52 protein-coding genes and 1 tRNA gene (1 of these 53 running past the window's edge) are annotated in these 55,662 nt (G+C 62.3%); 32 read left to right on the top strand and 21 right to left on the bottom strand.

The window, feature by feature from the left end; genetic code table 11:
* The 3 genes from lon to QCL51_RS16025 all read left to right on the top strand — a co-directional run.
* A protein-coding gene (gene lon, locus QCL51_RS16035; RefSeq protein ID WP_103444062.1) for an endopeptidase La crosses the window boundary here: on the top strand, nt 1-838 show its final stretch. 1,559 nt of this gene lie to the left of the window's left edge; only the last 838 of its 2,397 coding nucleotides appear in the window; its start codon lies beyond the left edge, outside the window; it ends in the stop codon at nt 836-838.
* Nucleotides 839-990: 152 nt separating this feature from the next.
* Nucleotides 991-1,263 carry a nucleoid-associated protein HU-beta gene (gene hupB, locus QCL51_RS16030; protein ID WP_003250246.1) on the top strand — a complete coding sequence of 91 codons (273 nt, stop codon included), beginning with the start codon at nt 991-993 and terminating at the stop codon, nt 1,261-1,263.
* Between the two features lie 181 nt (nt 1,264-1,444).
* On the top strand, nt 1,445-3,316 hold the full coding sequence (locus QCL51_RS16025) for a SurA N-terminal domain-containing protein (protein WP_338443723.1): 1,872 nt from the start codon (nt 1,445-1,447) through the stop codon (nt 3,314-3,316).
* A gap of 115 nt (nt 3,317-3,431) precedes the next feature.
* Here the strand turns inward: QCL51_RS16025 and QCL51_RS16020 are convergent, their stop codons facing one another.
* Nucleotides 3,432-4,472: a patatin-like phospholipase family protein gene (locus tag QCL51_RS16020; RefSeq protein ID WP_028697375.1), complete on the bottom strand. Its 1,041-nt coding sequence runs from the start codon at nt 4,470-4,472 to the stop codon at nt 3,432-3,434.
* A 177-nt stretch (nt 4,473-4,649) separates the two neighbouring features.
* Here QCL51_RS16020 and QCL51_RS16015 point away from each other — a divergent pair, with 177 nt between their 5' ends.
* The 3 genes from QCL51_RS16015 (at nt 4,650) to QCL51_RS16005 (ending at nt 6,597) form a co-directional block, all read left to right on the top strand.
* Entirely contained in the window at nt 4,650-4,928 is a 279-nt protein-coding gene (locus tag QCL51_RS16015) for a lipoprotein (RefSeq protein WP_003250254.1), read from the top strand.
* Between the two features lie 14 nt (nt 4,929-4,942).
* Nucleotides 4,943-5,722 (top strand): CHAD domain-containing protein, encoded by a 780-nt coding sequence (locus QCL51_RS16010; RefSeq protein ID WP_021782900.1) that lies wholly within the window; start codon nt 4,943-4,945, stop codon nt 5,720-5,722.
* 77 nt (nt 5,723-5,799) lie between these two features.
* On the top strand, nt 5,800-6,597 hold the full coding sequence (locus QCL51_RS16005) for a thioesterase family protein (protein ID WP_103444065.1): 798 nt from the start codon (nt 5,800-5,802) through the stop codon (nt 6,595-6,597).
* Between the two features lie 41 nt (nt 6,598-6,638).
* Here the strand turns inward: QCL51_RS16005 and QCL51_RS16000 are convergent, their stop codons facing one another.
* The 3 genes from QCL51_RS16000 to QCL51_RS15990 form a co-directional block, all read right to left on the bottom strand.
* Nucleotides 6,639-7,007, bottom strand: a complete 369-nt coding sequence (locus QCL51_RS16000; protein WP_021782898.1) for an Mpo1-like protein — start codon at nt 7,005-7,007, stop codon at nt 6,639-6,641.
* Nucleotides 7,008-7,082: 75 nt separating this feature from the next.
* Nucleotides 7,083-8,561, bottom strand: a complete 1,479-nt coding sequence (locus tag QCL51_RS15995) for a methyl-accepting chemotaxis protein (RefSeq protein WP_338443720.1) — start codon at nt 8,559-8,561, stop codon at nt 7,083-7,085.
* A 126-nt stretch (nt 8,562-8,687) separates the two neighbouring features.
* The gene (locus QCL51_RS15990; protein ID WP_021782896.1) at nt 8,688-9,485 is read right to left on the bottom strand and encodes a TatD family hydrolase; all 798 of its coding nucleotides are present in this window, start codon (nt 9,483-9,485) and stop codon (nt 8,688-8,690) included.
* 157 nt (nt 9,486-9,642) lie between these two features.
* Here QCL51_RS15990 and QCL51_RS15985 point away from each other — a divergent pair, with 157 nt between their 5' ends.
* From QCL51_RS15985 to greB, 4 genes are all read left to right on the top strand, one after another.
* Nucleotides 9,643-11,049, top strand: coding sequence for a transglycosylase SLT domain-containing protein (locus QCL51_RS15985; protein ID WP_274149679.1), 1,407 nt, complete (start codon nt 9,643-9,645; stop codon nt 11,047-11,049).
* A gap of 112 nt (nt 11,050-11,161) precedes the next feature.
* Entirely contained in the window at nt 11,162-11,599 is a 438-nt protein-coding gene (locus QCL51_RS15980) for a DoxX family protein (RefSeq protein WP_103462714.1), read from the top strand.
* A gap of 248 nt (nt 11,600-11,847) precedes the next feature.
* The gene (locus tag QCL51_RS15975; RefSeq protein WP_021782893.1) at nt 11,848-12,156 is read left to right on the top strand and encodes a hypothetical protein; all 309 of its coding nucleotides are present in this window, start codon (nt 11,848-11,850) and stop codon (nt 12,154-12,156) included.
* An 11-nt stretch (nt 12,157-12,167) separates the two neighbouring features.
* Entirely contained in the window at nt 12,168-12,656 is a 489-nt protein-coding gene (greB, locus tag QCL51_RS15970) for a transcription elongation factor GreB (protein ID WP_209964877.1), read from the top strand.
* 63 nt (nt 12,657-12,719) lie between these two features.
* Here greB and QCL51_RS15965 read toward each other — a convergent pair whose 3' ends face one another.
* The gene (locus QCL51_RS15965) at nt 12,720-15,227 is read right to left on the bottom strand and encodes an FtsX-like permease family protein (RefSeq protein WP_021782891.1); all 2,508 of its coding nucleotides are present in this window, start codon (nt 15,225-15,227) and stop codon (nt 12,720-12,722) included.
* Entirely contained in the window at nt 15,224-15,910 is a 687-nt protein-coding gene (locus tag QCL51_RS15960; RefSeq protein WP_021782890.1) for an ABC transporter ATP-binding protein, read from the bottom strand. The genes QCL51_RS15965 and QCL51_RS15960 overlap by 4 nt, the downstream gene beginning before the upstream one ends.
* Before the next feature lie 10 nt (nt 15,911-15,920).
* On the opposite strand from QCL51_RS15960, the gene QCL51_RS15955 reads away from it, so the two are divergent.
* The 3 genes from QCL51_RS15955 (at nt 15,921) to QCL51_RS15945 (ending at nt 17,966) form a co-directional block, all read left to right on the top strand.
* Complete coding sequence (locus tag QCL51_RS15955) at nt 15,921-16,526, top strand: arylesterase (protein WP_020192893.1); 606 nt, start codon at nt 15,921-15,923, stop codon at nt 16,524-16,526.
* 58 nt (nt 16,527-16,584) lie between these two features.
* The gene (locus tag QCL51_RS15950; protein ID WP_021782889.1) at nt 16,585-16,875 is read left to right on the top strand and encodes a hypothetical protein; all 291 of its coding nucleotides are present in this window, start codon (nt 16,585-16,587) and stop codon (nt 16,873-16,875) included.
* Between the two features lie 113 nt (nt 16,876-16,988).
* Nucleotides 16,989-17,966, top strand: a complete 978-nt coding sequence (locus QCL51_RS15945) for a L,D-transpeptidase family protein (protein WP_021782888.1) — start codon at nt 16,989-16,991, stop codon at nt 17,964-17,966.
* A gap of 131 nt (nt 17,967-18,097) precedes the next feature.
* On the opposite strand, the gene QCL51_RS15940 is transcribed toward QCL51_RS15945, so the two are convergent.
* Nucleotides 18,098-18,349, bottom strand: a complete 252-nt coding sequence (locus tag QCL51_RS15940) for an Lpp/OprI family alanine-zipper lipoprotein (protein WP_003250288.1) — start codon at nt 18,347-18,349, stop codon at nt 18,098-18,100.
* A gap of 508 nt (nt 18,350-18,857) precedes the next feature.
* Between QCL51_RS15940 and QCL51_RS15935 the strand changes: the two genes are divergently transcribed.
* Nucleotides 18,858-19,139, top strand: coding sequence for a GNAT family N-acetyltransferase (locus QCL51_RS15935; protein WP_003250290.1), 282 nt, complete (start codon nt 18,858-18,860; stop codon nt 19,137-19,139).
* Between the two features lie 69 nt (nt 19,140-19,208).
* Here QCL51_RS15935 and QCL51_RS15930 read toward each other — a convergent pair whose 3' ends face one another.
* Entirely contained in the window at nt 19,209-20,285 is a 1,077-nt protein-coding gene (locus tag QCL51_RS15930; protein WP_021782887.1) for a 3-deoxy-7-phosphoheptulonate synthase, read from the bottom strand.
* 231 nt (nt 20,286-20,516) lie between these two features.
* Here QCL51_RS15930 and QCL51_RS15925 point away from each other — a divergent pair, with 231 nt between their 5' ends.
* The 3 genes from QCL51_RS15925 (at nt 20,517) to cysB (ending at nt 23,189) form a co-directional block, all read left to right on the top strand.
* A complete protein-coding gene (locus QCL51_RS15925) occupies nt 20,517-21,464 on the top strand; it encodes a putative 2-dehydropantoate 2-reductase (RefSeq protein ID WP_103469238.1) in 948 nt (315 codons plus the stop codon).
* Between the two features lie 124 nt (nt 21,465-21,588).
* Nucleotides 21,589-22,086 carry a universal stress protein gene (locus QCL51_RS15920; protein WP_021782885.1) on the top strand — a complete coding sequence of 166 codons (498 nt, stop codon included), beginning with the start codon at nt 21,589-21,591 and terminating at the stop codon, nt 22,084-22,086.
* A 128-nt stretch (nt 22,087-22,214) separates the two neighbouring features.
* Nucleotides 22,215-23,189: an HTH-type transcriptional regulator CysB gene (gene cysB / locus QCL51_RS15915; RefSeq protein ID WP_010953293.1), complete on the top strand. Its 975-nt coding sequence runs from the start codon at nt 22,215-22,217 to the stop codon at nt 23,187-23,189.
* A gap of 168 nt (nt 23,190-23,357) precedes the next feature.
* On the opposite strand, the gene QCL51_RS15910 is transcribed toward cysB, so the two are convergent.
* From QCL51_RS15910 to QCL51_RS15890, 5 genes are all read right to left on the bottom strand, one after another.
* On the bottom strand, nt 23,358-24,092 hold the full coding sequence (locus tag QCL51_RS15910) for a phosphoadenylyl-sulfate reductase (protein ID WP_003250299.1): 735 nt from the start codon (nt 24,090-24,092) through the stop codon (nt 23,358-23,360).
* Between the two features lie 79 nt (nt 24,093-24,171).
* On the bottom strand, nt 24,172-25,512 hold the full coding sequence (gene pabB, locus QCL51_RS15905) for an aminodeoxychorismate synthase component I (protein ID WP_021782884.1): 1,341 nt from the start codon (nt 25,510-25,512) through the stop codon (nt 24,172-24,174).
* Nucleotides 25,513-25,718: 206 nt separating this feature from the next.
* Complete coding sequence (locus QCL51_RS15900; protein ID WP_021782883.1) at nt 25,719-26,699, bottom strand: alpha-L-glutamate ligase-like protein; 981 nt, start codon at nt 26,697-26,699, stop codon at nt 25,719-25,721.
* The gene (locus tag QCL51_RS15895) at nt 26,699-28,234 is read right to left on the bottom strand and encodes an inactive transglutaminase family protein (protein WP_021782882.1); all 1,536 of its coding nucleotides are present in this window, start codon (nt 28,232-28,234) and stop codon (nt 26,699-26,701) included. The genes QCL51_RS15900 and QCL51_RS15895 overlap by 1 nt, the downstream gene beginning before the upstream one ends.
* 5 nt (nt 28,235-28,239) lie before the next feature.
* Nucleotides 28,240-28,776, bottom strand: a complete 537-nt coding sequence (locus QCL51_RS15890) for an ATP-dependent zinc protease (RefSeq protein WP_021782881.1) — start codon at nt 28,774-28,776, stop codon at nt 28,240-28,242.
* Nucleotides 28,777-29,082: 306 nt separating this feature from the next.
* Here QCL51_RS15890 and QCL51_RS15885 point away from each other — a divergent pair, with 306 nt between their 5' ends.
* The 6 genes from QCL51_RS15885 (at nt 29,083) to prpD (ending at nt 37,546) form a co-directional block, all read left to right on the top strand.
* Nucleotides 29,083-29,799 carry a GntR family transcriptional regulator gene (locus QCL51_RS15885; RefSeq protein ID WP_021782880.1) on the top strand — a complete coding sequence of 239 codons (717 nt, stop codon included), beginning with the start codon at nt 29,083-29,085 and terminating at the stop codon, nt 29,797-29,799.
* Nucleotides 29,796-30,686 (top strand): methylisocitrate lyase, encoded by an 891-nt coding sequence (gene prpB / locus QCL51_RS15880; RefSeq protein ID WP_012053054.1) that lies wholly within the window; start codon nt 29,796-29,798, stop codon nt 30,684-30,686. The genes QCL51_RS15885 and prpB overlap by 4 nt, the downstream gene beginning before the upstream one ends.
* Nucleotides 30,687-30,746: 60 nt before the next feature.
* The gene (gene prpC / locus QCL51_RS15875; RefSeq protein ID WP_021782879.1) at nt 30,747-31,874 is read left to right on the top strand and encodes a 2-methylcitrate synthase; all 1,128 of its coding nucleotides are present in this window, start codon (nt 30,747-30,749) and stop codon (nt 31,872-31,874) included.
* Between the two features lie 162 nt (nt 31,875-32,036).
* Complete coding sequence (gene acnD, locus QCL51_RS15870; RefSeq protein ID WP_338444893.1) at nt 32,037-34,625, top strand: Fe/S-dependent 2-methylisocitrate dehydratase AcnD; 2,589 nt, start codon at nt 32,037-32,039, stop codon at nt 34,623-34,625.
* A 74-nt stretch (nt 34,626-34,699) separates the two neighbouring features.
* Complete coding sequence (gene prpF / locus QCL51_RS15865) at nt 34,700-35,890, top strand: 2-methylaconitate cis-trans isomerase PrpF (RefSeq protein WP_021782877.1); 1,191 nt, start codon at nt 34,700-34,702, stop codon at nt 35,888-35,890.
* 171 nt (nt 35,891-36,061) lie between these two features.
* The gene (gene prpD, locus QCL51_RS15860) at nt 36,062-37,546 is read left to right on the top strand and encodes a 2-methylcitrate dehydratase (protein ID WP_103444073.1); all 1,485 of its coding nucleotides are present in this window, start codon (nt 36,062-36,064) and stop codon (nt 37,544-37,546) included.
* A gap of 175 nt (nt 37,547-37,721) precedes the next feature.
* Here prpD and acnB read toward each other — a convergent pair whose 3' ends face one another.
* Nucleotides 37,722-40,331, bottom strand: a complete 2,610-nt coding sequence (gene acnB, locus QCL51_RS15855; RefSeq protein ID WP_021782875.1) for a bifunctional aconitate hydratase 2/2-methylisocitrate dehydratase — start codon at nt 40,329-40,331, stop codon at nt 37,722-37,724.
* Nucleotides 40,332-40,736: 405 nt separating this feature from the next.
* Here acnB and QCL51_RS15850 point away from each other — a divergent pair, with 405 nt between their 5' ends.
* Complete coding sequence (locus QCL51_RS15850) at nt 40,737-41,204, top strand: DUF1289 domain-containing protein (protein ID WP_162149592.1); 468 nt, start codon at nt 40,737-40,739, stop codon at nt 41,202-41,204.
* A 72-nt stretch (nt 41,205-41,276) separates the two neighbouring features.
* Nucleotides 41,277-42,038: a hypothetical protein gene (locus QCL51_RS15845; protein ID WP_323600791.1), complete on the top strand. Its 762-nt coding sequence runs from the start codon at nt 41,277-41,279 to the stop codon at nt 42,036-42,038.
* A 26-nt stretch (nt 42,039-42,064) separates the two neighbouring features.
* Here QCL51_RS15845 and queD read toward each other — a convergent pair whose 3' ends face one another.
* Nucleotides 42,065-42,421, bottom strand: a complete 357-nt coding sequence (queD, locus tag QCL51_RS15840) for a 6-carboxytetrahydropterin synthase QueD (RefSeq protein ID WP_012053047.1) — start codon at nt 42,419-42,421, stop codon at nt 42,065-42,067.
* Between the two features lie 53 nt (nt 42,422-42,474).
* The gene (locus QCL51_RS15835; protein WP_103469234.1) at nt 42,475-43,554 is read right to left on the bottom strand and encodes a patatin-like phospholipase family protein; all 1,080 of its coding nucleotides are present in this window, start codon (nt 43,552-43,554) and stop codon (nt 42,475-42,477) included.
* Nucleotides 43,555-43,791: 237 nt separating this feature from the next.
* Here QCL51_RS15835 and QCL51_RS15830 point away from each other — a divergent pair, with 237 nt between their 5' ends.
* From QCL51_RS15830 to QCL51_RS15810, 5 genes are all read left to right on the top strand, one after another.
* Entirely contained in the window at nt 43,792-44,100 is a 309-nt protein-coding gene (locus QCL51_RS15830; RefSeq protein WP_103444076.1) for a PepSY domain-containing protein, read from the top strand.
* Complete coding sequence (locus QCL51_RS15825; RefSeq protein ID WP_003250344.1) at nt 44,100-44,414, top strand: PepSY domain-containing protein; 315 nt, start codon at nt 44,100-44,102, stop codon at nt 44,412-44,414. Before QCL51_RS15830 ends, QCL51_RS15825 begins: the two co-directional genes overlap by 1 nt.
* Complete coding sequence (locus QCL51_RS15820) at nt 44,415-45,083, top strand: response regulator transcription factor (RefSeq protein WP_003250345.1); 669 nt, start codon at nt 44,415-44,417, stop codon at nt 45,081-45,083.
* Nucleotides 45,080-46,399, top strand: a complete 1,320-nt coding sequence (locus QCL51_RS15815) for a sensor histidine kinase (RefSeq protein ID WP_021782870.1) — start codon at nt 45,080-45,082, stop codon at nt 46,397-46,399. Before QCL51_RS15820 ends, QCL51_RS15815 begins: the two co-directional genes overlap by 4 nt.
* A gap of 239 nt (nt 46,400-46,638) precedes the next feature.
* On the top strand, nt 46,639-47,793 hold the full coding sequence (locus QCL51_RS15810) for an HPP family protein (protein WP_021782869.1): 1,155 nt from the start codon (nt 46,639-46,641) through the stop codon (nt 47,791-47,793).
* Here QCL51_RS15810 and QCL51_RS15805 read toward each other — a convergent pair.
* The gene (locus tag QCL51_RS15805) at nt 47,767-48,633 is read right to left on the bottom strand and encodes a LysR family transcriptional regulator (protein ID WP_021782868.1); all 867 of its coding nucleotides are present in this window, start codon (nt 48,631-48,633) and stop codon (nt 47,767-47,769) included. The two genes, QCL51_RS15810 and QCL51_RS15805, sit on opposite strands and share 27 nt — an antisense overlap.
* A 179-nt stretch (nt 48,634-48,812) precedes the next feature.
* Here QCL51_RS15805 and QCL51_RS15800 point away from each other — a divergent pair, with 179 nt between their 5' ends.
* Nucleotides 48,813-50,702: a propionyl-CoA synthetase gene (locus QCL51_RS15800; protein WP_103444078.1), complete on the top strand. Its 1,890-nt coding sequence runs from the start codon at nt 48,813-48,815 to the stop codon at nt 50,700-50,702.
* 195 nt (nt 50,703-50,897) lie between these two features.
* On the opposite strand, the gene zapE is transcribed toward QCL51_RS15800, so the two are convergent.
* On the bottom strand, nt 50,898-51,968 hold the full coding sequence (zapE, locus tag QCL51_RS15795; protein WP_021782866.1) for a cell division protein ZapE: 1,071 nt from the start codon (nt 51,966-51,968) through the stop codon (nt 50,898-50,900).
* Between the two features lie 132 nt (nt 51,969-52,100).
* Entirely contained in the window at nt 52,101-52,343 is a 243-nt protein-coding gene (locus tag QCL51_RS15790; protein ID WP_020193386.1) for a hypothetical protein, read from the bottom strand.
* Between the two features lie 260 nt (nt 52,344-52,603).
* On the opposite strand from QCL51_RS15790, the gene QCL51_RS15785 reads away from it, so the two are divergent.
* Nucleotides 52,604-52,678, top strand: a tRNA-Gln gene (locus QCL51_RS15785).
* A 116-nt stretch (nt 52,679-52,794) separates the two neighbouring features.
* Here QCL51_RS15785 and QCL51_RS15780 read toward each other — a convergent pair.
* Nucleotides 52,795-55,182: a hybrid sensor histidine kinase/response regulator gene (locus QCL51_RS15780; RefSeq protein WP_021782865.1), complete on the bottom strand. Its 2,388-nt coding sequence runs from the start codon at nt 55,180-55,182 to the stop codon at nt 52,795-52,797.
* A 13-nt stretch (nt 55,183-55,195) separates the two neighbouring features.
* Complete coding sequence (locus QCL51_RS15775; RefSeq protein ID WP_021782864.1) at nt 55,196-55,657, bottom strand: response regulator; 462 nt, start codon at nt 55,655-55,657, stop codon at nt 55,196-55,198.
* Nucleotides 55,658-55,662 lie beyond the last annotated feature (5 nt).

Below are 55,662 nucleotides of genomic sequence, written 5' to 3'. Positions count from 1 at the left end.
TGTCTCGGCGATTCGCGACATCATCCGCTACTACACCCGCGAAGCCGGTGTACGGGGCCTGGAGCGGCAAATTGCCAAGGTCTGCCGTAAGGTGGTCAAGGAACATACCGGGCAGAAGCAGGTCAAGGTCAAGGTGGCCAGCGAGCAGCTGGAGCACCTGCTGGGCGTGCGCAAGTTCCGCTATGGTCTGGCCGAGCAGCAGGACCAGATCGGTCAGGTTACCGGCCTGGCCTGGACCCAGGTGGGCGGTGAGTTGCTGACCATCGAGGCCGTGGTCATCCCCGGCAAGGGCCAGTTGATCAAGACCGGCTCGCTGGGCGATGTCATGGTCGAATCGATTACCGCCGCGCAGACCGTGGTACGCAGCCGCGCCCGCAGCCTGGGGATTGCCGCCGACTTCCACGAGAAGCACGACGTGCACATTCACATGCCTGAGGGCGCCACGCCGAAGGATGGCCCAAGTGCCGGTATCGGCATGTGCACCGCACTGGTGTCGGCACTGACGCAGATTCCGGTACGTGCTGACGTGGCCATGACCGGTGAAATCACCTTGCGTGGCCAGGTATTGGCCATTGGCGGGCTGAAGGAAAAACTGCTGGCGGCACACCGTGGCGGGATCAAGACGGTGATCATTCCCGAGGAGAATGTTCGCGATCTCAAGGAGATTCCTGAAAATATCAAACAGGATCTTCAGATCAAACCGGTCAAATGGATTGACGAAGTCCTGCAAATTGCGCTGCAATACGCCCCGGAGCCCTTGCCAGATGTGGCTCCGGAGATTGTCGCGAAAGATGAAAAGCGCGACGGCGATGCCAAGGAAAGAATTAGCACGCATTAGTAGTTTTCAGCTGGGGGGCTTTCCTTGACAGTTTTTTCGAGGCCTTGCTATAAAGCGGCACGCTATTGTCGTCAGGCCGCCCAGCACACGTTTCATAAGCTTTTCATTACATACTTAGAAACAAACTCAATAGAGAAATAAGGGGACTTAGAGTGAACAAGTCGGAACTGATTGACGCTATCGCCGCATCTGCTGACATCCCGAAAGCTGTAGCCGGCCGTGCGCTGGACGCAGTCATCGAATCCGTCACCGGCGCCCTGAAGCAAGGTGACGATGTGGTACTGGTTGGCTTCGGTACCTTCTCGGTCAAGGAGCGCGCCGAGCGTACCGGCCGCAACCCGCAAACCGGCAAGGCAATCAAGATCGAAGCCGCCAAGGTTCCAGGTTTCAAGGCAGGCAAAGGCCTGAAAGACGCCGTCAACTAAGTCGTCTTTCAGCCGGGCCCGGCCTGGCCTGGTCCGAGCACGGTGATGGCGGGGCGCAAACGTTCCCGCCTGACACGTTTGCTAAGAAAAGGCGCATCCTCGGATGCGCCTTTCTTTTATCAGGATTCTACCCACGCTCCGCGGTTGTCGACGCAGTGGTACAGCCGTTTCTGGGGGACGCATGCTGCAAAATATCAGGGACAATTCACAAGGTTGGATTGCCAAGACCATCATCGGCCTTATCGTCGTGTTGATGGCATTGACCGGTTTCGAAGCCATTTTCCAGGCCGCCACTCATAGCCAGGACGCCGCCAAGGTGAACGGCCAGACCATCAGCCAGAACGAACTGAGCCAGGCGGCCGACATGCAGCGCCGTCAACTGATGCAACAGTTGGGCAAGGATTTCGACCCGGCGCTGCTGGATGACAAGTTGCTGCGTGAGGAGGCACTCAAGGGGCTGATCAGCCGCAAGCTGCTGCTGCAAGGTGCTGAGGATGCCAAGTTCGCATTCTCCGACGCTGCGCTGGACCAGGTGATCTTGCAGACCCCTGAGTTCCAGGTGGACGGCAAGTTCAGCGCTGACCGTTTCGACCAGGTGATTCGCCAGATGGGCTACGGCCGCATGCAGTTCCGCGAGATGCTCGGCGAGGAAATGCTGATCGGCCAACTGCGCACTGGCCTGGCCGGTAGCAGCTTCGTCACCGATCAGCAGGTCGACGCCTTTGCTCGCCTGGAAAAGCAGACCCGCGACTTCGCCTCCCTGACCTTCAAGGCCGACCCGGCCGCAGTCAAGGTCAGCGATGAAGAGGTCAAGGCGCACTACGACCAGCACGCCAAGGAGTTCATGTCGCCTGACCAGGTCGTGATCGACTACATCGAACTGAAAAAGTCGGCCTTCTTCGACCAGGTCAAAGTGACCGACGAAGAGCTCAAGGCCCAGTACGAGAAGGAAATCGCCAACCTCGCCGAGCAGCGCCATGCCGCGCACATCCTCATCGAGGTCAACGACAAGGTCACCGACGCCCAGGCCAAGGCCCGCGCCGAAGAGATCGAGCAGCGTCTGGCCAAGGGTGAGGACTTTGCCGCTCTGGCCAAGGAGTTCTCTCAGGACCCAGGCTCCGCCAACAGCGGTGGTGATCTCGGCTTCGCCGGCCCGGGTGTATACGACCCAGCCTTCGAAGAGGCGCTGTACAAGCTGCAGGATGGCCAGGTATCTGCACCGGTGCGCACCGAGTTTGGCTACCATTTGATCAAGCTGCTGGGCGTGCAGGCGCCAGAAGTACCGAGCTTCGCCAGCCTGAAGGACAAACTGACCCGCGATCTGAAGATGCCGCTGGTCGAGCAGCGTTATGTCGACGCCAGCAAGCAACTGCAGGATGCTGCCTACGAGGCTTCCGACCTGGCCCAGCCGGCCCAGGACCTGAACCTCAAGGTACACACCTCCGCTGCCTTCGGCCGCGAGGGCGGTGAAGGTATTACTGCCAACCGTGCGGTGGTGCAGGCTGCGTTCTCTGAAGAAGTGCTGGATGAGGGGGCCAATAGCACCGCCATCGAGCTTGACCCTGAGACCACCGTGGTGCTGCGCGTCAAGGAGCACCGCAAGCCAGAGCAACTGCCGCTGGAAGCTGTGGCCAAGAACATCAGGGAGCACCTGGCCAAAGAGAAGGCGACTGCCGAGCTCAAGGCCAAGGCAGACAAGCTGATTGCCGGCTTGCGCGACGGTTCCATCGCAGCAGGCAGTGTGCACGAAGGCCTGGGCTGGAAAGCCTATGAAGCAGTCACCCGTGGTGAGGACGGTATTGATCCGGCCGAACTGCAGGCACTGTTCCGTCTGGGCAAGCCGCAAGCCAAGGACAAGCCTGTTTACGGCAGTGTAGTGCTGCGTGACGGTAGCCTGGTGGTATTGCAGCTCAAGGGTGTGAACGAAGGCGCTACCGCCACCGACGAAGAGAAGCAGCAGATTCGCCGCTACCTCGCGTCACGTGCTGGCCAGCAGGACTTTGCCGCTTACCGCAAGCAGCTGGAAGCCAATGCAGACATCACCCGTTACTAAGGTGTTCGTTGCATGAAGAAACAGGCCGCCTCGCGCGGCCTGTTTCGTTTTCGCCAGCCGCGAGGGCGGTCATTGTCGAAGACCACGCTGCCTCAGGGGCGGCGCCGACCAGATTCTACCGCTTCACCCCTTCATAACTGTCCAGCGTGTCGCGTGCAATCTCTCGCCCCAGGGCGATGAGCTCCGGCGCCTTGTAGAACTCAAAGAACCGGCACACCCGCTTGGGCACGTTGATCAGCACATCCGGCGGATAGCCGGCAATCTTGTACTGTGCCAACGAAGTCTGCATGACCTCGAAGCTCTGGTTGATCAAGTCCAGCAGCGAGGCCGGCCCCACGTTGTCGATGATGAAAGAACCGGTGGCCGACTTCGGCGCGCCCTCGCGCTCCGGGGCCGCCGCTGATTGCTGGCTTTCCGGGTCGGCGCTGTCGGCCAGCCACGGGCTTGGTGGCGCCAACCCTTCGGCGACGATTTCCTTTTCGATGCGGATCAGCTCTTCCGCCGGTTTGCGCCGGAACGGCAGGCGTGAGCCCAGCGAACTCAGCAAGGCGTCAAAACGCATCTTGAACGCTGCCGGGCGCTCAATCACTGGCAACTGGTACTGCTTCTGGTTGGTGGCGTTGAGGTTCACCGCGATGATCAGGTCGCAATGGCTGGACACCACAGGCACGATTGGCAGCGGGTTGAGGATGCCGCCGTCGACAAGCATGCGGTTGCCTTGCATCACCGGCGTGAACAGGCTGGGAATGGCCGCCGAGGCGCGCATGGCCTGGTGCAGGCAACCCTCCTGGAACCAGATTTCCTGTTGGTTGGTAAGGTCGGTCGCCACTGCGGTGTAGGGTATGCGCAGTTGCTCGATGTTTATCTCGCCGACGATCTTGCGGATCTGCCCGAACACCTTGTCGCCGCGAATTGCACCGAGGCGAAAGCTGACGTCGACCAGGCGCAGCACATCCAGGTAGTCGAGGCTCTCGATCCAGTTGCGATAGTCGTCCAGCTTGCCGGCGGCATAGATACCGCCAATCACCGCGCCCATGGAACACCCCGCGACGCAGGCTATTTCGTAGCCGCGGCGCTCGATTTCTTCGATCACGCCGATGTGTGCATACCCTCGGGCTCCGCCCGACCCCAGTACCAGTGCCACACGTTTACTCATGAACATTCCCCGGCCAGTGCCATCATGGTCCTACAATGCACCCATCGCTGCCTGTGCTTCAATGTAGATCGTGCTGAGCTACTGTAATAAAACTGGCCAGGCAACGCCGGCTGGGCATGGCACTTTCCAGCTGTCGGAGCGTCGAATAGCCACCGTTTATCCATAGAGGTATTACTGATGAAAGCCTGGATCTGCCTTCCACTGATTGCCTTGGCCCTTGCTGGCTGCGCGGGCAAGACGGCCTACCGTGACAGCTGCGCGACCCAGCTGGATGCCGCCTGGAAGGAGCTGGACCTGGCCAAGGCCGAAGGCTTCGCCGGTGCCGTCAGTTACTCCAAGGCCTTGTCGTTGCTGACCGGGGCCAAGACCCAGCAGCAGTTCGAAGGCTATGAAAGCTGTACCCGCAAAGCCGAAAAGGCCCGCTTCTACATTCGTGAATCTCGCGCTGGGCGCTGACCAGGGAGCATCGTATGTCTGCCATGCTCGACCATGTAGTTGCCCAGATACTGACCTTGCAGGTGCGCTTGCTGGCCTGTCGTGAACGCCTGGCTGCCAATACCGACAGCGAGGCCTTGCACGACTTGCGTATCACCTTGCGGCGCCTGCGCAGTCTGTTGAGGCCGTTGCGTGGGCTGCCCGGCGTGGAGCAGCTTGAGGATGCTGCAAGTTCGCTGGGTACCCTTACCACGCCCTTGCGTGATCGTGAGGTACTGGCGGCCGAGCTGATCGGGCGCGGTCATGCGGCAGCCGGGCAGCGGCGTCTGCAGGGGCGTGACAGAACCTTTGCAAGTGTCGCTGCCAGCCCGCAGCTGGCCAGGGTGCTGGCGATTGTTGACGCCTTTCCATTGTTCCTGCGTGCGGCGGGCCGGGAGGGGCTGGTCAAATCGCTGGACAAACGCATCGACAAGCGCCTGGTCAAACAATGGCGCACGTTGCACGAAGCGTTGCGGGACCCGGCTCACGATCGCCACCGGCTGCGTTTGCTGATAAAGCGTGCGCGCTATGGCGATGAGGCCTATCCGCAACTCGATCACGCAGGAAAGAAACTGCAACGTGTGCTGAAAAAGGCCCAGGGCGACCTGGGTGATTGGCACGACCGCCTGCAATGGCTTCTGCAAGCGCGCGACCATGCCGACCTGCTGCCCTGCAAGGCCGATTGGGAGCAGGAACTGCATGAGGCGGAGCGCCAGTCAGATGTGACGCTGGATACCCTGCAAGAGGCGCTGGCGCGGCGTTATCACGGAAAATGACCGATTTGCGGGCTGATTGTCCGGGGTTTGCTGGCTAGGATGAGTGGACCTTTTCCTTTGCAGGCAGGAGCCGGCCAATGAATTTCAACCAACTGCTCGACGCTGTGCGGGCCAACCCGGATTCCGTCAGCATTCCGCCCAGCTGGGCTCAGGGGCGCGCAGCCTTTGGCGGCCTGATGGCGGCCATGGTGTACGAAGCCATGCGCCTCAGGCTCTGCGACAGCCGCCCGGTACGCTCATTGGCCATCAGCTTCGTGGCACCAGCGGCTGCGGATGTGCCCATCCGCTTCGAGGTGGAGGTCTTGCGCGAAGGCAAGGCGGTTAGCACGTTGCTGGGCCGCGCCGTTCAGGATGGCCAAGTGGTGACCTTGGTGCAGGGCAATTTCGGTGCGGGCCGGCCTTCGGTGGTGGAAGTGCCGGCGTTACCTGCCGTTGAAATGCCTGCGCTCGACGCGGCGGCCCCGGAGTTGCCCTATATCAAAGGCGTTACCCCTGAGTTCATGCGGCATGTTGCCCTGCGCTGGGCGGTAGGTGGGCTTCCGTTCAGTGGCAATAAGTCGCGCAAGATGGGCGGCTGGGTGCGCTTGCGGGATGTGCGGGAAGAGCCGGTGAACGAGGCGCACTTGCTGGCGTTGGTCGATGCCTGGCCACCCAGCCTTATGCCGTTTCTCAAGCAGCCCGCTGCGGGCAGTACGCTGACCTGGACCATTGAGTTCATCCAGCCTACGGCGAAGCTGTCGACCCTGGATTGGTGCCGATACTGCGTGGAGACCGAGCATGCACGGGATGGCTATGGGCACGCTGCTGCGGCATTGTGGACAGCGCAGGGCGAGTTGTTGGCCTTGAGCCGGCAGACCGTCACCGTTTTCGCCTGATCCTTACCAGGTTGCTTACAAGGAGCGCCCCGGCAACTGACTCAGTGTCGGTGCTTGTGCCGCTCCCGCCAGGCCTTCCACCAGGCCCCGCTCACCACAAAGCGCGGAAAGGTGATGAACTGCTCGGTCAGTAATCGCTGCACGGCATCCTGGCGGTTGGCGAACGGTTCGGGCTGCTCGGCTTCAAGGCGGTGGCCTTGGCGCTGCAGGCCCAGTGCGGCGATCAGGGAAATTACGCCCACCGCGATCTGGCCGAGGTCGAAACCGAAGAGTCCGGACAGCACCAGTAGTGCCCCTAAAATGAACAAAGGAACGGCAATCAGGTGCAGCACCAGGTTGGTCGGGTGGCGGTGATTATGGTGGTAGCCGCGCCATTGCCAGGCGGGAAGATTGGGCAGGCGTTTGCTCATGGGGATTTCCTCTCGGTCATGCCCAAAGCTTAGTGCGGCCCCCAGGCGGGGGCCAATCGAACCTGGCTATGGTGACTATAGCTTGAGCTGGCCAATGGCCTTGTTCAGTTCGCCGGCCAGGGTCGCCAGTTCGCTGCTGGTGGTCGCCGAGCCGACCGTCTGCTGCACGGTCCGCTCGGTGACATCGCGGATGCTGACCACCGCGCGGTTCATTTCCTCGGCTACCTGGCTTTGCTGCTCGGCCGTTACAGCGATCTGGGTATTGCTCTCGCGCATCTGTGCCACGGCACCGGTAATTTCAGCCAGCGCCTCGCCGGCCTCCTGAGCCTGACGCACGCAGTCGTCGGCCTTGTACGAGCTTTCCTGCATGAACTCCACCGCATCGCGGGTGCCCGACTGCAGGGCCGAAACCATGGTGGTGATCTCATCCGTGGAGGTTTGCACGCGTTTGGCCAGGTTGCGCACTTCATCGGCCACCACGGCAAAGCCGCGGCCCAGGTCGCCGGCGCGCGCGGCTTCGATGGCAGCGTTGAGTGCCAGCAAGTTGGTCTGTTCGGCAATACTGTGGATCACACTGACGACACCGTTGATCTTCTGGCTGTCCTCGGCCAACTGGCGAATCATTTCGGCAGTTTGCTGCACGCCGCTGGAAAGCCCGGAAATCGAATCCTGCACTCGGCTGACCACCGCTTGGCCGCTGCCGGCCAAGGTGTCGGCGGTTTGTGACAAATCGCGGGTGGCACCGGCGTGTTGGGCAATGTGGTGCACGGTCGCCGACATTTCGTTGATGGCAGTGGCGGCCTGGTCGGTTTCACTCTGCTGGCCGAGCATGCCATGGCGCACGTCACTCATGCTGGCGGCCAGGCGTGCAGCGCCCGAGTCCAGCTGTGCTGCGCTTTGGGCGACGGTGCTGACCACGCGGTGGTAGGTGGACTGCATAGCGTTGAAGGCCCCGGCCATCTGGCCGACCTCGTCGCCACTGGCCAGCGGTACGCGGGCCGACAAGTCACCGGTTTTTTCCACGTGCAGCATCACGTCCTTGAGGGTGTTGAGCTGGCTGAGCAGGAAGCGGATCAGCAGTTGGGAGGCACCGAGCATGGCCAGCATCAGGATCAGTACACACACCGCGTAGTTGCTGAAGCGATCGAAGAATACCTGGCGCAGACTGGGGGACTGAGCCAGCACAGCCAACTGCTGGTCGCCGTTGCGCAGCACCTGAGCGCCACGCAGCGGGTTTTCACCGAGGATCCAGGCGCTTGGCAGTTCTACCCAGCCTTTGGCATTGCGCAGGGCATCGAGCGCTTCTCCGGCGAAGGTTGGTGTTTGCCCCGTTTGCCAACTGATGACATTGGCCGGGCGTGGCAGTGCTTGCCCGGCTGGCCAGGCGGCCAGCAACTGGGCTTGCGCGGCCGCTTGGGCCTGAGCCGCCTCGGCACGTGCGCGTTGCTCCAGGTGCACGGCATACAGCACCAGCAGCAAGGTGGTGACAAAGGCCACTGCGTTGACGGCCCAGAACTTGTACTTCAGGGAAACATTGCTAAGCCAGGCACCCATGGGCAGGTCTTCTCTGAGTTGAGCGGAAACAATATTGGCAAGGTGCCATCATTGTGCCCGCATCCTCCACGGGATTTGTTGATGCATATCAACGGCGTTCACCCACCCCGCAGAAACCCGCAAGAATCAGGGGAGCTGGAAAAAATCGCGGGCCGTTGCCGTGGTATGCGCTGCCGTGTGCTCGGCTGACTCACCGCGATGTGAGGCCACCTCGCGCAGTACTTCCGGCAAGAACGCCGGCTCGTTGCGCCCGCTTTTGGGCTTGGGCCGCAAGCTGCGCGGCAGCAGGTAGGGCGCGTCGCTTTCCAGCATCAGCCGGCCTTGAGGAATGTTGCCTACCAGCGGGTGCAGGTGAGTGCCGCGGCGTTCGTCGCAGATCCAGCCGGTAATGCCGATATGCAGGTCCAGGTCCAGGTAGGCGAACAGCGCCTCGCGCTCACCGGTAAAGCAGTGCACCACTGCGCCCGACAGGTGGTCGCGGTACTCCCTGAGAATCGCCAACAAGCGCTCGCTGGCATCGCGCTCGTGCAGGAACACCGGCAGGCGCAGCTCCGCAGCTAGCGTCAGCTGGGCTTCCAGGGCTTTTTCCTGCAGCGGGCGAGGGGAAAAGTCGCGGTTGAAATCCAGGCCGCATTCGCCCACAGCGCGTACGCGCGGTTCACTCAACAACAGTCGCAACTGGCGCTCGCTGTCGGCATCCCAGGCCTTGGCATCGTGTGGGTGTACGCCGGCCGTGGCGAACAGGTGCGCGCCGCTGGCATCCAGTTGTTGGCACAGCTCCAGCGCTTGTTCGCTGACCGCCAGGCTGGTGCCTGTCAGTAGCATTTGCGTAACGCCGGCCTCCAGTGCGCGCTCGACAACGGCTGCCTGTTGGTCGTGAAAGCTGCTGTTGGTCAGGTTGACGCCGATATCGATCAGTTGCATGGTGCTATCTCGTGCCGCGGGGCGGCCAGCATAGCAAAAACCGGGTTTTTCTGAAAAAGCCAAGAACTTCATGCTGTTGCCGTGGTCTTTTACCGTCGTTTATCACTTGGCGGTGCAACCCATGGATGCCGCTCACCGACCACGGACACGTTTTCGCATGCTGCGATGCTGGCTCATTTTCCTGCTGATGCTTTGGGTGGCCTTTACCGGCACCGCCCAGGCGCGTTCGCCGGGCCCGCAGCAGCACATACCGCCGGCCAAGGTACGTGACCTGCCGCAGATTCGTACCAGCAAAGTACTGCGAGTGCTGGTCAACCAGAGCCGCAACAGCTCCGGTGAGGTCAAGGGCGAGCCAGTCGGCATAGAGTATTATCGCCTGCGTGCCCTGGAGCATTTCCTCAATGCTCGTACCGCCGACGACCAGCAGATCCAGCTAACGCTCATCCCGCGAGCCAAGGAGCAGTTGCTGGGCGCTCTGGCCCGCGGCGAGGGTGATCTGGCTGCCCCGGGCGAGCTGCTTGACCCCACGACGGTGGGCGCTGTCAGCAGCAGTGCGCCGATACTCGACCAGGTGCCGCTGACGCTGGTCGGGCGCAAAGGCGAGCGAAGTTTCAGCAAGGTCGAACAGCTGTCAGGGCGTACCGTCGCCTTGACCAGCGCCAGTGCCGCCGGGCCGCTGATCCAGCAGGTCAACCAGCAACTGGCACTGCGTAAGCGGCCGCCGATCAAAGTGGAGTGGGTCGATTCGACGCTGGCAGTGGAGGATGTGCTGGAGATGGTACAGGCTGGCATCTACCACCTGACCGTAGTCGAGCAGCCCATTGCCCGGCGTTGGGCCCGGGTTATGCCGCGGCTGCGCCTGGACAGCCGGGTGCGCCTGGGTGCGCCGCAAGCCATGCGCTGGTATGTAGGGCGTGATGCGCCGCAATTGTTGGCCGCAGTCGATCGCTTTCTGCAAGGTTACCGCGCGCCCGATAACCAGGATGCAGCGTTCGAGCGTATCTACCGCCGCCAGTACCGGGTACACAACCCCTTGGCCAGCAAAGGCCGCCAGCGTCTGGCCTCGGTGCGGGCAGTGTTGCAGAAGCATGGTCAGGCGCAACAGATCGACTGGCTCAACCTGGCTGCACTGGCCTTCAAGGAGTCGACGCTCAACCCGGCTGCACGCGGCACTGGCGGTGCCCATGGTCTGATGCAGATTACCCCTTCGGCGGCCCAACGGGTGGGGGTGAGCAATACCGCGACGGTAGATGGCAATGTCCTGGCCAGTGCCCGTTACCTGGCGCTTATCCGGCGCAAGTTTTTTGCCAGTGCCAAGATCAATGAGCGTGAGCGCATGGCCTTTGTGCTGGCAGCCTACAACCTTGGCCCCGAGCGGGTTCAGGCCATGCGCGCAGAGGCCCGACGGCGAGGGCTCAACGGTAACCAGTGGTTCTTCCAGACAGAGCGTATCGCCATGGAGCAGGTGGGGATGGGACCGGTCAATTTCGTCAATAGCATCAACAAGTACTACCTGGCGTTCAACCGCGAACGCACAGCACTGGAGCGCGTAGCGAAGCGTTAACAATCGATTATATCGATTGTTATGTTGGGTTTTTTGCGATTTTCATATCTATCGAATTGATTATGATGGCGCCCATCCCAACACAACTGCTTCGCTTCAAGGGCGCTTCCACATGAACAACACTACCTTCAACGCACTGTTCTCTACCCGTGCTGGCGCAGGCCTAAGCGTTATCCGCATCCTGGTCGGCATCATCTTCATGGCCCATGGTGCGCAAAAACTCTTCGGCCTGTTCGGTGGCTACGGCCTGGAAGGCACCGGCCAATGGATGGAAAGCATCGGCCTGGCGCCGGGTTATCTGATGGCCTTGCTGTCCGGCGGTGCCGAATTCTTCGGTGGCCTGGCACTGGTGGTCGGCCTGCTGGCTCGCCCGGCGGCCCTGGCGCTGACGGTGACCTTGATAGTGGCGATCGTTTCGGTGCACATCGGCAACGGCCTGTTCATGTCCAACAATGGCTATGAGTTCGCCCTGGCGCTGTTGGCCGGCACTGTTGCAGTCATGATCGAAGGCGCCGGCCGCTTCTCGCTCGACCGGCTGATCGCCCGCTAATCACCTGCAAGCTGCGAGCTACGAGCCGCAGGCAAGCGCGGGCCAATACTCGGCTTGTTCTTGCTTGCGGCTTGTAGCTTGCAACTTGGTGCTCATCGCTCTAGCATACCGCCTGCGCCGATTTAAACAGCTACTTGCGGGGCGCAGGAAGGCCCCACCTCCGGGTCGTCCGAAATACCGCTAAAGCGCTGGTTCGGTGACGCCTCCCACCGCTGCCCAGCGGGATTCGCGAGGCGGAGAGAAGCTCCATGAGTTGCCCACGTACCAGTGTCTGTTTGAGCCCTTTGCCTGCCAGCCAGGCGTCCCGCACACCGCGCATCCTGCTCGGCGGCCGGCATCAACCCACCCTTTTGCGTCATCTTGAAGGCCTGTCACGGCGTAAAGGGCAGGCGCGTGCCTTTCTGATCCAGTTCGCCGATAGCGGCTGCCACCTCGCGCAGTTTGGCAATGACCGTTTCGACCTGGCTGTGATCCAGGCGCCGGCGTCGGACGAGGCCGCCGAAGTCATAGGGCATCTCACCCGCATCGCGCGTCAAGGCCTGATAACCCGCCGCTGAGGAATGCGCTATTGAGCACCAATATCATCACCACAGAAGGCCATGAGGCGCTGAAGAAAGAGCTGGACCACCTGTGGCGGGTGTATCGCCCGGAAATCACCCAAAAGGTTGCCTGGGCGGCGTCGTTGGGTGACCGCAGCGAGAACGCGGACTACCAGTACAACAAGAAGCTGTTGCGCGAAATCGACCGCCGGGTGCGATATCTGCGCAAGCGTCTTGAAGATGTGAAAGTAGTGGCCTATTCGCCTGAGCAGGAAGGCAAAGTGTTTTTCGGTGCCTGGGTAGAGATCGAGAACGACGAGGGCGAGACCATGAAGTTTCGCATTGTCGGCTACGACGAGATCTACGGGCGCAACGATTACATCTCGATCGATTCGCCCATGGCTCGTGCCTTGCTGAAAAAGGAGGAAGGTGATGAGGTGGTGGTGCATACACCTACCGGTGAGGCAACCTGGTATGTGAGCAGCATCAGTTATGGCCAGGGCGTTTCGACGGACTGACTGGCCCGTCTTGCGTCAGCTTGAGGCATGTGCTGTCCCGGCAGAAGCGCTGACAGCCAGGCCTCAAGCCTCGCGCAACACCGCCAGCGGGCTGGCATTCAACGCCCGCCGCGTTCCCAGCACCCCCGCACCCCCTACCAGCAGTGCCCCTGTCAGCGGCAACACCAGCAGCCACGGGTGCGGGCTCCACTGCAAGTCGAAGGCATAGCGGTACAGCACCCAGGTAATCAGTTCGCAGCCCACGGCCGCCAATAGCCCGCTGGCCGCGCCCAGCAGGCCGAACTCGATACGTCGGGCTTTTACCAGCAAGGGCCGCGCCGCGCCCAGTGCACGCAGCAGTGCGCCCTGGCGAATGCGCTCGTCCAGCGTGGCCTGCAAGCCAGCGAACAGCACGGCCAGCCCGGCGGCCAGCACGAACAGCAGCACATACTCCACCGCCAGGGTGACCTGGGCGAGGATGCTGCGCAGCTGGTCGAGCAAGGCATCCACCTGCAGGATGGTCACCGCCGGAAACGCCCGTGACAGCGCAACTACATCCAGGTCATGCCCCGGAGCCAGATAGAAGCTGGTCAGGTAAGTGGTTGGCAGCCCCTGCAGCGTGCCGGGCTGGAAGATCATGTAGAAGTTCGGCTGGAAGCTGTCCCAATGCACGTTGCGCAAGCTACTCACGCGGGCCTGGCGTTGCTGGCCGCCAATATCGAACGTCAGCAGGTCGCCCATTTGCAGTTTCAGGCTGCTGGCCAGTTGCGCTTCCACCGAAACCCCGGGGATGTCGTTGTCGGCTGGCAAGGCTTGCCACCAGCTGCCGGCGGTCAGTACGTTGCCTTCGGGCAACTCGGCGGCCCAGGTCAGGCTGAGGTCGCGCTGCACGGCGCGCTCGCCTGCCGAGTCCTTGCTGACCACCTGCTGTACCGGTTTTTCGTTGATTTGCACCAGGCGCCCGGGCGTCACCGGGTACAGCGGCGCTGAAGCGGCATTGACCTGGTGCAGGTGTTGAATGAACAGCTCACGGTCATCTGGCAGGATGTTCAGGGCGAAGTGGTTAGGCGCGTCCTTGGGTAGCTGTGCTTGCCAGGTATCGAGCAGCTCTGCGCGCAGCAGGGCGACCAGGGCCATGGCCAGCAGTATCAGGCCGAAGGCCAAGGCCTGGCCTGCCGCAGCCATGGGGTGGCGCAATAGCTGGCCCAGCCCCAGGCGCCAGGTGAGTGGCGCGCCGGCCAGCAGCTGGCGCAGGCTGCGCAAACCGAGCAACAGCAGGCCGCCGAGCAGAAGCGCAGCGACCAGGCCGCCACCGAGCAGGGCAAAGGTGAGCAGCAGGTCGAGGCTCAGGCGCCACATGATCAGGCCCAGGGCGAGCAGGGCGGCGCCGTACACCAGCCAACTGCTCGCAGGTATGGGCAGCAGGTCACGGCGCAGCACGCGAAGTGGCGGCACTTGGCCCAGCGCTGCGATCGGCGGCAGGGCGAAGCCAGCCAGTGCCACCAGCCCGGTACCGATACCTGCCAGCGCTGGAATGATGCCGCCGGCGGGCACCACGCTCGGCAGCAAGCCGTGCAGCAGACGGAACAGGCCCAGCTGAGCCAGCCAGCCGAGCAAGGCGCCGGCCAGGGCAGCGACCAGCCCGAGCATGGCGAGTTGCAGGCAATACAGACCCAACGCCTGGTGGCGCGACAGCCCCAGGCAGCGCAGCAGGGCGCTGGCGTCCAGTCGGCGTGCAGCATAGCGGCTGGCCGACAGAGCCACGGCTACGCCTGCCAGCAGCACAGCCACAAGACTGGCCATGTTCAGGTAGCGTTCGGCTTTGCCCAGTGCGCCGCCGATCTGTTGGTTGCCATCGCGGGTGTCACGCAGGCGCTGGTTGGCGGCCAGGTCTTTTTCCACGGTGTGGCGGTACTGCGCCAGCGCCTCGGCATCGCCGCGCCACAGGTCGCGGTAAGTGACCCGGCTGCCCGGCTGGATCACTCCGGTGGCTTCCAGGTCGGCCAGGTTCATCATCACGCGCGGGGTAAGGCTGTAGAAGTTGTTGGCGCGGTCCGGTTCGTAGGTAAGCACACGGCTCATCCGCAGGGTTTTCATGCCCACGTCGATGCTGTCGCCGATCGCCAGCCCCAGTGCCGCCAACAGCCGAGGTTCGACCCACACCTCGCCAGGGGCAGGGCCGCCGCCGGGCGTTTCTTCGGCATAGGGGGCCGGAGCGCTGCGTACTTGCCCGCGCAATGGGTAGGCGCCGTCGGCGGCCTTTACGCTGGACAGCTGGATGCCATTGTCGCCGCCGACCACGCTGGTGAACTCGACCACGTGTGCATGGCGCAAGCCCAGTGCCTTGCCGGCATCGAGCTGTTGTTCGCGGGCCGGGGCACTGCCCTGCAGTACCAGATCGGCGCCAAGGAACTCGCTGGCGCGCAGCTGCATGGCGCCGTTGAGGCGGGCGCCGAAATAGCCGATAGCGGTGCTGGCGGCTACCGCTACCAACAGGGCGAAGAACAGCACGCGCACTTCACTGGCGCGAACATCACGCAGCAACTGGCGCAGTGCCAGGCCGCCCAGACGGGACAGCGGCATATGGCTCACCGGGCCTCCATCGGCGCCACGAGGCGGCCCGCGTCCAGGCGGATCTGGCGCCGGCAGCGGCGGGCCAGGCGTTCGTCATGGGTGACCAGCACCAAGGTAGTGCCGCGCTCCTTGTTCAGCTCGAACAACAAGTCGCTGATGCGCTCGCCGGTGTGGCTGTCGAGGTTGCCGGTGGGCTCATCGGCGAACAGCACCGCAGGCTGCGCGGCGAAGGCGCGGGCAATTGCCACGCGCTGCTGCTCGCCGCCCGACAGCTGCCGGGGTGTGTGGCTCAGGCGCTTGCCCAGGCCGACCCGTTCCAGCAAGGTACGAGCCTGTTCGCGGGCGTCGCGGCGGCCGTCCAGCTCCAGCGGCAGCATGACATTTTCCAGGGCATTGAGGCTGTCGAGCAGCTGGAACGACTGGAACACGAAGCCCACATGTTCGGCGCGCACACGGGCGCGTTGGTCTTCATCCAGTGGCCCCAGATCGTGGCCGGCGAGCATGACTTTGCCAGCGCTGGGGCGGTCGAGGCCGGCGAGCAAGCCGAGCAGGGTCGACTTGCCAGAGCCGGAGGCGCCGACGATGGCCAGGCTGTCGCCTTGGGCCAGGTCGAGAGACAGTGCGTGGAGGATGGTAAGGTCTCCTTCCGCGCTGGGGACCACTTTGCTAAGGTTCTGCGCAACGAGAATGCTGGGGCTCATGGAGAATCCGATGCGAGTGTGGTGGTTGAGTGCCGGTCTGGCCCTGTATTGCCTGGCCCAGAGCGCAGCGGCAGGAACACTGCTGGTTGTTGGCGATAGTATCAGCGCCGGTTTTGGCCTGGATAGCCGCCAGGGCTGGGTGTCTCTCTTGCAGGCCCGCCTCAGGGACGAAGGTTTTGACGACAAAGTGGTCAATGCTTCGATCAGTGGCGACACCAGCGCAGGCGGCCAGGCGCGGCTGCCGGCGCTGCTTGCAGCACATAAACCGAGCCTGGTGGTGTTGGAGCTGGGCGGCAACGATGGCCTGCGCGGGCAGTCACCTGCTCAATTGCAACAAAATCTTGCCTCGATGATCGAGCACTCGCGTCAGGCAGGGGCCAAGGTGCTGCTATTGGGCATGCGCCTGCCGCCCAATTATGGTGTGCGTTACACCACTGCCTTTGCCAAGGTGTATGAACAGCTGGCAGCGGACAAACAGGTTCCTTTGGTGCCGTTTTTCCTCGAAGGGGTAGGGGGTGTACCCGAGCTGATGCAGGCTGATGGCATCCATCCGGCCCAGGGTGCCCAGCAGCGCCTGCTGGAAAATGCCTGGCCAGCGATAAAACCCTTGCTGTGAAGCTTTAAACGGGGGCGCCTTTCGGCTAATGTTGCGCCCCCCGTTTCGAGTGCTCCAAATGCCGCGCCCTGCCTGGTCCCTGTATGCCTATCAACTGATCGAGCCCGACGAACAGCTCGACTTGTTCGCCTGCCAGGAAATCCGCGTCCACCTCGTGGCCCGCCAGCTTGAGTTGGGCGTGCCGGTCGACCGTACCTTGTGCGGCGGCCTGCTGCCAGCCCAGCCACGTTGGTCGGGGGTGTCGCGATCGATCTATCGCGATGGCCGCCTGTGTGAGCTGTGTCGTGCCATCCTCGATGCCCAGCGACGTGGCATGCGCCCGGTGTGGCCAGAGCTGCACGGCAGCTGAACGACAGGCGCCTTTCATCATCTGAAACGTTTGCAACGTGCCAATGCCTCCCGCTTGCATCGGCGCGGGTGTACAATCGATTCTCTTGACCCACCTTTCGAAGGATTTACCGGATGTTGCCGCGCTTTCCTGCAGTCACCCGTAGCCTGTCCCTGGCCGCCCTGTTGGTAGCGGGCCCCGCTGCTGCGCTGGAGCTGCCACTGCCACCGCCCGGTGAAGACATCGTCGGCCAGGTGCATGTGATCAAGGCAAAGTACGAGGACACGTTCGCCGATATCGGCACCGCAAACGACCTCGGCTACCTGGAAATGATCGCCGCCAACCCGGGCGTAGACCCTTGGCTGCCGGGCGCTGGCACCGAGATCATCCTGCCGACCCGTTTCGTCCTGCCGCCGGGCCCGCGCGAAGGCATCGTCATCAATCTGGCCGAGTACCGTTTGTACTACTTCCCTAAGGGGCAGAGCGTGGTGTACACCTTCCCGCTGGGGATTGGTCGCGAGGGGTGGGGGTCGCCGATTGCCAACACCAAGATCACCGCCAAGACGCCGAACCCGACCTGGACGCCGCCCGCTTCGATTCGCAAAGAGCACGCAGCGGACGGTGACATCCTGCCGACTGTGGTGCCGGCTGGCCCGGACAACCCGCTGGGGCCGTTCAAGTTCACCTTGGGCGTGCCAGGCTACCTGATCCATGGTTCGAACAAGAAGTTCGGCATTGGCATGCGCACCAGTCACGGCTGCTTCCGCATGTTCAACAATAACGTGCTTGAACTGTCGAAGATGGTGCCGGTGGGGACTCCGGTGCGCATCATCAACGAGCCTTACAAGTTCGGTATCAGTGGCGGCAAGGTCTATCTTGAGGCACACACGCCGCTGGATGACCAAGGTAACCCGTCAGTTGTCGACAAACACACCGCCGTTATCAATACCTTGCTCAAGCGCGAAGACCTGGCCAATAACCTACGCATGAACTGGGACATGGTGCGTGACGTGGTGGCCGCAGAAGATGGTATGCCGGTAGAAATTGCCGTGCCGGTGGAAAACCAGGGCGGCGCACCGATGGTTACGAGCATTCCGCCCGAACTGCAGTAAGGTAAATTCGACACACCCAGGCCTGCCTTAGTGCAGGCCTTTTCGTACCTGCTGGCCGCATTTTCGGTTTCAAAGGCAATAAAAAAGCCGACCCACAAGTGGGTCGGCTTCTTAACAATCCGTGAGGATTATTACTTGCGGCTGGCTTTGTCCAGCATACGCAGAGCGCGCTCGTTGGCTTCGTCAGCGGTCTGCTGAGCCTTCTGAGCGGCTGCCATTGCGTCGTCAGCCTTACGGTAGGCTTCGTCAGCACGAGCTTGAGCGCGAGCTGCTGCGTCTTCAGTCGCAGTCAGACGAGCTTCGGTTTCTTTGGATACGCTGCTGCAACCGGTAGCCAGAACTGCGGCCAGAGCCAGAGCAGAGAATTTCAGAACGTTGTTCATCGTGTTCCCCTTCAAGGACTTTCTATTAAAGAGCCATCTCTCAGGAAAGAGAAACTGGCCGGCGTACATAGTACCCATTACTTGTAGTAAGTAAACTGACAGAGCGCAAGAACTGCAAAAAAAATGTTGCTTGACCCCGCGCCGACAAGATTTGCGACGTGTCTGTGAAAAAAATGTGCAGGCTTCGCAAGCGGTTGTAGTGCAGGAACTTTTTTGTTGAACTAAGGGTGACTTTAACTGTCGATCAGCGTCTTAAGCGCTAGAGCATCCGGTGGCTGTTGGGCTGGCTTGGGAAAGTCACGCCGGGCGGCGTTTTGATCATTTTTAACCGCCACCACCTTGAGCAATCCCGCTTGCGGTGCCTACTATCTTGTGAGCGTCAGAGGATCCAGGCGATTACAATCGTCCAATGGTCGAAGCGGAAACAGGTGGCGTAGAGGATTCTGTGCCGGATAAACCACCATCGGTTAAGGTAAGGGTCTGCCGAGAAGACCTGCGAGGAGTAGTGATGAGCGAAGCGCTGACCATCCACCATGACCAGGCCGGTCATCAGTTCGAGACCAACGTGGACGGTCATCGTGCCTATCTGACGTACATGGATCTGGGCAAGCAGACGCTGGACATCTATCGCACCTTCGTGCCCAACGCCCTGCGTGGCCGCGGGATTGCTGCCGCGCTGACCGAGCGCGCCCTGGAGTACGCCGAGCAGATGGGTTACACGGTGATCCCGTCTTGCTCGTATGTGGAGCGTTACATGGAGCGCCAACAGCGGCATTCGAGCAAGGCTTGAGCTGACGACTGGGCGCCAGGCACAACAAAAAACGCCGGGCAATGCCCGGCGTTTTTGTTCGCGCAATATTTAGCTGCGCTTACGCTGCGGCAGCACATCCTTGAGCTTGGCATGCATGCTGCGCAGGGTTTTCTCGGTAGCCGCCCAGTCGATGCAGGCGTCCGTGATCGACACCCCGTACTGCAACTCGTCGAGGTTTTTCGGAATCGACTGGCAACCCCAGTTCAGGTGGCTTTCGACCATCAGGCCGATGATCGACTGGTTGCCTTCGAGGATCTGGTTGGCGACGTTCTCCATCACCAGCGGTTGCAAGGCCGGGTCCTTGTTGGAGTTGGCATGGCTGCAGTCGACCATGATGTTGGCCTTGATCTTGGCCTTGGCCAGGTCCTGTTCGCACAGGGCGACGCTGACCGAGTCGTAGTTCGGCTTGCCATTGCCGCCGCGCAGTACCACGTGGCCGTATGGGTTGCCCTTGGTGGTGACGATCGACACGCCGCCTTCCTGGTTGATGCCCAGGAAGCGGTGCGGCTTGGACACCGACTGCAGGGCATTGATGGCAACGGTCAAGCCGCCGTCGGTGCCGTTTTTGAAACCCACCGCCGAGGACAGGCCCGATGCCATCTCGCGGTGTGTTTGCGATTCGGTGGTGCGGGCGCCGATGGCCGACCAGCTGATCAGGTCTTGCAGGTACTGCGGGGAAATCGGGTCGAGCGCTTCGGTGGCGGTCGGCAGGCCCATTTCGGCCAGGTCCAGCAGCAGCTTGCGGCCGATGTGCAGGCCGTCCTGGATCTTGAACGAGTCATCCAGGTACGGGTCGTTGATCAGGCCTTTCCAGCCGACGGTGGTGCGCGGTTTTTCGAAGTACACGCGCATGACCAGGTACAACGTATCGGACACTTCTTCGGCCAGCACTTTCAGGCGCTCGGCGTATTCGTGGGCAGCCTTGATGTCGTGGATGGAGCAAGGGCCGATCACGACAAACAGGCGATGGTCCTTGCCGTCGAGAATATTGCGCACCACTTCACGGCCGGCAGTCACGGTCTGCAGGGCCTTGGCGCTGAGGGGGATTTCCTTCTTGAGCTGATCAGGGGTGATCAGGGTCTCGTTGGAGGCAACGTTCAAGTCATCGATCGGTAAATCAGCCATCGTGTTACTCGTCAGGTCACGGTGCCGGCCGCCAACTATCCCCGTGCGGCCCAGCAGCAAGAATAATCGCAGCGGGGAGCCGAACCTTAGCGCGTTACAGATGGCACGACAATGGGCTTAGCCCAGTCATTGTGGGGTTTTTACCTGAGCAAGGGTGTTGCGCGGGAATGGACTGCCCAGCGCTACGTAACCTGTGTAAAAAGAGAGCTGACTATATACCTGGAGATTGGCATGCATTCGCACACCCCTCGCATCGGCATCATCGGCAGTGGCGCCATCGGTGGCTTTTATGGGTTGATGCTGGCCCGGGCCGGTTTCGATGTGCATTTTCTGCTGCGCAGCGAGTATCAGGCCGTTTGTGAACAAGGGCTGAGCCTGGACAGTGCCGTGCATGGCGCACTGCAGATGAGGGTGCCGGCTTATGCCAGTGCCGCCGACATGCCGCCCTGTGACTGGCTCCTGATCGGGGCCAAGGCCACCAGCAACGAGCAGTTGGCACCGTTGATCGTCCAGGCCGCTGCGCCCGGCGCCAAGGTGGTGCTGTTGCAGAACGGCCTGGGGGTAGAGGAGCAGTTGCGTCCAGCCTTGCGTAGCGACATGCACCTGCTTGGCGGCCTGTGCTTCATCTGCGTTAACCGCGAGGCACCTGGTGTCATCCGCCACCAGGCTTTGGGTGCGGTCAACCTGGGGTATCACAGCGGGCCGGCCAGCGATTGCGGTGTCGCGCTGGTGAATGAGGGCGCTGGGTTGTTCCGGGCGGCGGGGATCGACTCGCAGGCCATGCCGAACCTGGCCTTGGCGCGCTGGCAGAAGCTGGTGTGGAACGTGCCTTACAACGGGCTGTCGGTGCTGCTGGGGGCCAGCACCACACCACTGATGGCCGACAGCAATACCCGCGCGCTGATACAGGCCTTGATGGCCGAGGTGGTGCAGGGCGCGGCAGCTTGTGGCCATGTGCTGCCGGAGGGCTATGCCGAGCACTTGTTCCAGGTGACTGAGCGCATGCCCGACTACTGGCCGAGCATGTATCACGACCACACCCACAAACGCCCGTTGGAGCTGGGGGCCATCTATGCCGAGCCGCTGGCACGCGCACGGGCGGCAGGCTGCAGCCTGCCGCGCGTTGAGATGCTGTGCCAGGCGCTGAGTTTCATAGACCGCAGCAACCGGCCTGCCTGAAGGTGGTGGAGGCTTCGGCGGGGCCCTGCAGCCCACGGCAGCAGCGCGCCGGACGGCAAAGCGAGCGTCCGGCACGCTGCTAAGCTGAAGCTTGCTCTGCCGCTGCGGCAGTCGAGGAGGTCGAATGATCCGCTCCATGCTGTACGCCACCGACCTCGGTGTCTACGCCCCTTTCGTGATGCAACACGCGCTGGCCCTGGCGCGCACGTTCAGTGCCGAGTTGTATGTAATACACGCGGTAGAGCCGATGGGCCAGTTCGCCGAATCCCTCCTGCAAAGTTACCTCGATGAGCAGACGCTCGACCAGTTGCACAGCCAGGGGGTGAATACCGTGATGGCGAACATAGAGCAGCGTGTGCTGGAAAACTTTCGTGACGAGTTGGGCGAAGAGGCTGACCTGGCGGTGATCAAGGCCGTGCGGGTGCGGCAGGGTGACCCGGCACAGGTGATTCTCGACCAGGCCCAGCGGCTAAGTGTCGACCTGTTGATATTCGGTAGCCACAGTGCGGGTGCCGGGGTGGATGTACCGCTGGGGCGCACGGCGGTGCGGCTGCTGCAGCTGTCGCCGGTGCCCGTGTACATGGTGCCCTTGGCGCAGCATCTAGGGCGTAGGAAGGCATGAAGATAGGTGTAGGCCGTTTCCGTGGGCATGTAACAAAATAGTTCTAGATTTATTTCAGAAACCACTAATATAGTTATATATCGTCGCTGCCTGCTGCTGCGGACTCATCGCTGAACCGAGGGAAACCTATGAAGCTTCAACAACTGCGCTACATCTGGGAAGTGGCGCACCATGACCTCAACGTCTCCGCGACGGCGCAGAGCCTGTATACCTCCCAGCCAGGGATCAGCAAGCAGATCCGCCTGCTCGAAGACGAGTTGGGTGTTGAAGTCTTTGCCCGCAGCGGCAAGCATTTGACCCGCGTTACCCCGGCCGGTGAGCGCATCATCAATACCGCAGGCGAAATCCTGCGCAAGGTCGAGAGCATCAAGCAGATTGCCCAGGAATTCTCCAACGAGAAGAAGGGCACACTGTCCATCGCCACCACCCACACCCAGGCGCGCTATGCGTTGCCGCCGGTTATCAGCAGCTTCATCAAGCAGTATCCGGAAGTGTCCCTGCACATGCACCAGGGTTCGCCCATGCAGATTGCCGAGATGGCTGCGGACGGTACGGTCGACTTCGCCATCGCTACCGAGGCGCTGGAGCTGTTTGGCGACCTGATCATGATGCCGTGCTACAAGTGGAACCGTTGCGTCGTGGTGCCACAAGGCCACCCGCTGGCCAAGCTGCCGAAATTGACCCTGGAAGCAGTCGCCGAATACCCGATTGTCACCTACGTGTTCGGCTTCACCGGGCGCTCGAAGCTGGATGAGGCTTTCAATCACCGCGGCCTCACGCCAAAGGTAGTCTTCACCGCGGCTGACGCCGACGTGATCAAGACTTATGTACGCCTGGGGCTGGGCGTGGGTATCGTTGCCGGCATGGCTGTGGATGCCAAGCTCGACAGTGATTTGGTGGCGCTGGATGCCAGTGAGCTGTTCGAAGCCAGTATCACCAAGATCGGCTTCCGTCGCGGTACCTTCCTGCGTGGCTTCATGTGCGACTTCATCGAGAAGTTTGCCCCGCACCTGACCCGTGAAGTGATGGCCAAGGCCATTCAGTGCCATAACAAGCAAGAGCTGGAAGAATTGTTCGAAGGCGTCGAGCTGCCGGTGCACTGATTCGGGAATGATGGGGCCGCTTTGGGAGTAACTGCCTACCTCAATTTCTAAAAGCTGGCGCGATCTCTGTGGGAGCGGGCTTGCCCGCGAATACGGGCGAAGCCCCTGCCATCCACCGCGGTGTCTTCTTCGCGGGTAAACCCGCTCCTACAGACCGCCAGGACTAGCTCAAGCCTTGCTGATCAGGTTGCCCGCATGCAACCCGCATTCCTTCTGCGTCGACTCCTCCCACCACCAGCGGCCTTCACGCTCATGCTGGTTCGGCAGCACCGGGCGGGTGCACGGCTCGCAGCCAATGCTGATGAAACCGCGCTCGTGCAGGCTGTTGTACGGTAGCTCGAGCATGCGGATATAACCCCATACCTCTTCACTGCTCATCTGTGCCAGCGGGTTGAACTTGTACAGCGTGCGCTCAGGCGTGGAGAAGGCGCTGTCGATCTCCAGTGCCGCCACCTGGCTGCGGGTGCCCGGGCTTTGGTCGCGGCGCTGGCCGGTGGCCCAGGCGCTGACGGTGGCCAGCTTGCGTCGCAGTGGCTCGATCTTGCGAATGCCGCAGCACTCACCATGGCCGTCCTTGTAGAAGCTGAACAGGCCCTTTTCCTTGACGAAAGGGTCGAGCTTGGCGCGGTCTGGGCTTAGGATCTCGATCGGCAGGTTGTACTGTTCGCGTACCTGGTCGATGAACCGGTAGGTCTCCGGGTGCAGGCGCCCAGTGTCGAGGCTGAATACCTTTACCTGCTTGTTCAGCTTCCAGGCCATGTCGACCAGCACCACATCCTCGGCGCCGCTGAAGGAAATCCACAAGTCATCACCGAAGTGCTCGAAGGCAAGCTTGAGAATGTCCTGCGGGGACTTGTTGGCATAGGTCGCGGCGAGGGCGGCGACGTCGAAGGGTTGGCTCATCAGGCGGTTTCCATCTTGGCTGTGGCGCTGTGCGCTCGTAGTAGGGGGATGGTAACAAAAAAATGCGGTCTGGAAGGGCTCACAAGCCCTGCAGGGTCTGCATCAGCACCCGCACTTTGGCTATCGACTCTTCATACTCGGCCTGCCATTGCGAGTCGGCTACCACCGCGCCGCCGCCCCAGCAACTGACCTGGCCATCTTTGATCAGCAAGCTGCGAATGGCGATCGAACTGTCCATCTCGCCGCGTACATCCACATACAGCAGCGAGCCGCAGTACAGTGCGCGGCGCGATGGTTCCAGTTCGTCGATGATCTGCATGGCGCGAATTTTCGGTGCGCCGGTGATCGAGCCGCCCGGGAAGCTGTCACCGATCAGGTCCAGCGCATCCTTGTCGCTGGCCAGCTGACCGGTGATGCTGCTGACCAGATGGTGCACGTTGGGGTAACTCTCCAGGCTGAACAGTTCCGGCACCTTCACTGAGCCGATCTCACACGTGCGCCCCAGGTCGTTGCGCAGCAGGTCGACGATCATCAGGTTTTCCGAGCGGTCCTTCGGGCTGTGCAGCAGCTCTTGGGCATTACGCTCGTCTTCAGCCGGGTCGCTGGCGCGTGGGCGGGTGCCTTTGATCGGCCGGGTTTCCACCTGGCCTTGGCTGACGCGGATGAAGCGCTCGGGCGAAAAGCTCAGCAGGGTACTGCCGTCGGCCAGTTGCTGGTAGCCGGAGAAGGGTGTCGGGCAGGCTTGGCGCAGGGCCTGGTAAGCCCGCCATGGATCGCCTTGGCAGGGCGCGCGAAAGCGTTGGGTGAGGTTGATCTGGTAGCAGTCACCGGCCTGAATGTAGCGTTGTACCTGGTCGAACGCTGTTTTGTACTGCTCGGGCTCCAGGTCGCCGACCATCGGTGCGAGCAGCCGAAAGTCGCCGGTGGTGGCGCTGGTATTCTGGAACAGGCTGATCAGGCGTTCGCGTTCGTCACCTGCCAGGCTCGGATGGAACACCAGCTGGCTGGTGCCAAGCAGATGATCACTGACCAGTGCCCAGGCATACAGCCCCAGTTGTGCGTCAGGCAGGCCGAGGTCGTCCACGGCCAGGCTTGGCAGGTGTTCCAGGCGGCGGCCGAAGTCGTAGCTCAGGTAGCCGATCAGGCCGCCGGCGAAGGGCAGTTCTACACCGTTGGGCAAGTTGGCGTGGCCCAGTTGTGCCAGGCCAGCGCGCAGGCGCTGGAGGAAGGCGCGGCCATCTTCATCGGGCTGCGCCTTCAGGTGTTGCAGCGGCCAAGCGCTTATCAGGTCGAAACGACCGCGCTCGGCGCCGGGGCGGGCGCTGTCGAGCAGGATCGCACCGGGTGCCTGGCGCAGGTGGGCGAAATAGGCGGCAGGGTCGGGCTGGTAGGGCAGGGGGTGTAGCGTGCAGGTCGGCATCAGTATGGACGGCGATGTAAAAGCGAGGAGGGCGATTGTAGACCTGTGCAGGAAAAGCGCCTAGCGCTGGGTACGACATTCAACATTGTGTTTGGCCCGTACGCAGCACAAGGTAGCGCCTGCAGGTCGAGCGAAGCGCTTGAACCCGGTGCAGTGCTTGCAGGCGCTACCTTGTGCTGCGATGGGCTGCAAAGCAGCCCTGTATTTCAGCGGTTAGGCACATGCCCGAACAGACCCTGTGCTACCCGCACCCGCTGTTCGGCGTCTTCGGTCACACCGTCCTTGGCCAGTGCTTCGATGTGCGCCTCGATGGCATGGGTGCGCTGCGTCAGGCCGCAATCGTTGGCGATCTGGATGTTCAGCCCCGGGCGGGCGTTGAGCTCCAGAATCAGCGGGCCCTTGTCCTGGTCAAGCACCATATCCACGCCGATATAGCCCAGGCCACACAGTTCATAGCAGCCAGCGGCCAGCTTCATGAAACCGTCCCAGTTCGGCAGTTGTACGCTGTCGACCGCGTTGGTGGTGTCCGGGTGCTTGCTGATGATGTTGTTCAGCCAGGTGCCGCGCAGGGTCACGCCGGTGGCCAGGTCGACACCCACGCCGATGGCGCCCTGGTGCAGGTTGGCCTTGCCGCCGGACTGGCGAGTCGGCAGGCGCAGCATGGCCATCACCGGGTAGCCCATCAGCACGATGATGCGGATGTCCGGCACGCCTTCGTAACTGATGCTCTTGAATATCTGGTCCGGGGTCACGCGGTACTCGATCAGCGCGCGGTCGCGGTGCCCGCCGAGGGAGTAAAGCCCGGTGAGGATGCTGGAAATCTGGTGCTCGATTTCCTCGTGGCTGATGATCTTGCCCGACACCGTGCGGTAGCGGTCCTCGAAGCGGTCGGCGATTACCAGAATGCCATCACCGCCGGCGCCTTGCGCCGGCTTGATGACGAAATCGCTGCGCCCGCCAATGATCTGGTCGAGCTTCTCGATCTCTTTTTCAGTCTCGATGATGCCGTACATTTCCGGCACATGGATGCCGGCTGCCAGTGCGCGCTCCTTGGTGATGATCTTGTCGTCGACGATCGGGTACAGGCTGCGCTTGTTGTACTTCAGCACGTAGTCCGCGTTACGTCGGTTGATCCCCATGATGCCCCGGGCCTCCAGGGCTTTCCACGTCTTGATCAGACCAAACATCAGGAGTCAGCCTTATTCAGGAAGGCTTTGAAGCGCACGAGCTCGGTCAGGCGGTAGCCGCGATAGCGGCCCATCGCCAGCATGAAGCCCACCAGGATCAGCAGCACCGCCGGGAAGGTGAACACGAAGTACACCAGTTCCGGCACCATCATCAGCAGGTGTGCCAGGGATGCTGCGAACAGGGTGCCGATGGCCACTTTCATGGCATGGCCGCCACCACGCTCTTCCCAGGTGATCGACAGGCGTTCGATGGTCATGGTCAGGATCACCATCGGGAACAGCGCTACCGACAGCCCGCGTTCAAGGCCCAGCTTGTGGCTGAACAGACTGATGGCGGCAATCAGCACCACGACAAAGGTCAATACCACCGACAGGCGTGGCAGCATCTGCAGCTTGAGGTGTTCCAGATACGAGCGCAGCGACAGGCCCAGGGCAGTGATCACTGTGAACAGCACAATACCGAAGCCCAGCTGGGTTTCGCGGAACGCCAGGGCGATCAGCACCGGGGTGAATGTGCCCAGTGTCTGGATGCCGATCAGGTTGCGCAGCACCAGAATCACCAGCACGCCGATCGGGATCATGACCATGATCATGAAGGTTTGCTGGGTTTGCAGCGGCAGGCCGTACAACGAGTATTCGAGGAAGTCGGCGTCGGTGTTCTCGTCGGTCAGCTTGGCCAGGCGGATGGCGTTCATCTCGCTGTTGTTCATGCTGAAGGTGACGTTGGCCTTCTTGCCGCCATCGACGGTAATGAGGTTGTCGTCACCGGTCCACCACAGCAGGCGGTCGCTCGGCAGGCCTTGCTCACCGGTGTCCGGGTTGAAGTACAGCCAGTCGTCGCCGTTGAAGCTGCGCAGCCACAGCTCCGGGGTTTGCGGCGTGTCGGCCAGCAGGCGGATGGTGTGTACTTTCTCCATCGGCACGTGGGCGATCGACAGCAGCAGGTCGATGACCTGGGCCTTCTTCATCGCCGAAGTGTCGCCGGCCAGCAGCAGCTTGACGTTGTCGTCGTTGAGGTTGTTGACCCGCTTGATGGTCTCGCTGACGAAGGTCTCGACGTCGGCCGAGTGCTGACGTATCGGCGCCATCAGGGCTTCGGCGGCAATCTTTTCGGGGCCTTCGACGGCCAGGCTGTCGCGGAAAGTCGGGCCTTTGACCTTGGTCTTCTCGCTGCTGTAGCGTTTGGTGAGTACCAGGCGGTAGTAGAGGGTCTGGTTGCCGCTGGCACGACGTGCTGACCAGGTAACCTTGCGGTTGCCGTCGGCACGGTTGATGCTCACCCCGTAGTTGTTGGAGATGAAGCTCTCGTTGAGGCTGACATAGTCGCGGTTCAGCGGTGGCACGAACATCTGCACCTTGACCGGGTCCTTGCTGTTGGCCACGAACTCGACCTTGGCGTCGATGTTCCACAGGTCGTCGGTTTCATCCTCGGTCACCGGGATGCCGAGCACGAAGATCTGATAAGCCGTGACCGCCACGCCCAACAGCACCAGCACGGTGATCAGGACTTTCAGATGGAGGGTAAGAGAGCGCATCGGGATTACTCTGCTTTGGGAGCGTCGGTGGCACAGGCAGGTTTGCCGGCCGCGTATTTAAGGCTTGGGTCAACCAGTGCGTCGAAGTGCTTGAGCGCCTCGGAACCGATCAGCAGCGGGAACTGGAAGGCGCTGCGGTCGGTGAGGTTGACTTCGATGGTGCGCCTGGCCTGGCCCATGCAGATTTCGAGTTCGATGACCGGGCGGGCCGTGTAGGCCTTGCCCGATTCGGCATCATAGTCGCCGGCTCGGCGCTTGATCTTGCTGACGCGTGCCAGCGGGCGTTCGATCGGGTGCGAATGGGCCGCATCGATGGCGAGGTAGAAGCGTACCCAGCTTTCGCCATTGCGCTTGAACCGCTTGATGTCGCGGGCACTGAGCGACGCGGTCTTGGCACCGGTGTCGAGCTTGGCGGCCACTTCCAGATCCAGGTCGCCCAAATGCGCGTATTCGTTGAGACCATACACGGTCTTGCCCGCAGCCTGGCCAAGGGCCGGCAGCAGGGTGAGGCACAGCAGCAATAAAACGGGTGTAAGTCTCATATTCCTGGCGCGGTGCATTGCAAGGTTCTAGGCAAGGTTCAGGTCAAGGTGACTGGCAATTACTGCGCAAGCTTCCTCGTTTATCTGTCAGCAAGCATGAATGCATGACAGACAGGCTATCCATACCCCATCGGAGGCGCGGCATTCTATCACGCCGACGTCTTGACGCCAGCGGTGCGCGATCTGACAGCGTTGACGTGGTGTTAGTTCGCGATTAGACGATTGTCGACAATTTTCATTTTGTCTTTGACTTGCTGGTCTTGATTGGCTAGTTTTTGACGAAGAGTTTTAAAAGGTGTCGACAATATGCAGGACCTTTCCACCCCCGGCCCGGTGCTGACAGACGAAACGGAAACCCTCTCCGAAAACGTCTTCCGGCGCATCCAGGCGGCCATTGTCAAGGGTGAGATCGCCCCCGGCAGCAAGATCTCCGAGCCGGAACTGGCGCGCACTTATGGCATCAGCCGCGGGCCGCTTCGCGAGGCTATCCACCGCCTTGAAGGCCAGCGCCTGCTGGTGCGTGTGCCGCATGTGGGCGCGCGGGTGGTATCGCTCAACCACGCCGAGCTGATCGAGCTGTACGAAATCCGCGAGTCGCTCGAAGGCATGGCCTGCCGCCTGGCCGCCGAACGCATGAGCCAGGCCGACATCGACGAACTGCGCCGGGTGCTCGACACCCATGAGCGCGATGCCGCGTTCCAGGCCGGCCTGGGCTACTACCAGCAGGAAGGCGACTACGACTTCCATTACCGGATTATTCAGGGTAGCGGCAACCAGACCCTGGTCAAGATGCTCTGCGGCGAACTGTATCAACTGGTGCGCATGTACCGTATCCAGTTCTCCGCCACGCCCAACCGGCCACGCCAGGCCTTTGCCGAGCACCATCGCATTCTTGATGCCATCGCCGACCGTGACGGCGAACTGGCCGAACTCCTGATGCGTCGCCACATCGGCGCGTCCAAGCGCAATATCGAGCGTCACTACCTGGACGCCCACAACAACAGCACACGAGGTGAGAAATGACAGTCAAGAGCACCCCCGGTCAGCGTTTCCGTGACGCCGTTGCCGCTGAACATCCGCTGCAGGTGGTTGGCGCCATCAACGCCAACCATGCGTTGCTGGCCAAGCGTGCCGGCTTCAAGGCCATCTACCTGTCTGGTGGTGGCGTGGCCGCCGGCTCCCTGGGTTTGCCAGACCTGGGCATCACTGGCCTGGACGACGTGCTCACCGACGTGCGTCGTATCACCGACGTGTGCGACCTGCCGCTGCTGGTGGATGTCGACACCGGCTTCGGTGCTTCGGCCTTCAACGTTGCCCGTACCGTGCGCTCGATGAGCAAGTTCGGCGCTGCCGCCATCCATATCGAGGACCAGGTTGGCGCCAAACGTTGTGGCCACCGTCCCAACAAGGAAATTGTCAGCCAGCAGGAAATGGTCGACCGTATCAAAGCTGCCGTCGATGCCCGCAGCGATGACAGCTTCGTGATCATGGCGCGTACCGACGCGCTGGCCGTTGAAGGCCTGAACGCCGCCCTGGACCGTGCCGAGGCGTGCGTCGAGGCTGGTGCCGACATGATCTTCCCGGAAGCCATCACCGAACTGCAGATGTACAAGACTTTCGCGGATCGGGTGAAGGCACCGATCCTGGCCAACATCACCGAGTTCGGTGCCACGCCGCTATACACAACCGAAGAGCTGGCCTCGGTCGACGTCTCGTTGGTGCTGTATCCGCTGTCGGCGTTCCGTGCCATGAACAAGGCGGCCGAGAACGTGTACACCGCGCTGCGCCGTGACGGCACGCAGAAGAATGTGATCGACACCATGCAGACCCGCATGGAGCTCTACGATGCCATTGGTTATCACGCCTTCGAGCAGAGCCTCGATGCACTGTTTGCCCAGAAGAAGGGCTAAGCGCCAGCGCCCGAATTAGCCAGAAAGCATCCATAACAAATTCAAGAAAGGAGAAACACCATGGCCGAAGCAAAAGTACTCAGTGGCGCAGGCCTGCGTGGCCAGGTGGCCGGCCAGACTGCACTGTCGACCGTGGGCCAGGCCGGTGCCGGGCTGACTTACCGTGGTTATGATGTGCGCGACCTGGCCGCCGGTGCCGAGTTCGAAGAAGTCGCCTACCTGCTGCTGTACGGCGAGCTGCCAACCCAGGCCGAGCTGGCCGACTACAAGCACAAGCTCAAGGGCCTGCGTGACCTGCCGCAAGCCTTGAAGGAAGTGCTTGAGCGCATCCCGCGCGATGCCCACCCGATGGACGTCATGCGTACCGGTTGCTCGGTAATGGGCACCCTTGAGCCAGAACTGACCTTCGAAGCCCAGCGCGACAAGACTGATCGCCTGCTGGCGCTGTTCCCGGCCGTGATGTGCTACTGGTACCGCTTTACCCACCATGGCGTGCGCATCGACTGCACCAGTGATGAAGACACCCTGGGTGGTCATTTCCTGCACCTGCTGCACGGCAAGAAGCCGAGCGAGCTACACGTCAAGGTCATGAACGTGTCGTTGATTCTCTACGCTGAACACGAATTCAACGCCTCGACCTTCACTGCCCGTGTCTGTGCCTCGACCCTGTCTGACTTGTACTCCTGCGTTACCGCAGCCATCGGCTCGCTGCGTGGACCGCTGCACGGCGGTGCCAACGAGGCAGCGATGGAACTGATCGAACGCTTCCAGAGCCCGCAGGAAGCCACCGCCGAGCTGCTGCGCATGCTCGAGCGCAAAGACAAGATCATGGGCTTTGGCCATGCCATCTACAAAGAGTCCGACCCGCGCAACGAGGTGATCAAGGGCTGGTCGAAACAGCTGGCTGACGAAGTGGGTGACAAAGTGCTGTACCCGGTTTCCGAAGCCATCGACAAGACCATGTGGGAGCAGAAGCGCCTGTTCCCCAACGCCGACTTCTATCATGCCTCGGCGTACCACTTCATGGGCATTCCGACCAAGCTGTTCACCCCGATCTTCGTCTGCTCGCGGCTGACCGGCTGGGCGGCGCACGTCTTCGAGCAGCGCGCCAACAACCGCATCATCCGCCCGAGCGCCGAGTATGTCGGCGTCGAGCAGCGCCAGTTCGTGCCGATCGAGCAGCGCTGAATAGCTACAGAGAGGCAGCCCGTTTCCCATGTGGGAGCGGGCGTGCCCGCGAATGCGCCCGACCGGGCAACCCTATTGCACCTGCTGACGCATTCGCGTGCACGCCTGCTCCCACAGGTACGGTGAAACCTTCCGATTCCTGTGACCGAGCCTGATTCCATGATGAACACTGCATACCGCAAGCACCTGCCAGGCACTGACCTGGACTACTTCGATGCCCGTGCGGCGGTCGAGGCGATCAAGCCCGGCGCCTACGACGGCTTGCCATACACGTCACGCGTGCTCGCCGAGAACCTGGTGCGCCGCTGCGACCCCGCTACGCTCGATGCCTCGCTGAGCCAGCTGATCGAGCGCAAGCGCGATCTCGACTTCCCGTGGTTCCCGGCCCGCGTGGTGTGCCATGACATCCTTGGTCAGACTGCGTTGGTCGACCTTGCCGGCCTGCGTGACGCCATTGCCGACAAAGGCGGCGACCCGGCCCAGGTCAACCCGGTGGTGCCGGTGCAACTGATCGTCGACCACTCGCTGGCCGTCGAGTGCGGTGGTTACGACCCGCAGGCCTTCGAGAAGAACCGCGCCATCGAAGACCGCCGCAACGAAGACCGCTTCCACTTCATCAACTGGACCAAGAAGGCGTTCAAGAACGTCGACGTGATCCAGCCGGGCAACGGCATCATGCACCAGATCAACCTGGAGAAGATGTCACCGGTGGTCCACAGTGACCACGGCGTCGCCTACCCGGACACCTGCGTCGGCACCGACAGCCACACGCCGCATGTCGATGCACTGGGTGTGATCGCCATCGGCGTAGGCGGCCTGGAAGCCGAAAACGTGATGCTCGGCCGCGCCTCCTGGATGCGCTTGCCGGAAATCGTCGGCGTCGAGCTGACTGGCAAACTGGCCCCGAACATCACCGCCACTGACCTGGTCTTGGCCCTGACCGAGTTCCTGCGCAAGCAGAAAGTGGTCGGTGCTTACCTGGAGTTCCATGGTGAGGGTGCACGTGCCCTGACCTTGGGCGACCGCGCCACCATTTCCAACATGGCCCCGGAATACGGCGCCACTGCGGCGATGTTCGCCATCGACCAGCAGACCATCGACTACCTGCGCCTGACCGGCCGTGAAGAGCAGCAGGTCAAACTGGTGGAAACCTACGCCAAAGCCACCGGCCTGTGGGCCGACAGCCTGGGCGCTGCCGTCTATGAGCGCACCCTCAGCTTCGACCTGTCGAGCGTGGTGCGCAACATGGCCGGCCCGTCCAACCCGCACGCCCGTGTCGCCACCAGCGACCTGGCCGCCAAGGGCATTGCCGGCAACTGGGAAGAAGTGCCGGGGCAAATGCCTGATGGTGCGGTGATCATCGCCGCCATCACCAGCTGCACCAACACCAGCAACCCGCGCAACGTGATTGCTGCAGGCCTGATTGCACGAAATGCCAACAGGCTGGGCCTGGCCCGCAAGCCGTGGGTCAAGTCGTCGCTGGCGCCAGGCTCCAAGGCCGTGCAACTGTATCTGGAAGAGGCCGGCCTGGAAAAAGAGCTGGAGCAACTCGGTTTCGGCATCGTCGCCTTCGCCTGCACCACCTGCAACGGCATGTCTGGTGCCCTGGACCCGGTGATTCAGCAAGAAATCATCGACCGCGACCTGTATGCCACCGCCGTGCTGTCGGGTAACCGCAACTTCGACGGGCGTATCCACCCGTATGCCAAGCAGGCCTTCCTCGCCTCGCCACCACTGGTGGTCGCCTATGCCATTGCCGGCACCATCCGCTTCGACATCGAGAAGGATGTGCTGGGCGTGGTCGATGGCAAGGAAATCCGCCTGAAGGATATCTGGCCCAGTGATGAAGAGATCGAAGCCGTGGTGCGTGCAGCGGTCAAGCCGGAGCAGTTCCGCAAGGTGTACATCCCGATGTTCGCCATCGAGGAAGACCGTGGGCCGAAGGTGGCGCCGCTGTACGAGTGGCGCCCCATGAGCACCTATATTCGTCGCCCTCCCTACTGGGAAGGCGCCCTGGCCGGCGAGCGCACGTTGCGTGGCATGCGCCCGCTGGCGGTGCTGCCGGACAACATCACCACCGACCACCTGTCGCCGTCCAACGCCATCATGCTCGACAGTGCCGCCGGTGAATACCTGGCGAAAATGGGCCTGCCGGAAGAGGACTTCAACTCCTACGCCACTCACCGGGGTGACCACCTGACCGCCCAGCGCGCCACCTTCGCCAACCCCAAGCTGTTCAACGAAATGGTGCGCAACGACGATGGCAGCGTGAAGCAGGGCTCGCTGGCGCGTATCGAGCCGGAAGGCAAGGTTACCCGCATGTGGGAGGCGATCGAGACTTACATGCAGCGCAAGCAACCGCTGATCATCGTTGCGGGTGCCGACTATGGCCAGGGTTCGTCGCGCGACTGGGCGGCCAAGGGCGTGCGCCTGGCGGGTGTCGAGGCAATTGTCGCCGAAGGCTTCGAGCGCATTCACCGCACCAACCTGGTAGGCATGGGCGTGCTGCCGCTGGAGTTCAAACCGGGCACCGACCGCAAGACCCTGGGTCTGGATGGCAGCGAGACCTATGACGTGCTGGGTGCGCGCACGCCACGGGCGACCCTGACCCTGGTGGTTACCCGCGCCAATGGCGAGCGCCTGGAGGTGCCGGTGACCTGCCGTCTGGACACCGCCGAGGAAGTGTCGATCTACGAAGCGGGCGGGGTGCTGCAGCGCTTTGCCCAGGACTTCCTCGAAGCGACCGCCTAACCAAGAGCAGCGCGGTCCTGTGTAGGCGCGGTCAAACCCGCGCCTACAGAGGCTGTGCAAGACAGGAATTGAACATGGCACATGTACCGCAAGTGAAAATCCCCGCCACCTACATCCGCGGCGGCACCAGCAAAGGCGTGTTCTTCCGCCTGCAAGATCTGCCCGAGCAGGCGCAAATTCCAGGTCCTGCCCGCGATGCGTTGCTGTTGCGGGTAATCGGTAGCCCCGACCCTTACGGCAAGCAGATCGACGGCATGGGCGGCGCCACGTCGAGCACCAGCAAGACCGTGATCCTGTCGCAAAGCATCAAGCCCGAACACGATGTCGACTACCTGTTCGGCCAGGTCAGCATCGACAAGGCCTTCGTCGATTGGAGTGGCAACTGCGGCAACCTGTCCGCTGCGGTCGGTTCGTTTGCCATCAGCAGTGGCCTGGTCGACCCGGCGCGTATTCCACGCAACGGTATCGCCACGGTGCGTATCTGGCAGGCGAATATCGGCAAGACCATCATCGCCCACGTCCCGATCACTGAAGGTGAAGTGCAGGAAACCGGTGACTTCGAGCTGGACGGGGTCACCTTCCCGGCGGCCGAGGTGCAGCTGGAGTTTCTCGACCCTGCAGCCGATGAAGACGGCGGTGGCGGTGCCATGTTCCCCACCGGCAAGCTGGTCGATGACCTGGAAGTCCCGGGGGTCGGCACGTTCAAGGCTACCTTGATCAATGCCGGTATCCCGACCATTTTTGTCAATGCTGCCGATATCGGTTACACCGGTAGCGAACTACAGGACGCCATCAACGGCGACCCGCAGGCGTTGCTTCGTTTCGAGACCATCCGCGCCTATGGCGCCGTGCGCATGGGGCTTATCGACAACGTCGACCAGGCTGCCGGGCGTCAGCACACGCCGAAAGTGGCGTTCGTCGCACCGCCGAGCACCTACACTGCGTCCAGTGGCAAGGCGGTGCAGGCCGGTGATATCGACCTGCTGGTGCGGGCCTTGTCGATGGGCAAGCTGCACCATGCCATGATGGGTACGGCTGCGGTGGCAATTGGCACCGCGGCGGCCATTCCGGGCACGCTGGTCAACCTCGCCGCTGGCGGGGGCGAGCGCAGCGCTGTGCGTTTCGGTCATCCTTCTGGCACCCTGCGGGTCGGGGCCGAGGCGCGCCAGGTGAATGGTGAGTGGACGGTAACCAAGGCAATCATGAGCCGCAGTGCTCGAGTGCTGATGGAGGGCTGGGTTCGCGTGCCTGGCGACAGCTTCTAACGCACCACTGGCGCTCGGCTTTAGTTCGTTGGGGCCGCCAAGCGGCCCTTCGCGGGCTTGCCCGTTCCCACAGGGTAACCACAGGTTCTGAATGCCGTGGTCAACCTGTGGGAGCGGGCAAGCCCGCGAAGGGCTGCACAGCAGCCCCGGCAATTCTGAAGGGAGCTGGATATGAGCGCCAACGTAGACCTCAACGACCGCCCGGATTACGACCGGGTGCTACAAACCCTGGCCGATTACGCCCTCGGCTACCGGGTCGAATCCCGCGAGGCCCTGGACACTGCGCGCAACTGCCTGATGGACACCCTCGGTTGTGGCCTTCTCGCCTTGCGCTTCCCTGAGTGCACCAAGCTCCTTGGTCCTCAGGTGGAAGGCACGCTGGTCCCGAATGGTGCTCGCGTCCCCGGCACCTCTTATTGCCTCGATCCGGTCAAGGCCGCCTGGGACATTGGCTGCACGGTGCGCTGGCTGGACTACAACGATACCTGGCTGGCCGCCGAATGGGCTCATCCCTCGGACAACCTCGGCGGGATCCTGGCAGTGGCTGACCACCTGTCACAGAAGCGTCTTGCTGCGGGTGAAAAGCCACTGCCGATGCGTGACGTGCTTGAGGCCATGGTCATGGCGCATGAAATCCAGGGCGTGCTGGCGCTGGAAAACGCCTTCAATCGCGTCGGCCTCGATCATGTGATTCTGGTGAAGGTCGCCTCGACCGCCGTGTGCGCCAGGCTGATGGGGGCTAATCGTGAGCAGATGCTCTCGGCCTTGTCCCATGCCTTCGTCGACGGCCAGGCCCTTCGTACCTATCGCCACGCGCCCAACGCCGGTTCGCGCAAGTCCTGGGCCGCCGGTGACGCCTCCAGCCGAGGTGTGCGTCTGGCTGACATCGCCTTGCGTGGGGAAATGGGCGTGCCGGGCGTGCTCACGGCTTCGCAGTGGGGGTTCTACGATGTTTCGTTCAGCCATACCAACAAAGACCTGGCGCTCAAGCCCGCCGGGCAGTACGAGTTGCGTCTGCCCCAGGCGTTGGGCAGCTATGTGATGGAAAACGTGCTGTTCAAGGTCAGTTTCCCTGCCGAGTTCCATGCCCAGACCGCCTGTGAGGCAGCAGTCACCCTGCACCCACTTGTGCGTAACCGTCTGCATGAAGTCGACCGCATCGTCATCACCACCCAGGAATCAGCGATCCGCATCATTTCCAAGAGCGGCCCGCTGGCCAATGCCGCCGACCGTGACCACTGTCTGCAGTACATGGTGGCCGTGCCGCTGATCTTTGGCCATCTGGTGGCCGAGCATTATGAGGACGCCTTCCATGCCAATCACCCCAGTATCGACCGCCTGCGCGAGAAGATGGAGGTGGTGGAAGACCCGCGCTTCAGTCGTGAGTATCTGGAGCCGGACAAGCGCTCGATCGCCAACGCACTTCAAGTGTTCTTCAAGGATGGCAGCAGCACCGAGCAAGTGGTGGTGGAATACCCGATCGGGCATCGCCGGCGGCGCGGGGAGGGTATACCGTTGCTGGAGGCCAAGTTCAGGGCCAACCTGGCGACCCGCTTTGCCCGGCAGCGGTGTCAGCAGATTTTCGAACTGTGCAAGGACCAGCAGAAACTGGAAGGCATGGCGGTGCACAGGTTCGTGGATTTGTTTGTGATATGAGGTGGCCTGTGCCGGCCGCTTCGCGGCTAAAGCCGCTCCTACAAGGGCGTGCGCAGGTCTGGAACACCGTGGGAGCCCTGTGGGAGCGGCTTTAGCCGCGAAATGGCCGGCGCAGGCCCTAACAACAAAGCCCCGGCATCGCTGCCGGGGCTTTGCTTACAACCTGTAACTCAGCTTACGCCTGGACCACCGGGATCTTGGCGTTGGCTGCCGCTTCGCGGAACTCGGCGATCTGGTCGAAGCTCAGGTAGCGGTAAACGTCGGCAGCCATGCTGTCGATGTCTTTCGCATACTGCATGTACTCTTCGACGGTCGGCAGTTTGCCGATGATCGAGGCGACAGCGGCCAGTTCGGCCGATGCCAGGTACACGTTGGTAGCGTCGCCCAGACGGTTCGGGAAGTTACGGGTCGAGGTGGAGACCACGGTCGAACCGGTCTGCACTCGTGCCTGGTTACCCATGCACAGCGAGCAGCCTGGCATTTCCATGCGAGCCCCGGCCTTGCCGTAGATGCCGTAGTAGCCTTCTTCGGTCAGCTGGTGAGCGTCCATCTTGGTTGGCGGAGCCAGCCACAGGCGGGTCGGAATGCCACCCTTGACCTTCTCCAGCAGCTTGCCGGCCGCGCGGAAGTGACCGATGTTGGTCATGCACGAACCGATGAACACTTCGTCGATCTTCTCGCCTTGTACCGAGGACAGCAGGCGGGCATCGTCCGGGTCGTTCGGCGCGCAGAGCACAGGCTCTTTGACGTCGGCCAGGTCGATTTCGATGATTTCGGCGTATTCGGCATCGGCGTCGGCCGACAGTAGCTCAGGCTTGGCCAGCCAGGCTTCCATGGCCTGGGCACGGCGCTCCAGGGTGCGGGCATCGCCGTAGCCTTCGCCGATCATCCAGCGCAGCAGGGTGATGTTGGACTGCAGGTACTCGGCGATAGCCTTTTCCGGCAGCTTGATGGTGCAACCGGCAGCGGAACGCTCGGCCGAGGCGTCGGACAGCTCGAAGGCTTGCTCGACGGTCAGTTCGTCCAGGCCTTCGATTTCCAGGATGCGGCCGGAGAAGGCGTTTTTCTTGCCTTTCTTCTCGACGGTCAGCAGGCCCTGCTGGATGGCGTAGTAAGGGATGGCATGAACCAGGTCACGCAGGGTGATGCCTGGCTGCAGTTTGCCCTTGAAGCGCACCAGGATCGATTCTGGCATGTCCAGCGGCATGACGCCGGTGGCGGCAGCGAAGGCCACCAGGCCGGAACCGGCCGGGAACGAGATGCCGATCGGGAAGCGGGTGTGCGAGTCGCCACCGGTACCTACGGTGTCAGGCATCAGCATGCGGTTCAGCCAGCTGTGGATGATGCCGTCGCCCGGGCGCAGCGACACGCCGCCACGGGTGCGGATGAAGTCTGGCAGGGTGTGGTGGGTGGTGACGTCGATCGGCTTCGGATAGGCCGCGGTGTGGCAGAACGACTGCATGACCAGGTCAGCAGAGAAGCCCAGGCATGCCAGGTCTTTCAGCTCGTCGCGCGTCATCGGGCCAGTGGTGTCCTGGGAGCCGACGGTGGTCATTTTTGGCTCGCAGTAGGCGCCTGGGCGTACGCCCTGGCCTTCTGGCAGGCCACAGGCACGGCCGACCATTTTCTGCGCCAGGGTGAAGCCCTTGCCGGAATCGGCAGGCTGCTCTGGTTTCTTGAACAGGTCGGAAGCACCCAGGCCCAGCTCGGCGCGGGCTTTTTCGGTCAGGCCACGGCCGACGATCAGCGGGATACGGCCGCCAGCGCGGACTTCATCCAGCAGCACTTCGGTTTTCAGCGCGAAGGTGGTGACCAGCTCGTCGCTGTCGTGACGGCGTACTTCACCTTTGTATGGGTAAACGTCGATGACGTCGCCCATGCCCAGGTTGGTGCAGTCGAATTCGATCGGCAGGGCGCCGGCGTCTTCCATGGTGTTGTAGAAGATCGGGGCGATCTTGGTGCCGAAGCAGAAGCCACCGGCGCGCTTGTTCGGCACGTACGGGATGTCGTCGCCGAAGAACCACAGTACCGAGTTGGTAGCGGATTTACGCGAGGAGCCAGTACCGACCACGTCGCCGACATAGGCAACCGGGAAGCCCTTGGCCTTGACGGCTTCGATCTGGGCCAGCGGGCCGACCGAACCAGGCTGCTGCGGTTCGATGCCGTCGCGGGCCATTTTCAGCATGGCCAGGGCGTGCAGCGGAATGTCAGGGCGCGACCAGGCGTCCGGGGCAGGCGACAGGTCGTCGGTGTTGGTTTCGCCAGGCACCTTGAACACGGTCAGGGTGTACTTGTCGGCGATGGCCGGACGCGAGGTGAACCACTCGCCGGCAGCCCAGGATTCCAGGACGGCCTTGGCGTGAGCGTTGCCGGCCTTGGCTTTTTCGGCCACGTCGTGGAAGGCATCGAACATCAGCAGGGTGTGCTTGAGCTGTTCGGCCGCGACGGCGCCCAGTTCGGCGTCATCCAGCAGTGCGACCAGCGTTTCGATGTTGTAGCCGCCCTGCATGGTGCCCAGCAGTTCGGTGGCGTGCTTGCGGTCGATCAGTGGCGACTTGGCTTCGCCCTTGGCGACGGCGGAGAGGAAAGCGGCCTTGACGTAGGCAGCTTCGTCGACCCCTGGCGGTACGCGGTTGGTGATCAGGTCTACGAGGAAGGCTTCTTCGCCGGCCGGCGGGTTTTTCAGCAGCTCGACCAGGCCTGCAGTTTGTTCGGCGTTAAGCGGCTGGGGAACGATACCCAGGGCGGCGCGCTCTTCGATGTGTTTGCGGTAGGCTTCAAGCACAGTTATTTCCCTCATCAGTGGTCCCTAAAGGGGGTCCGGGACGCTTATCCAGCATTCAATGCACCCATGCGCTGCCGCGGCTTTGTGGGCCGCCCAGCCAGGGTCGCAAAGAATCCTTACAGAAGCTGCTTTCAAAGTTTTACGCCTGCAGAACGGGGGCTGATGAGGGCTGGCGCGGGCATGCGAGGGATGCATGGCCCGGGCCAACGCCGTTCTACCGGATCAACTGTGCTCGTGACGCTTTGAAAACAGCTTCCAACGGACATTGTTGCCTTTGAAAAGGCCGGGTGATTCTACGGTAAAAAAAGCCCGAAGGTAAGGCGGTGTACGCGACTTTAACGAGTGACCCTGGTTAGACAAAGGGCTAACATGGGCCTGTGTTCCATCGCCAAGCTGTTGTTTTTCATGTCCAACAAGTCCATCAAGACCCCTTGCGTCGGCCTGTGCTCCACGGTGTACGGAGACACGGTGTGCCGTGGCTGCAAGCGTTTTCACCACGAAGTGATCAACTGGAACGGCTACGACGATACGCAAAAGCGCGCCGTGTGGTTGCGCCTTGAACAGCTGCTGGTGCAGGTGATGATGGCCAAGCTTGAGGTGTTCGACAAAGGCCTGCTGCGCCAGCAACTGGAGCAGCGCTCCATCCGCTTTGTCGAGCAGCAGTCGGAATATTGCTGGGCTTACCAGCTGATTGCCCGCGGGGCGCGGATGATCCGCGACCTGGAGGCCTATGGGATGGCCTTGATGCCTGAATTCCGCGACTGGGATCTGCCGCAGTTGCGCGACGCCATCGACCGCGAATTCTTCCTGTTGTCCGAGGCGCATTACCAGCGCTACATAGCCCCTGCCTTCCTGCGTGCCGAACTGAGGTGAGGTAAGCCTTCTTTCTGCTCCATGCTTTGAAAAGGCGCCATTGTGCGTTTTTATCGAGCGTATGGAGTACCGATGATGGCGGATCTGTATTTTGAACGGCTGCTGAGTTTTACCGCGACATGCCGCTGGCAATTGCTGGATGCACCGTTGCGTGCTGCCCAGTTTCACGATGATGAAATCACCCGGCCGTTCTGGGTCGAATTCGATGATTGGAACGGTGACGATGGTTGGCTGATGACCAGCCTGGACTACGGCGAAGAAATGTTGCAATCCTTCCTGATTGACTCGCTGTGGGCGGGCGAGGGTCGTCAGCGTGCGTTTTGTGACAGTTTCTGGTTTGGTGTCTATCGAGTTGCAACAGGCTTCGTTTACGAGATCCGCCCTGCATATGAGGGCAATAACGTGAACCGCTGGCCTTCACTGGAATACTGGCTCGACGTCAGTCGCAACGGGTACCTGGGCTTTTACCCGGCGGGTTCGGATGCCGGTGTGCTCAAGGACGACCCGGCCAGTCTGGCGTTGCGCGACCCCTTCGGGACATCCGTGGTGCTACCCGTCGACCCGCCTATCGATCTGGATGCGGTCCTGTACAAGCTGACCGCCGCGCGACGAACGCCACTGTGGCACATCCCTGGCCTGAATCCGCAGCGGTTGCAAGAAGGGCAATTGTTCTTGAACATGAAGCTTTATAGCCCGGACGGTCGGCAAGTTAGGCGAAGGGTCGAGCGGGTTGCATACCTTAACAACCGTCGAGGCGAGCGTGGCCAGTTCAGCCTGCAGGTGTTGAACCCTTGCGTGCCTCCTCACCCTCGCCCGCTCTTTGCCAATCCTTGACCCATGCTCGGTTAGCGCGGCGCCAATCAATCGCCGCTGTATTCACAGCCGCTGGTGCAGGTTTCATGAATACGCACCTTCGACAGCTCCGGCATCAGCGGCTTGACCTGGTCCCAGATCCACTTGGCGATCACTTCGCTGGTGGGGTTTTCTAGGCCGGGGATGTCGTTCAGGTAGTTGTGGTCCAGCTGATCATAGATCGGCTTGAAGATCGCCTTGACCTCGGCGAAGTCGCGGATCCAGCCCGTGTGCGGATCGAGCGGGCCGGTCAGGTGCAGGCCGACCTTGAATGAGTGGCCATGCAAGCGGCCGCATTTGTGCCCTTCAGGGACGTGGGGCAGGCGGTGGGCCGATTCGAATGTGAATTCCTTGAAAATTTCCACGCTGTCATAACTCTGTGTGAATCAATAATGCGCGCAGTCTACCAGCATGGCCGCTACAAGGCTTGCAGGCGTTCATGCAGCCGCCCGGTGGCGGTCAGTTCCAGAAGTTCATCACCCAGGCGCTGGCTTTCGGCGATGGCCTTGTACCAATAGCGCTTGCGCCCTGGCGCATCGCCCATGAAGCGCTTGAAATCGTTGCGGTCGGGCAGTTTGCCGTAGGGCAGAGCGGCCAGGTATTGCGGCGAAGGCGTCATCAGCAGCACGTTTTGCAGGCGGGTGGCATCGCCCTTGCGCCAGGGCAGGGCCTTGTCGAACCAGCCAGGGACCACCTTGTCGGTGAAGTGTGGGTACAGCACCAGGTCGTCACCGCGGTAGGGCAGGTCGAGGTGGTAGTCGAGCAGGCCGCCGTCGCGGTAGGTGCCGGCGCCGGCACCGGGGATGTCTTTCACGCCCTGCATGACCATCGGTATCGACCCGGAAGCGAGCAGGGCATGGCGCAGGTTGGTCAAGTCCAGCGGCAGGTAGCGCGAGGGGAAGTCGGTCAGGGTGTCGAGCGGAGGGGCGGCGCGCCCATCGTGCAGAATGATGCGCTCGAAGTGGCGGGCCAGGCGCGAACGGCCCAGGAGGTTGCTGGCAACCACCGAGCCCAGGCCCAGCCCCAGGCGGCCGCGATGGTCGTGAGCGAGCTGGCCATGGCTTTTCACCACCAGAATGTTCAGGCGGTAGTGCGGGTTGGCCAGCAGTTGGCCGTCGCGGCCTTCCAGCAGGTCATCGAGCATGCGTTGGCAGCTGCGGCTGATTTCGGCCGGAGTGACGCCCTTGGCAAAATCCTGCTCGGTGTACAGCTCGCCCAGGCGGCGGATGCCGGCGATCGGGTCGTCGAGGCAGGCGCTGGCGAAGCGCCAGGCACCGATCGATGCGCCGATCAGGGCACGCTGACGGGGTGCCGAGGGTAGCCACTCGCCGAACAGCGCCAGGTCAAGGCCCTGGATGCCCAGCGGCTTCGGCCCACCCGCCGCGCCCGGCAATACCCCGACATCGGCCGCCTGCAGGCCGCGCTCGCGGATGTGTCGCAAGGCACGCTGGCCGGCCTTGAAGGTGAGGGCGGGGTATTTGATGTGGATGGCGCTCATGGCGTGTCTCTTGGGCATAGGAGCAGCCTTGTGCTGCGAGGGGCCGTTACAGATAACATAACTGCATGTGCCTGTATTGGCCCTTTCGAAGCACCAGGCCGCTCGTTGAAGGTTGCCGAGCCTGGCTAGCGCCGTAACTGCGCTATCATGCCGCCAGCTGTTTTCAGGTTGAATTAAGGACCGCTGGTTAATCTTAACCCCGTAGACAACTTGCACAGTTCTCAGGAGAGAAGAACGATGAAAACCTTGACTGCCCTGATCACCGCCGCTGCCCTCGCCCTGGGCGCCAATGCCGCCTTCGCCAAGGACGTTCAGCCTGACGAAGTGGTCAAACTGGTCAACGCCAAGACCATCAAGTCGCTGGACGAGCTCAAGGCCGCTGCCGTGGCCAAGCATCCAGGCGCCACCGTCACTGACTCGGAACTTGAAGACGAGTACGGCCGCTACATTTACAAGGTCGAGCTGCGTGATACGAAGAACGTCGAATGGGACGTTGACATGGATGCCAAGACCGGTGAGGTACTCAAGGACGAACGAGACAGCTGATGATCCATGTATCCCGGACGGCACGTTACCTGGCGCTCTCGCTGCTTGCCGTCTGCTCCCTGGCTGTTGCCCGCGACCTGGACCAGGATGAAGCCCTGAAGCTCCGTCAGAAGGGCATCATCCTGCCGCTCGAGCAACTGCTCGAGACCGCCCTGGGGCGTCACCCCGGGGCGCGTCTGCTGGAAGCCGAGCTGGAAGAGGACGATGATCGCTACGAATATGAAGTCGAGTTGCTGACGACTGAAGGTGTGGTGCGCGAGATCAAGCTCGATGCCAGCACCGGCGCCCTGCTCAAAGACGAGGAAGATGACTGAATGCGCCTGTTGCTTGTCGAGGACAACGTACCGTTGGCCGATGAACTGACCGCCGGCCTGCAGCGCCAGGGGTATGCCGTGGACTGGCTGGCTGATGGCCGTGACGCGGTTTACCAGGGGCAAAGCGAGCCTTACGACCTGATCATCCTGGACCTCGGCCTGCCTGGCTTGCCCGGCCTGGACGTGCTGGCCCAGTGGCGTGCCGCCGGCCTGGCCACACCGGTATTGATCCTCACCGCCCGCGGCTCCTGGGCCGAGCGCATCGAAGGGCTGAAGGCCGGGGCTGACGATTACCTGAGCAAGCCGTTCCATCCCGAAGAGCTGCAGTTGCGCATCCAGGCCTTGTTGCGCCGCGCCCGTGGCCTGGCCAATCAGCCGAAGCTGGAAGCGGCCGGCCTGCACCTTGACGAAAGCCGTCAGTGCGTGAGTCGCGAGGGTGTGGATGTGCAACTGACCGCGGCCGAGTTCCGCCTGCTGCGCTACTTCATGCTGCACCCGCAGCAGATCCTGTCCAAAAGCCACCTGGCCGAGCACCTCTACGACGGTGAAACCGAGCGCGACTCGAACGTGCTGGAGGTCCACGTCAACCATTTGCGCCGCAAGCTGGGTCGCAGTGTTATCGAAACCCGACGCGGGCAAGGCTACATCTATGCCGGGAGCGGTGAGTGAAGTCGATCCAGGCGCGCCTGAGCCTGGGCCTGGTGGCGGTGCTGGTGGTGGTCGGCGTGGTGCTGGCGCAACTGACCTTGTGGCTGTTCGAAGCCGGCCTGCAACGTTATCTGGAAAACGGCCTGCGCAAGGAAAGCGAGAACCTTCTGGTGGCATTGGTGCGTGGGCCTTCGGGCCTGCAGCTGGATGAGCGGCGCATCTCGGCTGCCTATCAGCGGCCGTTTTCCGGTTATTACTTCCGCATTGACCTTGACCAGGGTACCTGGAGGTCTCGTTCGCTGTGGGACCTGGACATGCCCAAGCCCGCAGCGCCCGGGCTTTCCGATAGCCATGAACTGGGCCCGGAAGGCCAGCAACTGCTGACCCTGCGTGCCGACTACCGGCGCCTGGGCCAGGACATTTCGATCAGTGTGGCTCAAGACTATTCACCGGTGCGCGAAGGTTTCCGGCGCTTGCAGCAAATCGGCCTGGGCATGGGGCTGGTGGCGCTGATCCTGATTCTGGTGCTGCAGCGCATCACGGTCACCCGCTCGCTGCGGCCGCTGGAACGGGCACGCCGGCAGATTGCCCAGTTGCAGCAGGGGCAGCGCTCGCAGCTGGATGCCGAGGTGCCCAGCGAGTTGGTACCGCTGGTGGGGCAGATCAACCACTTGCTTAGCCATACCGAAGACAGCCTGCGTCGCTCACGCAACGCCCTTGGTAACCTCGGCCATGCGCTGAAGACGCCGCTGGCGGTGCTGCTGAGCCTGGCTTCCAGTGAGCGCCTGCAGGGGCTGCCCGAGGTACGCGCGCAAATGCGCGAGCAGTTGCAGCAGATTCAGGAGCGTCTGGCGCGCGAGCTGAACCGTGCACGCCTGGCAGGGGATGCGCTGCCGGGCGCGCAGTTCGATTGTGATGCCGAACTGCCGGGGTTGCTCGGGACCTTGGGCATGATTCATGGCGAGGGCCTGCTGTTGGCAAGTGATGTGCCGCCCGGGCTGTTGTTGCCATGGGACCGCGAGGACGTGCTGGAACTGTTGGGCAATCTGCTGGACAACGCCTGCAAGTGGGCTGACAGCGAGGTGCGTCTGGGCATCGCGTCGAACGCCGAGGGCTACCAGCTGTGGGTCGATGACGATGGCCCGGGTATTCCGCAAGGGCAGCGGCAGCAGGTGCTGGAGCGTGGTTCGCGGCTGGACGAGCAGGTGGACGGGCATGGGCTTGGGTTGGGCATCGTGCGCGACATCGTTGATGCCTGGGAAGGGCACCTGGCCTTGCTGGAAAGCCCGTTGGGCGGCCTGCGAGTGAGCATCGACCTGCCGCGCAAGGCCCGATAATGCCGGGGCCGCTGCGCGCCACGAGGGTGTCAGTACTACAAAAAAATTGCAGTACAGGCGCATTTTTTTGAATTAGCCCAATCCCGCTGCGCCCGGCAGAATCTCCCTCACGAAACCCTGCGGTTTCCATCCTTCCACGGACGGAGCCCCTTGTGGTATTGCATGCGCAATACGAGGCCCAGGCCAGCTCGGCTGGGCTTTCTTTTTAATCAGAAAAACCAAAGATCCCGATTGCCCAAATGTCTGCCTCGCGTTCCGAAAGTCGTCTGCAGCGGCTGCTGCCGTCCCCCCTGAACATCCCCCCCAAAGAATGGTTGCGTGCCGGTATCGGTGCGCTACTTGGCCTTTTCCTCGCGGGCTGGCTGACCAGCATGGCCTATGGGCCCAGCATCGCCCTGCACTTGCTCGGCCCGCTGGCTGCTTCAGCGGTACTGGTGTTTGCCGTGCATTCCGGCCCATTGGCCCAACCTTGGCCGGTGTTGGGCAGCTACGCCGTGGCCGGCGCTGTAGGGCTGGCGATGCGCGAAGGCTTCGGCCCGGAGCTGTGGGTGGCTGCTGCGGCGCTCGGTATCTCGATCCTGGTCATGTGCCTGTTGCGCTGTCTGCACCCACCGGGTGGCGGGGTGGCGGTGAGCGCGGTGCTGGCCGACACGGGGTTGACTGCCATGGGCGATCACCTGCTGGAGCCGGTGCTGCTCAATGCGCTGATCCTGGTGAGCGTGGCAATCGCCTACAACCGCCTGACGGGTGTGCGCTACCCGAAAGGCGCGGTGCCGCGCAAAGACCTGCACCACACCCATGACCCGCTGCCCGGCGAGCGGGTCGGCATCCGCGGTGAAGACCTGGACCAGGCCCTGGAAGAGCTGGGCGAGTTTGTCGACGTCACCCGCGACGAGCTGGAGCGCATCATCCTTGCGACCGAGCAGCACGCCCTGCAGCGCAGCCTTGGTGGTATCACCGCAGCCTCGGTGATGTCCCGCGATGTGCAGTTCGCCACGCCTGATACCACGCTGGAGCAGGCGTGGAAAATGCTCGCCAGCCATCACCTGAAAACCCTGCCTGTACTGCAGCACGGCAAGCTTGTGGGCATCGTCAGCCTCAGCGACCTGGTTGGCCCGGCCATGCAGCGTGGCCGTTGCGGCTGGCGCGGCCTGTTCGGCCGCAAGGCAGTGCGCATGGCGCAAGTGATGAGCACGCGGGTTGTCAGTGTCAGCAGCCAGCACCCGCTGGAACGCTTGCTGCCTTTGTTGTGCGAACAAGGCCTGCACTGCTTGCCGGTGCTTGATGGCGACAAGCTGGTGGGGGTGATCACCCAGACCGACCTGATTGCCGGCCTCAAGCGCCAGTTGCTCAGCAAGACCGAGGCTTCAGATAACCGGGTCCCAGCGTTGTGACCAGTCGCTGGCGCCGGCAGCTACCAGCCGACGCAGGATGGCGAAGGCCTGTTGCAGGGCTTCGCTGTCGCGTTTGCGTGGGTACACCAGGAAGGTCGGGTAGGTGAACTCCGGTGCCTGCGGTACCCGCTCGAACACGCCGCTGTCCAGATAGGCCTGCACCACCCGCGTGCGGAAGTAGCCACTGCCGCCTTGGTCGAGTATGAACTGCAGGGCCAACGGGCCAAGGTTGAAGCTTAACGCCGGGCGCGCGCGGTCGGGCAGGGCCGCATCATGCTGGCGGCGGAAGGCCTCGCCCCAGTCGATGTAGATATATGGTTCGGGCCGGTCGACCCGGCGCACGCGAATCAGCTTCTCTTCCATCAACTGTTCCACCTGCAGTCCTGGGCCGTAGGTCGGCTGGTAGACCAGCGCGGCGTCCAGCAAGCCCATCTCGACCTTGCGCAGCAGCGATTCTCCATCGCTGACCTCGCTGCGGATGGCATGGCTGGGCAGTTCGCGGTGCAGGGCACTTACCCAGTCGAGCATCATCGGGTTGCCCAGGCTCACCTCGCCGCCCACATGCAGCACCTGCTGGCAACCTTCAGGCAACGGCAGGTCGCGGCGCGCGGCTTCCCAGGTTTGCACCAACTGGTTGGCATAACTGACGAACGCTTCGCCATCGCTGGTCAGGCTGGCGCCGCTGCGGCTACGCACGAACAGCTGGCAACCCAGTTGCTGCTCCAGGCGCTGCACGCGCGCGGTGATCGCGGTTTGTGACACGAACAGGCGTTCGGCTGCGGCGACCAGGCTGCCGCAACGCACAATTTCCAGGAAGGTACGGGCCTGATCGATGTCCATGGGCTGCTCGGTGTTTGAGGGGGTGCCTATTCTAGAGGCTTTGCACTGTTATGGGGCGTTATTGCGTTGTCTGCAAATTTGCAGGTCGGTTGTGACTTTAGTCCCATGGCAGGGTGGGTGTAGCGGTCCATACTCAAGTTTCGCCCTTCAATAACAACAAGTAACGGGTTTCTGACGACATGAGCTACCAGCACAGCTACGCCCATTCCATTTCCGACCCTGCCGCTTTCTGGGCGGAACAGGCCGCACACCTGGCCTGGCACCGCAAGCCTGCCCTGACCCTGCAAGACAACGCCGACGGGACCCACCGCTGGTTCGCTGATGGCCGCCTCAACAGTTGTTACCTGGCCCTCGATCACCAGATCGAGCAGGGCCGGGGCGAGCAGTTGGCGCTGATCTACGATTCGCCAGTGACCGGCGTGCAGCAGACTTACACCTACAACCAGTTACGTGATGAGGTAGCACGCCTGGCCGGCTTGCTGCGCCAGCTGGGGGTGAACAAGGGCGATGGGGTGATCATCTACATGCCCATGGTGCCGCAAGCGGCCATGGCGATGCTGGCCTGCGCGCGGATCGGCGCGGTGCATTCGGTCGTGTTCGGTGGCTTTGCGGCCAACGAGTTGGCCCTGCGCATCGATGACGCCCGCCCAACCTTGTTGCTGACGGCATCGTGTGGGCTGGAGTTCGACCGGGTCATTGCATACAAGCCGCTGGTTGACCGCGCCCTGCAACTGGCCCGGCACCAGCCGCGCAATGTGCTGGTGCTGCAGCGGCCGCAGGCGCACGCTGAGCTGCTGCCAGGCCGCGACCTGGACTGGCAGGCGGCCTTGGCCGGTGCCGAGCCGGTGGCGCCTGTGGAGCTGGATGCCGGCGACCCGCTATACATCATGTACACGTCGGGCACCACCGGGAAACCCAAGGGTATCGTCCGGGAAAACGGCGGCAATGCCGTGGCGCTGTGTTACGCCATGCGCCATATCTATGGCATGCAGGCCGGCGATGTGTGGTGGGGCATTTCCGACGTCGGTTGGGTGGTCGGCCATTCACTGATCGTCTATGGGCCGTTGATGAGCGGCTGTACCACGGTGTTCTACGAAGGCAAGCCGATCCGCACCCCGGATGCTTCGGCCTATTGGCGGGTGGTGGAGCAGTATCAGGTCAACGCGCTGTTCTGTGCACCGACGGCCATGCGCGCCATCCGCAAGGAAGACCCGGAGGGCGAACTGATCCGCAAACATGACCTCAGCTCGCTGCGGCAACTGTTCCTGGCGGGGGAAAAGCTGGATTCCAGCACCCATGAATGGCTGGAGCGGGTGAGTGGCAAGCCGGTGCACGATCACTGGTGGCAGACCGAGACCGGCTGGCCGGTCACCGCGCCTTGCGTCGGGCTGGAGGGCAGCGCGGCGAAGCCAGGGTCGAGCAACCGGGCGGTGCCTGGCTACAACGTTCGCGTGCTGGATGACGAAGGCCACTTGCTCGGGGCCAACCATCAGGGGTCGATCGTGATTGCCCTGCCATTGCCACCCGGTTGCAGTCAGACACTATGGGGGGATCACGAGCGCTACCTGCAGGCCTATCTGCGCACGTATCCGGGTTACTACCACACGGGCGATGGCGGCTATCTGGACGATGATGGCTTCGTCTACATCATGGGGCGCACCGATGATGTGATCAACGTTTCCGGTCATCGCCTGTCCACCGGCGAAATGGAAGACCTGGTCGCCCGCCACCCGGCGGTCGCGGAGTGCGCAGTGATCGGCGTGCATGACGAGATCAAGGGCCAGGTACCGCTGGCGCTGGTGGTACTCAAGGATGGCGAGGGCATTGCCGAGGCGCAGTTGCTGGTGGAGCTGGTGGGCAGCGTGCGCGAGGAAATCGGCCCGCTGGCCTGTTTCAACCGGGTTCGGCTGGTGAAGCGCCTGCCCAAGACCCGTTCCGGCAAGATTCTACGGGCGGTGCTGCGCAAGATTGCCGATGGGCAGGATTATGTGCCGCCTTCGACCTTGGATGACCCGGCAGTGCTGGGCGAGATCGAAGCGGTGCTGGCGGATTTGCCCAGGGCGGGCTGATGGTTTGACCTCGATGGCCCTTTCGCGGGCGAAGCGCCTCCACCCGCGAAGGGGCCGGGCCTGCTGGCCAGTTTCCACCGGTCGTTCACCGTTGGCGCTGCCACCGTATTCGCGGGTAAACCCGCTCCTACACACGCATCGGTGGTTCGTAGGAGCGGGTTCACCCGCGAAAGGGCCGTCTCAGGCACTGCAGGCTCAGGGGGCAATCTGGTGCAGTTGCCCCAACCGGCTGCGGGTACGCATCAGGTCGGCCAGTGGGCCGCCCAGGCTCTCTTCCAGCGGTCGTTTACCGATCACAACCACCCGCCGATCCTGGTCATACAGCACATCTACCAGGTTGACGAAGCGCTGCTGAGCCGCCAGCGAACACTCCGAGAGGTCATCCAGCCCATCGATGACCCACTCGTCATAGTCCCTGGCCAGCACCAGGTAGTCGATGACCGCGGTGGCCTTCTCGCACAGATCGTCAAAACCAAGCACTACCCGTCGGCCATCGACGGCCAGCGCCCGCAGCGGGCGCTTGTTCACTTCCAGCATCACCGGGTGTTCGTTCGGCACGTTCAGCGCCTGGCGCTGCGCCGCATCACCCGGCCAGACATAATGGCCCTGGGTAAAACGCTGATGCTCGCGGTTGGCCGGCAAGCTGCGAAAATCAGTGTCGCCACCGACTTCGAGCACTTGCATCGAGCTGTTGATCAGGCGAATGACCGGCAGAAAACGCTCGTGATACAGCGGGTTGGGCAACAGCCCTTCGGGCGCATAGTTAGAGGTCACCAGCAGGTACACGCCACGGGCGAACAAGGCGTTGAACAGCCGGGTGAGCAGCATGGCATCGCCTATGTCATGCACATGGAATTCGTCGAAGCACAGCACCCGGCAGCCGCCCACCAGTTCGTCCAGCGTTGCGCCCAGCGCGTCGTCCAACGCCCGGTGGCGATGCATGCCCAGATGCAGGCGGGCAAAGAAGTCATGAAAGTGCAGGCGCAGCTTGGCGGCTATCGGCACGGCCTGGAAAAAGCCATCGAGCAGCCAGCTTTTACCACGGCCGACCGAGCCGTACAGGTACAGGCTGCGCGGTTGGCCTTGTTCAAGCTGCGTCAGTTGTTCGGCCATGCAGTGGATTACCCGCCGCTGACCGTCACTCAACTGATAACCGCGGCTGCGCGCCTTGTCCTCGAACCAGCCGAGCAGCTCGCTCTGTTGATTGGCGGTGCCGCGCAAGCGTTGGCCAAGCTGGCGCAGGGGGGTAGGGATCCAGGCAGACAAAAGCAACGCTCCTTGGGCGATGGTGGGGCAGCCTGCAGCTTGCCCGAGGGCGGCCATTTTGACTAATAGAGAAAGTGCCGGGCAATCATCACTTCTTGCGATAGGTCTGACCGCCTGTTGTACCTGTACGGGCTATGCCTTGCGCTCCAGTTGGCGCTCGATCATGTACTTCACCGCCAGGCGACGCTCCTTGAGGTGGCGCAGGTCTTCGTCGACGAAATTACCGGCCGATATCGATTCGGCAGCCAGCACCTGGTTGTCGATGTCCACGTACTCGTCCAGCAGGCGGTCCAGCGCCTTGTCCTGCTGGCGGCGCTGCTGGACGATTTCGCGCGGGTAGTGCAGGTCCTGGTAGAGGTCGTGAGAGACAGGCATGGGGTCCTCCTTGGTCAATGCAATGGGCTTATCTGATTGGAAGTGCGGAATGCGATTGTGTTGAAGCGAGGCAGGCGGAAACCGACGGACGGTCGCTGCACCCGAGCCGAAATGACTAACTCGCTGTTTTTTTGGCAATTTTTTTTATCAGGGGGGTTCACAGACCGAAAGTTTGTTGTTAAAGTGCCGCGCATTCCAAGACAACAACCCAGTTGTCACTCACTTGGAATTGTCAGGGCAGCAAATGCTGCATCCGATACAGGGGCGTCGCCAAGCGGTAAGGCAGCAGGTTTTGATCCTGCCATGCGTTGGTTCGAATCCAGCCGCCCCTGCCATTTTTCAGATTCAAACGTATTTCACCCAGTGCCAGGAAAGATGAGCACTGGGTTTTCGCGTTTGTGTAGTTTTACGCGCCACCGCGCCTCCTGAGCGCGGTTCGTGCCGTACCAGGTTACCCGGCAATCCCCAGCATTTCGTTCAGCGCCCTGGCCAGTTCATCAGCCTGCACCGGCTTCTGGATCACCAGGCTGCCCGGCAGTTCCAGCCCCTGCAGCTCCGCATAACCGGTAAGAAACACCACCGGCACGTGGGGGTACCGTTCGCGGGCCGCCAGCGCCAGTTGTGCACCGTTGAACTCGGGCATGGCGAAATCAGTCAGCAGCAGGTCGATATCGTCATCCAGCAAGGCCAATGCCTGTTCGCCGCTGTGCGCCTGGCGCACCTGGTAGCCGTATTGGCGTAACACATCACCCAGCATGTCGCGCACCAGATGGTCGTCGTCCACCAATAGCACCGTGCGGTTATGGCCGCTTTCGCTGATCGGCTGACTGAGCACTGCTGCTGCAGGTTCGTTCACCATCTCCTCTTTTACCGCTGGCAGGTATACCGCCACTTCGGTACCGCGACCGAGTGTGGTGTCGATGCGCACGCCGCCACCGGACTGCTTGGCGAAGCCGAATACCTGGGCCAGGCCCAGCCCCGAACCTTTGCCGATGTCCTTGGTGGTAAAGAAAGGCTCGAATACCTTGGCCTGCACGTCTTCGCTCATGCCGCACCCCGTATCGCGGATACTCAGCATCACGTACTCGCCCGGGTCCGGGTCTTCCGGGCGTTGTGGGCGCTTGTCGATACGGGTGTTGCGCGTTGTCAGGGTCAGTTGGCCGCCGTCGGGCATGGCATCGCGGGCATTGATCGCCAGGTTGAGGATGATCATCTCGGTCTGGGTGGGGTCGGTCAGTGCCTGCCACAGGGCCAGGTCAAGGTCCAGGCGCACCGAGACGTTGCCGCCCAGGGTGCGGCGCAGCAGCTCTTCCAGGCCGGCCAGGGTACGATTGAGGTTTAGCGGCACCGGCTCCAGACGCTGGCGGCGGGAGAAGGCCAGCAGTTGCGAGGTCAGCTTGGCGCCACGCTCGCCCGCCTCGCGGATATGGGTGAGGCGAGTGCGGGCCTTTTCCAGGTCGGCCTTGGCCAGATCGCGCTCCAGAAAGCTGGCACCGGTGAGTATCACCGTCAGCAGGTTATTGAAGTCGTGCGCCACGCCAGCCGTCAGCTGCCCGACCGCTTCCAGCCGCTGCATCTGCTGCAGAGCGGCCTCGATACGCTCGCGCTCGTTGATCTGTTCGCGCAGCCGGGCGTTGGCATCTGCCAGGCCCAGGGCGGCTTCGCGCTCGCTGGTGATGTCGCGTGCCACCACGTACAGCAGGGTGTCCTCCGGCACCACCACCCACGACAGCCAGCGTTGCTGGCCGCCGGCATGCAGAATGCGACCGACAAAGCGTGCGCTGGTGCGGCCATGGGAGAGGGCGGCCAGTTCGGTGAGTAACTGTTCCTGGTCGTGTTCCGGCAGCAGGTGCAGCAAGGAGGACTGGCTCAGGCGTTCGCGTGAGAAGCCCAGGCTGGCTTCCCAGGCGGGGTTCAGCGCGACCGGGGTCAAGTCTTTGTTCAGCACGGCCAGCAAATCTTGCGACAGCTCCCAGGCACGATCGCGTTCGCGGGTACGGCGCTCGACCCGCTCGCCGAGCATCTCGTTCAGCTGACGCAGCGCCTGGGTAGCCTGGCGTTGCGTGTGGATGTCCTGCAGCACGCCTGAGAAGCGAACGCACTGATCACCGACGAACTGGCTCTGGCCGCTGCTCAGCAACCAGCGGGGCTCCAGGCCATTGGGTTGCGCGATCCGAAACTCCACGCGGTAATGACCGTCGCTTTCCGGGCGCATGGCATGTTCCACCGCCTCGCGCACCAGTGGCAGGTCGTCGGGGTAGATGCCGGCGTAGAACACTTCAAGGCTCATTTCGGTGCTGGTGGGCAGGCCGAACAAGGTCTTGCAGCGGTCATCCCAAAGCAACAGGCCCTCTTGCGGGCGCAGGTCCCAGGTGCCCATGCCGGCGGCGTCGATGGCAATGCGAGCACGTGCTTCGACGTCCGCCAAGGCCTCTTCGGCGCGGCGACGGCGCTGGCGTTCCTGCACTTCGCTCAGGGCTCGGCGCACGGCTTTGGGCAGTAGTGGCAGGTTCTTCTTCAACACATAGTCGGTCGCGCCCAGGCGGATCATTTCCACCGCGTGCTCTTCGCCATAAATGCCGGACAGGAATATGAACGGAATATCGGGTGCCAGGCGTTGGGCGATGGCCAGCACTTCGGTACCAGACGAGCCTGGTAGCACGCAGTCACACAAGATCAGGTCGTAGTGGGCCTGGCGCAGGGCATGTTCGACACCCGCATGGTCGAACACCAGCTGCGACTGTACATGCAGCCCGCTGCGCTCCAGGCGCATCAGGGTCAGCTCGGCGTCCATCGAGCTGTCTTCGACCATCAGTAGTTTCAACGGCGTTTGATGCATCGTCGCGGCGGCCTCAGTTGCTACCGCGACGGTTCAGTCGCAGTGAGCCGGGTGGCGGTTCGTTTAGCACTGCCCAGAATACCCCGAGGTCGGAGATGGCGGCGACGAATTCCTTGAATTCCACGGGTTTGACCACATAAGCGTTTACCCCCAGCTCGTAGGCACGCAACAGGTCGGGCTCTTCGCGCGAGGAGGTCAGCATTACGGTGGGGATGCTGCGCAGTTCGGCAGTGGCGCGCACTTCCTTGAGCACCTCCAGGCCGTCGACCTTGGGCAGTTTAAGGTCGAGTAACAGCACGGCAGGATTGCCGTCATCGCGCTCGGCATAGACGTTGCGGCGCAGCAAGTAGTCGAGCGCATCGGCGCCGTCACGCAGCACGATGACCTCGTTGGCCAACTGGCTGCGCTCCAGGGCCAGCAGGGTCAGCTCCAGGTCTCGGGGGTTGTCTTCGACCAGCAGAATGGGCTTGAGCATGATGG

Source organism: Pseudomonas sp. LTR0 (genome assembly GCF_036630035.1).
Taxonomy (GTDB): Bacteria; Pseudomonadota; Gammaproteobacteria; order Pseudomonadales; family Pseudomonadaceae; genus Aquipseudomonas; species Aquipseudomonas putida_Y.
The sequence above is the reverse complement of the archived record's forward strand: the minus strand, read 5'-3'. Positions and strand labels throughout refer to the sequence as shown.

What these genes read in the sequence shown, in the direction of transcription:
- QCL51_RS15980 (WP_103462714.1), top strand. Translation starts at nt 11,162, where the DNA reads ATGAACAACACTACCTTCAACGCACTGTTCTCTACCCGTGCTGGCGCA.
- QCL51_RS15930 (WP_021782887.1), bottom strand. Translation starts at nt 20,285, where the DNA reads ATGGCTGATTTACCGATCGATGACTTGAACGTTGCCTCCAACGAGACC.
- QCL51_RS15845 (WP_323600791.1), top strand. Translation starts at nt 41,277, where the DNA reads ATGATGGCGGATCTGTATTTTGAACGGCTGCTGAGTTTTACCGCGACA.
- QCL51_RS15935 (WP_003250290.1), top strand. Translation starts at nt 18,858, where the DNA reads ATGAGCGAAGCGCTGACCATCCACCATGACCAGGCCGGTCATCAGTTC.
- QCL51_RS15910 (WP_003250299.1), bottom strand. Translation starts at nt 24,092, where the DNA reads ATGAGCCAACCCTTCGACGTCGCCGCCCTCGCCGCGACCTATGCCAAC.
- QCL51_RS15810 (WP_021782869.1), top strand. Translation starts at nt 46,639, where the DNA reads ATGTCTGCCTCGCGTTCCGAAAGTCGTCTGCAGCGGCTGCTGCCGTCC.
- QCL51_RS15850 (WP_162149592.1), top strand. Translation starts at nt 40,737, where the DNA reads ATGTCCAACAAGTCCATCAAGACCCCTTGCGTCGGCCTGTGCTCCACG.
- QCL51_RS16010 (WP_021782900.1), top strand. Translation starts at nt 4,943, where the DNA reads ATGTCTGCCATGCTCGACCATGTAGTTGCCCAGATACTGACCTTGCAG.
- QCL51_RS15920 (WP_021782885.1), top strand. Translation starts at nt 21,589, where the DNA reads ATGATCCGCTCCATGCTGTACGCCACCGACCTCGGTGTCTACGCCCCT.
- QCL51_RS15800 (WP_103444078.1), top strand. Translation starts at nt 48,813, where the DNA reads ATGAGCTACCAGCACAGCTACGCCCATTCCATTTCCGACCCTGCCGCT.
- QCL51_RS15990 (WP_021782896.1), bottom strand. Translation starts at nt 9,485, where the DNA reads ATGCAACTGATCGATATCGGCGTCAACCTGACCAACAGCAGCTTTCAC.
- QCL51_RS16025 (WP_338443723.1), top strand. Translation starts at nt 1,445, where the DNA reads ATGCTGCAAAATATCAGGGACAATTCACAAGGTTGGATTGCCAAGACC.
- cysB (WP_010953293.1), top strand. Translation starts at nt 22,215, where the DNA reads ATGAAGCTTCAACAACTGCGCTACATCTGGGAAGTGGCGCACCATGAC.
- QCL51_RS15830 (WP_103444076.1), top strand. Translation starts at nt 43,792, where the DNA reads ATGAAAACCTTGACTGCCCTGATCACCGCCGCTGCCCTCGCCCTGGGC.
- QCL51_RS15775 (WP_021782864.1), bottom strand. Translation starts at nt 55,657, where the DNA reads ATGCTCAAGCCCATTCTGCTGGTCGAAGACAACCCCCGAGACCTGGAG.
- QCL51_RS15925 (WP_103469238.1), top strand. Translation starts at nt 20,517, where the DNA reads ATGCATTCGCACACCCCTCGCATCGGCATCATCGGCAGTGGCGCCATC.
- QCL51_RS16015 (WP_003250254.1), top strand. Translation starts at nt 4,650, where the DNA reads ATGAAAGCCTGGATCTGCCTTCCACTGATTGCCTTGGCCCTTGCTGGC.
- pabB (WP_021782884.1), bottom strand. Translation starts at nt 25,512, where the DNA reads ATGCCGACCTGCACGCTACACCCCCTGCCCTACCAGCCCGACCCTGCC.
- QCL51_RS16000 (WP_021782898.1), bottom strand. Translation starts at nt 7,007, where the DNA reads ATGAGCAAACGCCTGCCCAATCTTCCCGCCTGGCAATGGCGCGGCTAC.
- QCL51_RS15805 (WP_021782868.1), bottom strand. Translation starts at nt 48,633, where the DNA reads ATGGACATCGATCAGGCCCGTACCTTCCTGGAAATTGTGCGTTGCGGC.
- prpC (WP_021782879.1), top strand. Translation starts at nt 30,747, where the DNA reads ATGGCCGAAGCAAAAGTACTCAGTGGCGCAGGCCTGCGTGGCCAGGTG.
- QCL51_RS15820 (WP_003250345.1), top strand. Translation starts at nt 44,415, where the DNA reads ATGCGCCTGTTGCTTGTCGAGGACAACGTACCGTTGGCCGATGAACTG.
- prpB (WP_012053054.1), top strand. Translation starts at nt 29,796, where the DNA reads ATGACAGTCAAGAGCACCCCCGGTCAGCGTTTCCGTGACGCCGTTGCC.
- QCL51_RS15900 (WP_021782883.1), bottom strand. Translation starts at nt 26,699, where the DNA reads ATGTTTGGTCTGATCAAGACGTGGAAAGCCCTGGAGGCCCGGGGCATC.
- QCL51_RS15960 (WP_021782890.1), bottom strand. Translation starts at nt 15,910, where the DNA reads ATGAGCCCCAGCATTCTCGTTGCGCAGAACCTTAGCAAAGTGGTCCCC.
- QCL51_RS15835 (WP_103469234.1), bottom strand. Translation starts at nt 43,554, where the DNA reads ATGAGCGCCATCCACATCAAATACCCCGCCCTCACCTTCAAGGCCGGC.
- QCL51_RS16020 (WP_028697375.1), bottom strand. Translation starts at nt 4,472, where the DNA reads ATGAGTAAACGTGTGGCACTGGTACTGGGGTCGGGCGGAGCCCGAGGG.
- QCL51_RS15895 (WP_021782882.1), bottom strand. Translation starts at nt 28,234, where the DNA reads ATGCGCTCTCTTACCCTCCATCTGAAAGTCCTGATCACCGTGCTGGTG.
- prpD (WP_103444073.1), top strand. Translation starts at nt 36,062, where the DNA reads ATGAGCGCCAACGTAGACCTCAACGACCGCCCGGATTACGACCGGGTG.
- acnD (WP_338444893.1), top strand. Translation starts at nt 32,037, where the DNA reads ATGAACACTGCATACCGCAAGCACCTGCCAGGCACTGACCTGGACTAC.
- QCL51_RS15985 (WP_274149679.1), top strand. Translation starts at nt 9,643, where the DNA reads ATGCTGCGATGCTGGCTCATTTTCCTGCTGATGCTTTGGGTGGCCTTT.
- prpF (WP_021782877.1), top strand. Translation starts at nt 34,700, where the DNA reads ATGGCACATGTACCGCAAGTGAAAATCCCCGCCACCTACATCCGCGGC.
- QCL51_RS15940 (WP_003250288.1), bottom strand. Translation starts at nt 18,349, where the DNA reads ATGAACAACGTTCTGAAATTCTCTGCTCTGGCTCTGGCCGCAGTTCTG.
- QCL51_RS15955 (WP_020192893.1), top strand. Translation starts at nt 15,921, where the DNA reads ATGCGAGTGTGGTGGTTGAGTGCCGGTCTGGCCCTGTATTGCCTGGCC.
- QCL51_RS16005 (WP_103444065.1), top strand. Translation starts at nt 5,800, where the DNA reads ATGAATTTCAACCAACTGCTCGACGCTGTGCGGGCCAACCCGGATTCC.
- QCL51_RS15975 (WP_021782893.1), top strand. Translation starts at nt 11,848, where the DNA reads ATGAGTTGCCCACGTACCAGTGTCTGTTTGAGCCCTTTGCCTGCCAGC.
- QCL51_RS15885 (WP_021782880.1), top strand. Translation starts at nt 29,083, where the DNA reads ATGCAGGACCTTTCCACCCCCGGCCCGGTGCTGACAGACGAAACGGAA.
- QCL51_RS15825 (WP_003250344.1), top strand. Translation starts at nt 44,100, where the DNA reads ATGATCCATGTATCCCGGACGGCACGTTACCTGGCGCTCTCGCTGCTT.
- QCL51_RS15780 (WP_021782865.1), bottom strand. Translation starts at nt 55,182, where the DNA reads ATGCATCAAACGCCGTTGAAACTACTGATGGTCGAAGACAGCTCGATG.
- QCL51_RS15995 (WP_338443720.1), bottom strand. Translation starts at nt 8,561, where the DNA reads ATGGGTGCCTGGCTTAGCAATGTTTCCCTGAAGTACAAGTTCTGGGCC.
- QCL51_RS15790 (WP_020193386.1), bottom strand. Translation starts at nt 52,343, where the DNA reads ATGCCTGTCTCTCACGACCTCTACCAGGACCTGCACTACCCGCGCGAA.
- QCL51_RS15945 (WP_021782888.1), top strand. Translation starts at nt 16,989, where the DNA reads ATGTTGCCGCGCTTTCCTGCAGTCACCCGTAGCCTGTCCCTGGCCGCC.
- QCL51_RS15950 (WP_021782889.1), top strand. Translation starts at nt 16,585, where the DNA reads ATGCCGCGCCCTGCCTGGTCCCTGTATGCCTATCAACTGATCGAGCCC.
- QCL51_RS15890 (WP_021782881.1), bottom strand. Translation starts at nt 28,776, where the DNA reads ATGAGACTTACACCCGTTTTATTGCTGCTGTGCCTCACCCTGCTGCCG.